The sequence below is a fragment of the Burkholderia cepacia complex sp. TUM26381 genome (assembly GCF_057439935.1).
Map to the genome: position 1 here is coordinate 962314 of NZ_CM172006.1, position 54741 is coordinate 1017054.

Consider the following 54741-nt stretch of genomic DNA (forward strand, 5'->3'; position numbering starts at 1 on the left):
GCTCGGCGAGCGCTATGACGCGCAGGAACGCGCGCTGGAAGACTGGATCGCGCAGGCCGGGCGCGTCGCCGTGGTCGAGATCGGCGCGGGCACCGCGATTCCGACCGTACGCCTGCTGAGCGAACGGCTCGGTGCGGACGTGATCCGCATCAACGCACGCGAAGCGCATGCGCGCCGTTCGGACGTGATCGGGCTGAAGGGGAGCGCGCTCGCGACGTTGACCGCGCTCGATCGCGCGTGGCGCGGCGGCTGAGTCCCGCGCCACGGGCCTGCCGGCGGCAACCGCCAGGTTACGGACGGGCGACGAGCGCCTGCACGAGCGCCGACGCGACGGGCGAACCGAGCCCCGTCACGTAGTCGTAGCCGCCCGCAGCGTTGCAGATGCTGCCGCAATTGCCGTTCGACCCGGTCGTCACGTCGTGAAAGTCGCTGCCGTATGCGTTTTTGCCGACCGTATAGAGCGCGTCATAGGTGCCGCTCAACGACTTCTTGCCGGCCGCCGTGCGCAGCGAGTTCGCGATCGCGACGAGCGCCGACCATTGCGGCGCGCCCGCGCTCGTGCCGCCGACCTGGAACCAGCCGGCCTGCCCCTGATAGGTGACCGAGTCGTACACCGCGAAACCGCTGGACGGACTCGCGTCGTAGCTGACGTCGGGCACGCCGCGCTTGCCGGCCACCGGAATCGGCCAGGCGGTCTGGCCGGCCGGCTCGGCCTCGGTCGTGCTCACGCCGCCGCCGCTGCCGCTCCATGCGGCTTCGCCGACATAGTTGCCGGCCGAATCGGACGATAGCGTCGTGCCGCCGACCGACACCACGTAAGGCGACGCGGCCGGGTACTCGGTCCCGGTGCCGCTGTCGCCGGACGACGCGACGAAGGTGACGCCCGCGACGTTGAAGTGGCTGTCGAAGCCGGTCTCGGTGCTGAATTCGCTGCCGCCGAAACTCATCGACACGACCGACGCGCCGCGCTTGACCGCGACGTCGACCGCGGCCAGCAGGTCGCTGAAGCTGGCCGAAGCGGCCTCGACCAGCACGATCTTCGCCTTCGGCGCGATCGCGTGCACCCATTCGACGTCGAGCGACATCTCGAGCGACCAGCCCGAATCGGTCTTCGGCCGCGCGCCGTGTGCGTACACCTTGGTGAAACAGCCGTTCGACGACGTGCAGGCCGGCAGCGAGAATGCGTTGCTGAACACGCCGAGATCGGACTCGATCTTCGGGTCGTCGTACGCGTCGACGATCGCGACGGTCATCCCGTCGCCCTGGTTGGCGATCGAATCGAATCCGTACGCGTGTCGCGTGAGCGCGGGCGTGAGGCCGGCGATCGTGGCCGTGCTCGCGCGCTGCTTCGTGTGGAACGGCGGGCGGGCGAATCCTTTCGGCGCGCGGTTGCCCTCGACGTAGGAGGGTGGCCCGTTGCCGTCGGCGAGCGCGACAGTCGATGCGAGCAACGACGCGCACAGCGCCGGAATCAACATGGATGACAGGCGGATATTGTTCATTTTTCGAGTCTCCATGTCGATGGAATAGCGTGGCGAATCAATTTTACGAAATCGGTGGAGTCGATTGAATCGAATATCGGCCGGATACGGGAATGTCTGATAAGGGAAAGTACGTGTAACCCTTGTGAGAAGGGTGTTTTGCAGGGTTGACCTGTGTCGGGGCGAATCGCATTCTCGATTTTAAAAAACCGATAAATAATCAGCCGATTCAAAATCAATTCGTAATGTCAGATGTAATTATTCGGAAATGATCGGCGGCGATGCGCGCGTGGAAATAATGAAACGCATCGCGCGGTTGCCGTTCGATCGAGTGCGTGCCGGCATTGCCGCCGTCGCGCGATTCCGCATACAGTTCAGCGTAAGCCGCGCCCGCCGCGCAGCGGCATCAATGAGGGGTGTCCTTGTTCTATTCGATCGTCGCGATCTTCGTCGGCGCGGGGCTCGGCGCGTTGCTGCGCTGGTTCCTGAGCCTCGCGCTCAACGAATTCTTTCCGGCCGTGCCGCTTGGCACGCTCGCGTCGAACCTGATCGGCGGCTACGTGATCGGCGTGGCCGCCGTCGTGTTCACGGCGCGCGTCGGGTTGCCGCCCGAGTGGCGGTTGTTCGTGATCACGGGTTTCCTCGGTGGCCTCACGACGTTCTCGACCTATTCGGTCGAAGTGATGACGCATGCGCTCGAGGGCGAATTCGGATGGGCGTTTGCGGTGGCTGCCCTACACTTGACTGGATCGTTCGCGCTCACGGCGCTCGGCATGTGGACCGCGCGCGCGTGGCTCGCGGCGGCCTGAGCGTGCCGCCACCGGAGGGTGCGATGGACAGGGTCTTCTTGCGCTTCTATGTGCACGAGCAGCACCGGCTGCACTGGAAGCCGCTGTGGGAATGGTTGCTGGAGGAGGCGAGCCGGATGGGCGTCGCGGGCGGGTCCGCGTTTCGCGCGATGGCCGGTTTCGGCCAGCATCGCGTGCTGCACGAGGACCGCTTCTTCGAACTGCAGGGATCGCTCGCGATCGAGGTCGAATTCATCGTCACCGAGGACGAAGCGCGGCGGTTGCTCGAGCGGCTGTCGCACGAGAAGGTGCGCGTGTGCTACGCGATGATGCCGGCGCAGTTCGGCGTGATCGATACGCTCGGCGCACCGCCGGCACCGGGGCCGGCGGCGTAGCGGAGCCGAATCAGATACCGAACATCGTCAGCGACACGGCAGCGCGCGTGACGATCATCAGCAGGACCTGCACGATCACGAACAGCAGGATCGGCGACAGGTCGATGCCGCCGAGGTTCGGGATCACCCGGCGCAGCGGGTTCAGGAACGGTGCGGTGAGCTGGAAGAGGATCGGCATCGCCGGCGAGCGCGGATTGAGCCACGACAGCAGCGCCATCAGGATCGTCATCCAGATGACGAGATTGAGCGCCCACTTCACGACGGTGAGCAGCGCGACCACGACGAGCGTCGCGATCACCGCGGCCGGATCGAAGCCGGCCATCACGACCATCAGCACGACGTACACGAGCGCGGTGAGCAGCGCGGCGGCGACGCTGGCCCAGTCGATGCCGCGTACGCCCGGGATTACGCGGCGCAGCGGCAGCACGAGCCAGTTGGTCGCCTGCAGCACGGCCTGCGTGACGGGGTTGTACGGCGGCACGCGGACGGCCTGCATCCAGACGCGCAGGATCAGCGCGGCGCCGAACAGCGTGAAGACGGTATTGAGCAGAAAACGGGCGATCTCGCCGAACATCGTTGGCATCCTTTTTATACAGTCAGTAGCGCGCGGCCGCCAACGCCGGTTGGCGGCGCATCGGCCGACACCTTATCACGCCTCGTCTTGCGACGGGGAGGGGTGCGCGGCCGCGCGCGCGAGCGACGTTTCGACGGCTTCGGCCAGCGCCGGCAACGACGCCGGTGGCGTGGCGCGCTTCGCCGCGAGCGCGACCGCGCGGCGTGTCAGCAGTGCATACAGCGCCGCGTGATCGCCGCCGCGCGCTTCGAGCAGCGCGAGCTGGCGTTCGACGATGCCCGTATCGCCGCGCGACACCGGGCCGGACAGTGCATTCGCGAGCCCCTTGTCGCGCGCGGTCTCGATCGTGCCGGCGAGCATCGGCAGCAGCGCGCGCAGCGCGGCGTCCTCGTCGAAGCCGAGGCCGCGCCACAGCTCGACCGCTTCCGACAGCCCGCACAGCGCGAAGCTCGCCGCGTAGTGTGCGGCCGCGTGATAGAGCATCCGGCCACCGGCCGGAATCGACAGCGGATGACAGCCGAGCGCGGCAGCAAGTCGCAGCAGCGTCGCGTGCAGTGCACCGTCCGCTTCGATCGTGACCGAGCAGCCGTCGATGCGCGCGAGGTCGGCGTCGGTGCCGCCGAACAGGTACAGCGGATGGAAGCCGCCGGTGGCCGCGCCTTGCTGCTTCGCCGGATCGAGCAGCGCGACCGCCGATGCGCCGCTGCAATGAACGACCGCCTGGCCGGCGGCGCGCGCCGCGTCGAAGCGGAGCGCCGCGGCGGTCGGGGCGAGATGGTCGTCGGGCACCGTCAGGAAGATCAGGTCGGCCGCATCGACAACCTGCTGCGGCGTGTCGACTGCCTGGCAGCCGTCGATGCGCGCGGCAAGGCCGGCGGCCGACGCAGGCGTGCGGCTCGCGATTGCCGCGACGGGGAAGCCGGCCTGCGCGAAGCGCTGCGCGACACAGCGTGCGAGGCGGCCGGCGCCGATGAAGCCGAGGCGGGGTGTGTCGGGAAGGGACATGGCAGCGCACGTAAGCAAAAACGAAGCAACCGCCAGTATCGCAGGAATGTCGGGTGGGTCGTGGAAGGGTGGTCGCCGTGCACCGCAGGTATTCATTACCGACGTGCGGCCCGCTCCCCGTGCGGATCGGTGCCCGGCGTCACGGCCGGATCACGATCGTGGAATCCGACCCCGAAATAGCGCGTGCGCATATCCCGCTTGAAATGTCGGCATCTTGTCTCAAATTTGTAATCGTTCATTACGTACGCGAGCCCGCTGTGCGCGCCGTATCCGGTAAGACTGACCGGCCTTGATGTTGCAACCCGAGTCGTCGGACGGAATCGCGCGACCGGCAAGGGGCGCGGCCGGTTCGGGACGCCGCGCCGCAAGGCGGCTCCAGCCGCGTGCAATTGCAATTTGCAACAAATGCACGATACGCGAGGGGCGGGTTTTCGCTACATTGCTTCCATGCGACGTGCATGCCCGCCGTTGCCGACAGGAGCGCCTAAAATACCGCTCCAGCAGGAGAATCGAAGTGAAAAAGCTCATTCCGTTCATCGCCGCCGCCGCGCTGGGCCTGGGTGCCGCAAGCGCCGCGCAGGCTCACGTGTCGATCGGGGTCGGCATCGGTATCCCGGTCGCACCCGCGTACCCCGTCTATGCACCGCCGCCGCCCGTGTACTACGCGCCGCCGCCTCCGCCCGTCTACTACGCGCCGGCGCCGGCCTACTATGCGCCGCCGCCCGCCGTGGTCGTCGGCGGCTACGGTGGTGGTTACTACGGTCGCCCGTACTGGCGACATGGTTACGGCGGCTGGGGCCATCACGGCTACTGGCGTCGCTGATTCGTCCCGCGCGGCCTGACCGCGCGTGGCAAAACGGCGCATCGTCCCGCGAGGGGCGCTGCGCCGTTTTTCTTTTGGGGATGCCGCTTGCTGCGCGGCCCGTGCGGGCCGGCTTCGCTTACACCGCGTGCACGATCAGGTCGCGGTAGCCGCCGACGATCACGCTATACGAGAAATACGCGAACAGCAGCGCCGACGCGATATGGCACGCGCGCATCAACCCGGCGCCCGCGCGCTTGCGACCCTGGCTCGCGAGCGTGCACATGAAGAGCGTCCAGGCGAGGCCGCCGAGAAAGAAGCCCGACAGGAACACCGACGCGGTGACCGGCGTCGTCGCGCCGGCCTTCGCGATCAGTGCGCCGCCGACCGCCGCGAACCACAGGATCGCGCTCGGCGACGACATCGCGAGCAGCATTCCGCGCAGGAAGCTGCGCCGCGCGCTTGCCCGCGGCTGCGGGGCGTCGTCCGCATCGTCGTCGGCCGCGCGGGCCGGCGCCAGCGCTTCGCGCGCCATCTTCCACGTGAGAAACAGCAGCACCGCGCCGCCGCCGATCCACACGATCCAGCGCACCGGCTCGAACTGCAGCAGCACGGCCATCCCCGCGAGCGCGAGGGCCGCGTAGACGAGATCGCCGACGCACGAGCCGACGCCGAGCCAGAAGCCCGGCCGGAAGCCGTGCGACAGCGTCAGCGACAGCATCGCGACGTTCACGAGGCCGATGTCGAGACAGAGCGACAGCGACAGGAAGAAACCGTCGGACAGCATGGAGGCGGGCGGAAAGCTCATCTTCGTCGTGCTTGTGGCAATTGCGCGGCACGGGCCGGCGCGTGCCGGCCGCGTGGCTTCAGAGGCCGATCTCCTGCCAGAGCCGGTCGACGCGCGCCTTCACGGCCGCATCCATCTCGATCGGGCGGCCCCATTCGCGATTCGTCTCGCCGGGCCACTTGTTGGTCGCGTCGAGCCCCATCTTCGAGCCGAGTCCGGCCACCGGCGATGCGAAGTCGAGATAGTCGATCGGCGTGCTGTCGACCATCACCGTGTCGCGCACGGGGTCGACACGCGTCGTGATCGCCCAGATCACTTCCTTCCAGTCGCGGATGTTCACGTCCTCGTCGACGACCACGATGAACTTCGTATACATGAACTGCCGCAGGAAGCTCCACACGCCGAACATCACGCGCTTCGCGTGGCCTGCGTAGCTCTTCTTCATCTGGACGATCGCCATCCGGTAGCTGCAGCCTTCGGGCGGCAGATAGAAGTCGGTGATCTCGGAGAACTGCTTCTGCAGCAGCGGCACGAATACTTCGTTGAGCGCGACGCCGAGCACGGCCGGCTCGTCGGGCGGCTTGCCCGTGTAGGTCGAGTGGTAGATCGCGTCGCGACGCATCGTGATGCGCTCGACGGTGAACACCGGGAACCACTCCTGCTCGTTGTAGTAGCCGGTGTGGTCGCCGTACGGCCCTTCGAGCGCGTGCTCGTAGGCGGCCGACGCATTGCCGGCCGGCCGCGGCGGGGCGCCGGCCGGAGCAGGGGCAGGTGCGCCTTCCTGCGGGTAAATGAAGCCTTCGAGCACGATCTCCGCGCGCGCGGGCACCTGCAGCGTGTCGACGCCGGGCGTCAGGCACTTTGCGAGCTCCGTGCGGCTGCCGCGCAGCAGGCCGGCGAACTGGTATTCGGACAGCGAATCGGGCACGGGCGTCACCGCGCCGAGCGTCGTGGCGGGATCGGCGCCGAGCACGACCGCGACCGGATACGGCTTGCCGGGGTTCTGCAGCGCGAACTCGCGGAAGTCGAGGGCGCCGCCGCGATGCGCGAGCCAGCGCATGATCAGCTTGTTGCGGCCGATCAGCTGCTGGCGGTAGATGCCGAGATTCTGGCGCGACTTGTTCGGCCCGCGCGTGACCGTCAGGCCCCACGTGACGAGCGGCCCCGCGTCGCCGGGCCAGCAGGTCTGGATCGGCAGCTTGTTCAGGTCGACGTCGTTGCCTTCCCAGACGATCTCCTGGCACGGTGGCGACGACACCGACTTGGGCGCCATGTCCCACACGGCCTTCGCGAGCGACAGCAGCTTGCCGGCGTCCTTCAGGCTCTTCGGCGGATCGGGTTCTTTCAGCGCGGACAGCAGCCGCCCGAGATCGCGCAGCGAATCGAGCGCGGCGTCGTCGCCCGCGTCGACGCCCATCCCGAGCGCGACGCGGCGCGGCGTACCGAACAGGTTGCCGAGCACCGGAAACGCATGGCCGGGCGGCGCGTTGAACAGCAGCGCAGGGCCGCCGGCGCGCAGCACGCGGTCGCACAGCTCGGTCATTTCGAGCACGGGCGACACGGGTTGCGTGACGCGCCGCAGTTCGCCGAGCGCCTCGAGGCGCTGGATGAAATCGCGTAAGTCTTTGTATTTCATGAAGAAGGTCCGGGCCACCCGCGTGGCGGGCAGCGATGGGCGGGCGCAGCGGCCGGCTGCGGCCCCGAATTGACCGACGATTCTACCCGGGCCGCCGCGCGGCCGCCCGGCGGAGAAAAAAGTCGACCGCGCGCAAACCCCCTACGGCACGGGACTTGCGATCTGAAGACCGTTCTTAAATTACTTTTTGTTATAATTTCGTAGTTTTATAGTGTTGACGATCTATAAAACCCTGCTAGAATCCGCTCACATTGGCTGCAGGGTAAAAGGCTTCGAGCCGCCAATCACCGATCTTTGACGCAGCGCGTCACCGTCCGCCGAATCCTGCACGGCGTATCCGACGGCCTTAGTCGTAGTCCTCGCCAGCGCTACCAGACGCTGGTTTTTTGCGTGGGTGCCACCGCGTATGCCCGCCTCGCCCAGTGTGCGAAGGCGCCGGCCCTCTTACACCGTGGCCTCGAACGGTACTTATACCGTTTCCCCGATGCTTGCGCGTCCCAACCAAGGCGTGCGGCGTCGTGATTCCGCGGCGCGTTTTCTGTCTCGCCATCGAGCTGAGCGAGCCGCACGAGTCATGTTCATGGGAGATGATCTGAATGAACGCTTGGTTATCGTGGCGTCCCAATGAGCAGCATGCGCAGATCGTGCGCAACATGCTGCGTCGCGGGACGCGTGTCAGTCACCATCTATTCAGCGTTGTCGGCTGTTTCGCTGTCGCGGTTGCGCTTGCACTGTGGCTGCTGCCAACCGTCCGCGGCACGCTTGCCGCGAAGCTGATGCCGGTCGTATCCGCGGCCGTGCAGGCCGGGCCAGCCCGTTTGCTGTCCGGTCATCCGCTGCCGAACTTCGCGCCTGCCGGTGCGCAGCCGCAGCAGGAAGAGACGCCTGAAACGGACGCGCTTGCGGTCGGCCTCGATGTCGCACCGGAAGCCGCCGCACAGGGTGCCCAAGGCGATGCGTCGGATCCGGCCCGCAACGGCCCGTCGCCGGTCGCACTGGCCAAACTGATTCCGACCCAGCGGGTGGCGGCCGATGCGCGCGACGATCGTGCGCTCGCGTCGAACCGCGAACAGGCGCTCGTCGCGACCTATCTGTCGCGCCGTTACCGCGTCGCGCAGGAGCCGCTCGGCCAGCTCGTCAAGGCTGCGTTCCAGACCGGCCGTGATGTCGGACTCGATCCGCTGCTGCTGCTGTCCGTGATGGCGATCGAATCGGGCTTCAATCCGTATGCCGAAAGCGGCGTTGGCGCGAAGGGCCTGATGCAGGTCATGTCGAAGGTCCATTCCGACAAGTTCGAGTATTTCGGCGGCACCGACACCGCGCTGCAACCGCTCGCGAACCTGCAGGTCGGCGCACTCGTGCTGAAAGACTGCATCGCGCGCGGCGGCTCGCTGGCGAACGGCCTGCGCCTGTACAACGGTTCGACGAATCCCGACGACACCGCATACGGCTCGAAGGTGATGGCCGAACGTGGCCGGCTGCGCGACGTGTCGCACGGCCGCAGCGTGCCGGTCAACGCGCCGCAGGCGCCGGCGCAGCCGGCGAAGCCGATCGTCACGGCGGCCGTGACGGGCGCGGCAGGCGGCGCGAAGCGCGTGCATGCGACGCTCGACGGCGCGACGTCGGTCAAGGCGGCAGCGCCGAAGGAAACCGCACCGCAGGACGACGCGAGCGTCGATACCGCGAAGCAGTCGCACGGCGTTCATTCGGAGCTCGGCGCGTAACATTCCGCGTGCCGCCCGGCTCTGGCCGGCAGGCAATGAAAAAGGCACCCGATCCGGGTGCCTTTTCTTTTTGCGGCGTGTGAAACGGCCGGTGTGCCGGCCGCGGCGTCAGTGCTGCCCGAACAGGGTCGCGAGCCGGTCGACCGCCTCTTCGAGCCGCGAGTACGCCGTTGCATACGACAGGCGGATATAGTCGCGCGGCGCATGGACGCCGAAGTCCATGCCGGGCACCAGCACGACGCCGGCGTCATGCAGCATCGCCTGCGTGAGCGCGGCGCTGTCGCCGGCTGCCGGATGGGCGACGCCACCGCAATGCGCATATACATAGAACGCGCCGTCCGGCATCACGGGCACTCTGAAGCCGAGCCGTTCGAGCGCCGGCGCGATGAAATCGCGGCGGCGCTTGAATTCGAGGCGGCGCGCTTCGTAGAGTTCGAGCGTGGCCGGTTCGAAGCACGCGAGTGCTGCGTGCTGCGCGAGCGCGGACGGGCAGATGAACAGGTTCTGCGACAGTTTTTCGAACGTGCCGACCAGCGCGGGCGGCACGACGAGCCAGCCGAGCCGCCAGCCTGTCATGCTGAAATATTTCGAGAAGCTGTTCACGGTGATGACGTCATCGCCGAATGACAGCGCCGATACGGGCGCCGCATCGTAGCTGAGCCCCTGGTAGATCTCGTCGACGATCGTGAAGCCGCCGCGGGCGCGCACGGCTTCGACGATCCGTTTCAGTTCGTCCGGTTCGAGCGACGTGCCGGTCGGGTTCGACGGCGACGCGAGCAGCACGCCGCGCGTGCGGTCGTTCCAGTGCGTGCGGACGTCGTCCTCGGTGAGCTGGAAGCGCGCGTCAGGGCCGCTCGGCACGAGCACCGCGCGGCCTTCGGCCGCCGCGACGAAATGCCGGTTGCACGGGTACGACGGGTCGGGCATCAGCACTTCGTCGTCACGACCGACGAGTGCGAGGCACGCGAGCAGCAGCGCGGCCGACGCGCCGGCCGTCACGACGATCCGCTCCGGGCTGATCGTGAGGCCATACGCGCGTGCATAGTGCGCGGCGATCGCCTCGCGCAGCGGGGCAATGCCGAGTGCGCTCGTGTACTGCGTGACGCCGCGGCGCAGCGCGGCCGCGGCGGCTTCGACGACCGGCTCCGGCGCGGTGAAATCCGGCTCGCCGATGCCCATGTGGATAACATCGCGCCCCAACGACTCGAGCCGCTGTGCCTCCTTCATCAGTTCCATCACATGGAAGGGCTGGATCGCGTCGACGCGTGCGGCGAGCGTGACGAGCGAATCGGCGGTGGTATTCATCGGCGGGCAGGGCGGGGGAGAGGAAGAATGAAAAACGGGCGCTCGCGCGCCCGTGGACAAACAAACGGTGTCAGCCGTTGCGGCGTGCCTGCGTTTCTGCAGGGCGCAGCTTCGCGGCGAGCTTGTCGAGCACGCCGTTCACGTACTTGTAGCCGTCGGAGCCGCCGAACGTTTTCGCGAGTTCGACAGCTTCGTTGATGATCACTCGGTACGGCGTTTCGACATGGTGCGTGAGCTCGAACGTCGCGATCAGCAGCACTGCGCGTTCGACCGGAGACAGCTGGTCGATCGGACGGTCCAGCGACGGTGTCAGCGCTTCGACGAGCGTGGCGTGCTCGCGGATCACGCCGTGCAGGATCGCGTCGAGCAGCTCCTTGTCAGCCTTGTCGTAACCGAGCGCGCCGCGCAGTTGCGCGTCGATCTCGCCGGAGGACGCGTTCGACAGCAGCCACTGGTAGAGGCCTTGCGTCGCCAGCTCGCGCGATTGTCGGCGGGCGCTCTTCTTCATGCGCGCTCCTCTTCGTCGTCTTCGTCTTCCTCTTCGTCCTCGTCGTCATCGCCGAGCTGGTCGAGGGCCATCGTCAGGTTGGCCATCTCGACGGCGACGCGTGCGGCGTCACGACCCTTTTCGGTCATGCGCGCGACGGCCTGCTCGTCGTTTTCGGTGGTGAGGACCGCGTTCGCGATCGGCAGGTTGAAGTCGAGGCCGATGCGGGTGATGCCCGCGCCGCTTTCGTTCGACACGAGTTCGAAGTGGTAGGTCTCGCCGCGGATCACCGCGCCGAGCGCGATCAGCGCGTCGAACTGGCCGCTTTCGGCGAGCTTCTGCAGCGCGAGCGGGATTTCCAGCGCGCCGGGCACCGACACGAGCAGCACGTCTTCACCGGTGACGCCGAGGCGTTCCAGTTCTTCGACGCACGCGTCGGCGAGGCCGTTGCACACGGGCTCGTTGAAACGCGATTGCACGATGCCGATACGCAGGCCGTCGCCTTCGAGATTCGGTTGGTATTGTCCGATTTCCATGATCTGGTCCGTGGTGTGGATGAACGGTTATAGGGCGAAAGCGCCGTGGCGGGTTACGCGTTGGACGCCGGGCAGGACTTGGCTTCGCCGCCGGGCATCGGAATGAAGCCCGTGACTTCGAGGCCGTAGCCGGACATGCTGCCCAGCTTGCGCGGATTCGACAGCACCTGCATCTTGCTGACGCCGACATCGCGCAGGATCTGCGCGCCGATGCCGAACGTCTTGAAATCGACCGGCCGGCGCTTGAGCGCAGCAGCCTTTTCTTCCTCGTCGAACGCCTTGAAGACGTCGATCAGGTGTTCCTTCGTGTCGCCGCAGTTGAGCAGCACGATTACGCCGAGGTCGCGCTCCGCGATCTCGCGCATGGCGGCGTCGAGCGTCCACGAGTGCGTCGACACGCTCGTCTCGAGCAAGTCGAGCACCGACAGCGGCTCGTGCACGCGCACCGGCGTATCGACGTCGGGCGACGGTGCGCCGCGCACCAGCGCGATGTGCGGCGAGCCGCTCGGCTGGTCGCGGTACAGCACCGCGCGGAACGTGCCGTGCGCGGTCTGCATCGTGCGCTCGGCGATCCGCTCGATGATCGATTCGGTGCGGCTGCGGTACTGGATCAGGTCGGCGATCGTGCCGATCTTCAGGTTGTGTTCCTTCGCGAATTCGATCAGGTCCGGCAGGCGCGCCATCGTGCCGTCGTCCTTGATGATCTCGCAGATCACCGCGGCCGGCGTGAGGCCCGCGAGCGCGGTGAAGTCGCAGCCGGCTTCGGTGTGGCCCGCGCGCACGAGCACGCCGCCCGGTTGCGCCATGATCGGGAACACGTGGCCCGGCTGCACGATGTGCTCGGGGCGCACGTCGTGAGCGACCGCCGTGGCGATCGTGTGCGCGCGGTCGGCGGCCGAGATGCCGGTCGTCACGCCTTCGGCCGCTTCGATGCTGACCGTGAACGCGGTGCCGTACTGCGTGCCGTTGCGGTAGGTCATCAGCGGCAGGTGCAACTGCTTGCAGCGCTCCTGCGTCAACGTCAGACAAACCAGGCCGCGGCCGTACTTGGCCATGAAGTTGATCGCTTCCGGCGTGACGAATTCGGCGGCGATCACGAGGTCGCCCTCGTTTTCGCGGTCTTCTTCGTCGACCAGGATCACCATCCGGCCGGCTTTCAGCTCGGCGATGATGTCGAGCGTGGAGGCGAGCGTCATAAGGGGGCGAGAAAGAGGAAAGTGCGTATTTTACGCCAGCCGGGCGGCGTTTCGGCTGGCGCGGACCGCGCACGTCGGGCAAGCACGCCGGAAAGCGTTGCGGGCGGCCTGCGCGGCAGGCCCGGCGGCCCGCCGCGCGTGGCCGGCACGCGGGTGCGGACGGTTGCGGGCCGGGCGTTTCCCGGCCGCGCGTCACGCGTGCTGGTCGCGCCCGCCGAGGTAGTCGAGCTTGCCGAGTTCGACGCCGCTGTGGCGCAGGATGTCGTAGGCGGTCGTCACGTGGAAGAAGAAGTTGGGCAGCACGAAATTCAGCAGGTACGACTGGCCCGTGAATTCGATCGGGCCGACGCGCATCTTCAGCACGATCTGGCGCGCCTCGCTGCCGTCGATCTGTGCGGCGTCGAAGCTCTTCAGGTAATCGATCGTCTTCTGGATGCGCGCATGCAGTTCGTCGAAGGTCTGCTCGACGTCCGGGTAGCTCGGGATCTCGGCGCCGGCGAGCCGCGCGGCGCAGCCCTTCGCCGTGTCGGTCGCAATGTAGACCTGCCGGACGAGCGGCAGCATGTCCGGGTAGAGGCGTGCACCGATGAACACCGACGGATCGATCTGCTTCTCGGCCGCGTGCGCTTGCGCCTTGCCGAGGATGTGCTGCAGGTTGGTCAGGCCGCGGATCAGGACGGGCAGCGAAGCCTGGTGCATCGAGATGGACATGGGAACGACTCCTGTGGGAAGAGGGGCGGCCGGTGCGCGGCGCGTCGTGCGTTGTGGCGTTGAAACCGCCGTCGATGCATCTTAGCGCGACGGCATGACCCGTGCGCGTCGTTGGCCATTCGGCCGGGAATCGTTAGAGCAAACGGCCGCCAGCCGGGCCGGAGCGGTTTCAATCACGCCGGAATGGCTGTCCTCCCGGACACCGGGCATCGATCCGAAAATCGTCGTATCATGAAACACGAAACACGAAATATGAAGCAATGGAGACCCGCATGATCGAACTCGACAGCGCCGCGTCGGCCGTCCTTGCCCGGCTGGCGTCCTTCGGCCAGGAAAACGATGCGCAGATGGCCGACCGCAGCCGCAAGATGCTCAATCTCGAGCCCCCCACGGCCGAGCTGCTGTACCTGCTCGTCACCGGCGCGCGGCGACGGCGCGTGCTCGAGATCGGCACGTCCAACGGCTACAGCGCGATCTGGCTTGCGCATGCCCTGCGCGAAACGGACGGGCAGCCGCTCGTCACCGTCGAGTTTTCCCCGGAGAAGGCCGAGCAGGCGAGGGGCAACCTGCGCGCGGCGTCGCTGCAGGACTGGGCGCAGGTGATCGAAGGCGAGGCGACGCAGGTCTGCGCGGCCGTGACGGGCCCGTTCGACTGCGTGTTCTTCGACGCCGATCGCGTGAGCGCGCCGCAGCAACTGGCGCACCTGTTGCCGAAGCTGACCGCCGACGCGCTGCTCGTCGCGGACAACGCGCTGTCCCATCCGGACGAGATCGCCGGCTATCTCGCCGCGGTCGACGCTACGCGCGAGTTCGACACGACGATCGTGCCGGTCGGCAAAGGGCTTCACATTGCGCGTCGCCGGAGGCCGGCATGACGCGCGCCACGCTCGAACGGACGACGCTGGGGCGCGACGCGTACGGTGCGATCCGGGAGATGCTGGTCGACGAAGCGCGCTTCGCGGCGGGCGAGAAGATCAGCATCGAAGCGCTGTCGCGCGATCTCGGCATCAGCCGCTCGCCCGTGTGGGCGGCGGTCTCGCGCCTGGAAGCCGAGGGGCTGCTGCAGGTCGTGCCGCGTCAGGGCGTGTTCGTGATCGCGTTCGATCGCGCGCGGATCGTGGCCATCTTCGAGGCGCGGGAAGCGCTCGAAGGCATGGCGGCGCGTCTGGCGGCGCAACGCCTGACGCCCGACGATCGCGCGATGCTGGACGAAGCGCTGGTGCGGCAGGCGCGCGCGGTCGACGCGCGCGACGGCGATGCCTACCGCGTCGCGAATCTCGACTTCCACCATGGGCTGCTCGCCACCGCGCGCAACGCGACGATCGAGACGTCGCTCAGGGCGCTGTACGCGCAGGTGCAGACGATGTGTGCGGGCGGTGCGAGCCCGATGGACGACTGGACGCGGCTGGGCGGGAATGTCGCCGAACACCGGCAGGCGTTCGACATGATCGCGAAACGCGATGCGGATGGCGCCGAGCGCGCGGCACGCGAGCATGTCCGGCAACTGCTCGACACGATTCTGGCGCGGGCGGGCGGAGAAGGGACGGATGCCTGATCGCCGGCGGAACACCGGCGGGCGATGCGGGCAGGATGAAGAAAAGCGGCGACTGCCGATACCCGGATATCGAGCCGTCAGCCGCCGCTGCGATCAGTCCTGATGCGCGCCCTGCGACGACGACAGCATCCGTTCGACATAGCGCGCAATCATGTCGACTTCGAGATTCACCTTGTCGCCGGCCTTCACGTGGCGCAGCGTCGTGACCTCGACCGTATGCGGAATCAGGTTGATCGAGAATTCGCAGCCGTCCGCGCGATCGTCGATCGTGTTGACGGTCAGGCTCACGCCGTTGACCGTGATCGACCCCTTGTACGCGAGATAGCGGCCAAGCTCGCGCGGCGCGACGATGCGCAGTTCGTGCGATTCGCCGACCGGCGCGAAGCGCGACACGGTGCCGAGACCGTCGACGTGGCCCGACACGACGTGCCCGCCAAGACGGTCGTGCGCGCGCAGCGCCTTCTCGAGGTTCACTTCGCCGGGCTGCGCGAGGCCGACCGTGCGGTTCAGGCTTTCGCGCGACACGTCGACGTCGAACGCGGTGTCGCGCTTCTCGATCACCGTCATGCACGCGCCCTGGATCGCGATGCTGTCGCCGAGCGCGACATCGGCGAGATCGAGCCCGCCCGCCTGCACGGTCAGGCGCACGCCTGCATCGGCCGACGTGCCGAGCGGCTCGATCGATTCGATGCGGCCGACGGCCGCGACGATTCCGGTGAACATCGTGACGATTCCGTTCAGTGTGGGGTGTCGGGCGGCGTGAACCGCGCGAGGATCCGCAGGTCGTCGCCGATCCGCTCGAACCCGTGGAACGACAGTCGCGTGCGAGCATCGAGATTCGCCGGCGCGGCGAGGTCGAACATGCCGGCCGCATCGGCGCCCAGCAGGCTCGGTGCGAGGTAGACCAGCAATTCGTCGACGCACCGTTCGCGCAGCAGCGAGCCGTTCAGCTTGTGGCCGGCCTCGACGTGCAGCTCGTTGACGCCGCGCGCGCCGAGTGCCGCCAGCATCGCGGGCAGGTCGACCTTGCCGTGCGCATTCGCGAGCGGCACGATTTCCGCGCCGCGCGACTTCAGCACGTTCGCACGCATTTCACCGCCGGCGTCGAGCCGTCCGCAGAAGATCAGCAGCGGGGCACCTTCGAGCAGCCGCGCGTCAAGCGGCAGGTCGAGGCGGCTGTCCACCAGGATGCGTTGCGGCTGGCGCGGCGTGTCGATGCCGCGCACCGTCAGCAACGGATTGTCCTCGCGCACGGTGCCGATGCCGGTGAGGATCGCGCACGCGCGGGCGCGCCACGCATGCCCGTCGAGGCGCGCGGCCTCGCCGGTGATCCACTGGCTTTCGCCGGACGGCAGCGCGGTGCGGCCGTCGAGCGACGCGGCCGTCTTCATCCGCACCCACGGGCGGCCGCGCGTCATCCGCGACACGAAACCGATGTTCAGCTCGCCGGCTTCATGCGCGAGCAGCCCGCAGCGCACGTCGATGCCCGCGTCGCGCAGCATCCCGAGGCCGCGCCCCGACACCTGCGGGTTAGGGTCTTCCATCGCGGCGACGACCTTCGCGACGCGCGCTTCGATCAGCGCGTTCGCGCACGGCGGCGTGCGGCCGAAATGGCTGCACGGCTCGAGCGTCACGTAGACGGTCGAACCCGCGACGTCGTAGCCGCGCGAGCGTGCATCCTTCAGCGCCTGCACTTCCGCGTGATCCTGGCCGGCTGGCTGCGTGAAGCCTTCGCCGATCACGTCGCCGTCCTTGACGATCACGCAGCCGACGCGCGGATTCGGCGCCGTCGTGTACATGCCGCGCGCCGCGAGCGCAAGCGCGCGCTCCATGTGGGCGAAATCGATATCCGAGAACATGTGCGCGGCCCCGGATCAGGCGGCGAGTGTCGCGAACGCGCGGCGCGCGGCCGCGAGCGTCGCGTCGATCACCGCGTCGTCGTGCGTGCTCGACACGAAACCGGCCTCGTAGGCCGACGGTGCGAAGTACACGCCCTCGTCGAGCATCAGGTGGAAGAAGCGGTTGAAGCGCTCGGTGTCGCTCTTCGTGACTTCCGCGAAGCTGGTCGGCACGCGCTCGGCGAAGTAGAGGCCGAACATCGCGCCGATCGAGTCGGCCGCGAACGGCACGCCGGCCGCGCGCGCTTCCGCCGCGAGGCCGTCGGCGAGCCGCTTCGTCTGCGCGGTGAGCGCGTCGTAGAAGCCCGGCGCCTGGATCAGCTGCAGCGTCTTCAGGCCCGCGGCGACCGCGATCGGGTTGCCCGACAGCGTGCCGGCCTGATACACGCCGCCGAGCGGCGCGAGGTGGGCCATGATGTCGCGGCGGCCGCCGAATGCAGCGGCCGGCATCCCGCCGCCGATCACCTTGCCGAGGCAGGTGAGGTCGGCCCTGATCCCGTAGTACGCCTGCGCGCCGCCGAGCGCGACGCGGAAACCGCACATCACTTCGTCGAAGATCAGCACGGCGCCGTGCTTCGTGCACAGCGCGCGCAGCGCGTTCAGGAATTCGGGCGTGCCGCGCACGAGGTTCATGTTGCCTGCGACGGGCTCGACGATCACCGCGGCAATCTCGTCGCCGAACGCGCCGAAGGCTTCCTCGAGCGCGGCGACGTTGTTGTACTCGAGGACGGTCGTGTGTTTCGCGATGTCGGCGGGCACGCCGGCCGACGTCGGGTTGCCGAACGTCAGCAGGCCCGAGCCGGCCTTGACCAGCAGGCTGTCCGCGTGGCCGTGGTAGCAGCCCTCGAACTTGACGATGCGGCTGCGGCCCGTGAAGCCGCGCGCGAGACGCAGCGCGCTCATCGTGGCCTCGGTGCCGCTCGACACCATCCGCACCTGCTCGATCGACGGCACGAGCTTGCAGATTTCCTCGGCGATCTCGATCTCGGCTTCGGTCGGCGCGCCGAACGAGAAGCCGTCGGCGAGCACGTTCTGCACGGCCGACAGCACTTCCGGATGGACGTGGCCGACGATCATCGGGCCCCACGAGCCGATGTAGTCGATGTACTGCTTGCCGTCGGCATCCCAGAAATACGGGCCTTGCGCGCGTGCGACGAAGCGCGGTGTGCCGCCGACCGAACGGAATGCGCGCACCGGCGAGTTGACGCCGCCGGGAATGGTCTTCTGGGCGCGTTCGAAGAGGATCTGATTGTTGGACATGAGCGAAACCTGCGAGAGAAGGGCGCGGGGGCCTGTGCACGGGCCGCGGCGCCTGGGCGGAACGATCGTCTGATTGTACCGGAGACGCGCGCGGCGGGCCCGTCAGCGCTTGTGCGGCCTTTCGGCGCGTGGGGAGCGGCATCGACCGGAAACGAGGGCCGGATTCGGTCCGGCACACGGCCCGGCTAGCGCGGCGGCTTGCGCTTGCCGGTCAGCTCGGCCCAGCGTTTCTCGAGCGGACCTTCGACCATCGGCTTGATCGACGTGCCGGACGTCTGCGCATCCCAGGTCTGTACCGAATACGGGTGGACGCGCAGCGCGTCGCGCGCGATCACGACCTCCTGGTGCGCGTCGACCAGCCAGTCGTAGACGAAGTCGATGCACAGCCGGTAGCCGCGCTTCGTCGACGGATCGGGCACCTCGTACGGCGCGCGCGTCACGTAGCCGGAGCCGAACACGCCCTTGGGCTCCTTCGCGACGCGGTGCAGGAACACGCGGTCGCCCGGCAGGATGCTGCGCGCGAAGCCGCAGCCCCACACGTCATGCACGGCCTCGCCCGCCTTCACGCGCGCGGCGACGTCGGGCAGCTCGGGCCACGGCCATTTCTTGGGGCTCCAGATCAGCAGGAAGGCGGTCATCGGTTCGGTCGTACGTCGAATTGATCAGACGAGAAGGGCGGGAAGCCGCAAGCTTAATCGAATCCGCCCGCAATCCCGCGCGGCGCATGCGTTGCGCCGGAGTTTCGCGGCGTGCCGCCGCACGCGGCCCAAGGCGCGCAAACAAGTTGCGCGTACAATCATGGGCCTGAACGCACCGCTTGCGGCGCGGCCTCCCGTCTTCACCGCCACGCGCGCCCCGATGCGCGCGGGCTCCATTCCGGATACCCATGTCTCACGTCGTCCGGCGCCGGCCCGATGCCCGGCTGATCCTGTTGCTCGGCGCGCTCGCGGCCTGCGGGCCGATCGCCACCGACATGTACCTGCCGAGCCTGCCGTCGATCGCCGACGGCTTTTCCGTCAGCCCCGGCGCCGCGCAGCGCACGCTGACGAGCTTCATGGCCGGCTTCTCGGTCGGCATGCTGCTGTACGGCCCGCTGTCCGATACGTGGGGCCGCCGCCCCGTGCTGCTCGGCGGCATCGCGCTGTTCACGCTCGCGAGCATCGGCTGCTTCGTGTCGGGCTCGATCGACATGCTGATCGTCGTGCGTTTCCTGCAGGCGCTCGGCGCCGGCGCCGCGTCGGTGCTCGCGCGCGCGATCGCACGCGACGCGCATGAGCCGAGCGACGCGGCGAAGGTGCTGTCGATGGTCGCGATCGTCACCGCGGTCGGGCCGCTGCTCGCGCCGCTGATCGGCGGCCAGATCCTGCGCTTTTCGGGCTGGCGCGGCGTGTTCGTCGTGCTGGCCGTGTTCGGCGCGATCTGCGCGGCGACTGCCTACCTGCGCGTGCCCGAAACCTGGCCGAAGGAGCGGCGCAAGAGCACGGCCGTGCTCGCGTCGTTCGCGTCGTACGGGCGCATCCTGTCGGACCCCGTCGCGTGGGGGCACATGCTGTGCGGCGGGATGGCGTTCGCGGCCATGTTCTCGTACATCACGGCGACGCCGTTCGTGTACATCGAGTATTTCCACGTATCGCCGCAGCACTACGGGCTGCTGTTCGGCCTGAACGTCGTCGGGATCATGATCGGCAACTTCGCGAACACGCGCCTCGTCGGCCGCATCGGCTCGCTGCGCATCATCGCGGCCGCATCGCTCGTGAGCGCCATCGCGTCGCTCGCGGTGGCGTTCGTCGCGCTGACCGGGTGGGGCGGGCTGTGGTCGATCGTCGTGTGCCTGTTCTTCGTCGTCGGCGTGGTCGGGATCCTGTCCGCGAACTGCACGACCGACCTCATGCACCGCTATCCGCACAACGCGGGCGCGTCGGCCGCCGTGTTCGGCGCGATGCAGCTCGCGCTCGGCGCGCTCGCGAGCGTCGCGATCGGCGCACTCGCGGACGGCACGCCGTTCGCGATGGGCGTGACGATCGGCGTGTCGGGCGTGCTGTGTTTCGGTGGCCGCTACCTCGTGCTGCGCTGGCACGGCCGGCCGGTGAAAGCGGGGGCTTGAGCGGTGCGGCAGCGTTGGTAGACGAGGGGGCCGACGGGTGCGCGAATGCAGCCTGGCGACGAAGTCCTTCTGGTCGCCATCGCGAATCGCCGGCCGTGTGGAATGGCGGGTTCGCGGTATCGAGGGGGCGGCAACGCGAGTCGTGCATTGGGGCTATACGCCCGCATTACTCGGAACGGTCTGACGAGCGATTGTCGAGTTGATAGCTGCGCTTCGGGTTGATGACAAACCGCTTGGCCTGAGCGTCGAGTTCCTTGCTGTGGTACAGGTCCAGGCATTTCAAGAAATCAAACCTGACGCCTTTGATTTCGGATTCGACAATCGGATTGTGGTAATCGCGTGCAAGGAAGCGATTGACCAGCGATTTGCCCGCGTCGGGATTCCGTTCCAGATCGAAGGATGTCCAGTCCATCAGTGCGCTGGCGCTGCTTCCCGCGTCCATGGCAGCGGACGGTTCATTCCGATAGGCGGTCGCGACGCACTCGGCGAGGACCATGTCCTTGTAGTTCTGAGCATAGGTACGTGCACCCGCTTGCGGCGTCGACGTTGGACTTGCTGCCTGGCTCGCATGTGCCGCCAACGTCAGTACCCAAAATATCACACGCGGTCGCAGCGGATCGGGTCTCATGGCAGGCTCCAGAAGTGCGCGAGATCGGTGCGGTAATTTGCTCCCGGCTCGTTGAAATAGCACTGATCGTAACAGGTACGCCCATTGAAAAGGGTTGCATGCCCCGTGGCATTTGACCAACCTGAAATCTGGAAGAGAATGATCCCCTGCTTGTCGACCAGGGCGGCGCCTCCGCGGGAAGGCGGGAAATTGATCGCATCTGCCTTGCCCCATCGCCGCTCGAGAAAGCGGATGAAATCGGTGACGCGAAAAAAGTACCAGCGCTTGTCCGCACCCGACACGGTTTGCCCTGGAATGTAAGGTATCGGCATGCCGGCCTGGCCGAGAATATAGCTCAGCCGCACGGCGCAGGTATTGTCCCAACGTCGCTTCGGGTCTCGACTGTTGATATTGGTCGCCACGTTGCCACCGATCATCAGCGCGACTTTCTCCGCTGAGTTTATCGGGGCGTAAATTCGCATTGCTGCTGCCCATGCAGCCGAGAAATGTGGCCTTGGCATTTTCATCTCCGCAACTTGGATGAATTTGATATTGCGATGTCAACGCGTGCGATACCGATTAGTGTTCTTTTAAAAGCACGTCAATTTTCGCGCTGGATCGAGACGGCGGCATCCGTGAAGTGGAGGAGATTACTGAGCCTGGGCGACTGCTGACAATTGGATTTGTTCGAAACTGGGTTCGTGTACGAACGTACGACATCACGCGCAGGCATCGGCAGAACGATAGTCGACGATTGCCGAGCCGCTGTGGTTCGGGTCGGTGCCGCTCATGTGAAACACCCCGAACGCCGGGCCTGAATCCAGCGTTCGGGGTGTCGTGCATCGATGGTGTTTCGCCGAAGCCTCAGTCCCGCGCGACGTCCTTCGCCGCCGGCGAGGCGCCGTGGCTCAGCCAGTCGAGCACGTCGGCCGTTTCGTCGTCGCTTGCGCGCGCCTTCGCTTGCGCAACCGCCTCGGGCACCTCGCCGTTCGTCGATGCGCGGCGGATCGCGACGCCAACCGCGAGGATGTCGATCATCAGCAGATGCAGGATCCGCGAGATCATCGACAGTTGCGACTCGCGCATCTCGATGTGGTCGGTTTCGAGCGCGACGGTTGCGCGCTTCGCGAGCGGCGTGTTGCTCGACGTGATCGCGATCACCTTCGCGCCGGCCTGCATCGCGACGTCGAGCACGCGCAGCAGCTCGGGCGCGCGCCCCGACTTCGACACCGCGACGATCACGTCACCCTTGCCGAGCAGCGCGGCCGATGCGGCCTGCATGTACAGGTCGCCGTACGCGATCGTCGGGATGCCGAAGCGGAAGAACTTGTAGTGCGCGTCCTGCGCGACGATGTTCGAGTTGCCGAGCCCGTAAAACTCGATGCGCCGCGCGCCGTTCAGGATCTCGATCGCGTTCTCGACGTGCTCGAAATTCAGGTGCTCGCGCAACTGCAGGATCGCGGACACCGTGTTGTCGAGCACCTTCGCGCCGAAGTCGGTGGCCGTGTCGCCGAGATGCACCTGGCTGTGGCTCATCGGGATCGTGCCGGTCAGGCCGGTGGCGAGCTTCAGCTTGAAGTCCGACAGCCCCTGGCAGCCGAGCGAGCGGCAGAAGCGGATCACGGTCGGCTGGCTCACGTCGGCCTTGCGCGCGATATCGACGATCGGGTCGTTGATGATCGAGCGCGGATGGTTCAGCGCGAGATCGGCCACGCGGCGCTCGGCCGGCGTCAGCGCGTCGCGCATCTGGCGGATCCGTTCGAACACGGCCGACGACGCCCCGCCCGAGCGGTTCGACAACTGCTCGGCGAGAATCGCCGACACGCCGAGGAACGCCGGGTATTCGGCGGTGATCAGGTAGGTCGGGATGTTCTCGAGGTAGTGCGTGAAGCGGCCCTTCGCCTCGAAGCGCGCGCGGAACGACGAGCGCGTGAACAGTTCGCCGAGCTTCAGCGCGACGCCGCCGCCGATGTACACGCCGCCGAGCGAGCCGAGCGTCAGCGCGACGCTGCCCGCGAACGCGCCGAGAATCCCGCAGAAGCATTCGACCGTCTCGAGCGCGAGGGCGTCGCCCGCATGCGCGCGCTCGACGATCTCGACCGTGTCGACGGTCGCGGCGACACGCTTCTTGTCGCGCGCGGCGAGCGCACGATAGATGATCTCCATGCCGGGGCCCGCGCACACGCGTTCGAACGACACGTGCGGAAACTTCTTGCGCGCGTACTGCAGCACCAGGTCCTCGCGCTCGTCCTGCGGCGCGAACGACGCGTGGCCGCCTTCGCTGCCGAGCGCGATCCAGCGGTCGTCGGCCGGAATCAGCCCCGATACGCCGAGGCCGGTGCCGGGCCCGAGCAGCCCGATCACGCTGTTCTGGCGGCGCGTGCCGCCGCCGACCTGCACGCGCTGTGCGTCGGTCAGGCCCGGCAGCGCCATCGCGAGCGCGGTGAAATCGTTGACGACGAGCAGCGTGTCGAAGCCGAGCGCACGGCGCGTCGCCTCGATCGAAAAGCTCCAGTCGTGGTTGGTCATCGTGACCTGGTCGCCGTCGACCGGATTGGCGATTGCGATCGCCGCGTGGTTCACGCGGCTGATCTTCACGTCCTTCAGGTACTTGCGGATCGCGTCGGTGAGCGTCGGATAGTCGGCGCCGGGATACACGCGAATCTGCGTGATTTCGCCCGGGCCGGTTTCCAGCGCGAAGCGCGCGTTGGTGCCGCCGACGTCCGCGAGCAGGCGCGGACCGTCGGCATGCTGACCCGCGACGACCGCCTTACTTTGCGCACCAGTAGACATCGAGCTGGGTCCCCTTGTCGTTGGCCAGTTGGGAAATCGCGTTCTTCTGCAGCGACGCGGCCGCGGCGTCGAGCACCTCGCGCTTGCGAGCGCCCGCGATCAGCAGGAACAACCGGTCGACGCGCTTCAGCGCATCGAGCGAATAGCTCACGCGCGCATGCGGCGCGGCGCCCGGATGGACGGCGACGAAACGTGCTTGTGTCGCGATCGCGTGGTCCCATTCGGGCGCGTCGGCGAAGATCGACGCGGTGTGGCCGTCTTCGCCCATGCCGAGCACGGCGATGGTCGGCACGCGGTAGTCGGCGTTCGCGTTCAGCGCGGCGACATGCGCGTCGAGCGTGCTGCGCGTGTCGACGAGCGGCAGGAAGCGGGCAGGGGCCGCCGCGTGTTGCAGCAGCGTGTCGCGCACGAGCTGCGCGTTGCTGGCCGCGTCGTCCTCCGGCACCCAGCGGTCGTCGACCAGCGTGACGTCGACGCCGGCCCAGTCGAGCGCCGCGTGCGACAGCGTGTGCAGGAACGGGCGCGGGCTCGTGCCGCCGGACACCGCGAGCGTCGGGCGCGCGGGGCCGGCGAGCGCGGCGCGCAGCGCCTCGCCGACGGCGCGCGCGAGCGCTTCGCTTTGCGCTTCCTGGGTGTCGAAAGCGTGAATCTCGATCACATCTCCTCCGGACTGCTTTGTCTGTTCAAATCGTACGAATCGTGGGGCACGTTGCCGCGGACGGTGGCGTGCGCGGCAACGGTTTGCATCAGTTTTCTTCTTCGAGCCAGCAGGTGTCGTGCTGCGCGAGCATCGCGCTCGCCGCGGCCGGCCCCCAGGTGCCCGCCGCGTACGGCTTCGGCGGCTTCAGCGTGCGCGCCCATTCGTTCAGGATAGGCTCGACCCAGCGCCATGCGGCTTCCTGTTCGTCGCGTCGCACGAAGAGGGCGAGCCGGCCGTTGATCACGTCGAGCAGCAGCCGCTGGTACGCCTCCATCTGCCCTTCCTTGAAGAACTGGTCGAACGCGAGGTCGAGGTGCACGCTCGCGAGGTTCATCCCTTCGCCGGGCTGCTTCGCGAGGCAGTACAGGCGGATCGTCTCGTTCGGCTGCAGCCGGATCACGAGGCGGTTCGAGCCGGGGCGCAGCGCAGTGGGGCCCAGCGCCGAGTGCGGCACCGGGCGGAAATTGACGACGATCTCCGCGACGCGGTCGGCGAGACGCTTGCCGGTGCGCAGGAAGAACGGCACGCCGGCCCAGCGCCAGTTCTCGATCTCGACCTTCAGTGCGACGAAGGTTTCGGTCTGGCTGTCGGGCTTCACGCCCGGCTCGGTCGCGTAGGCCGGCACCTGCGCGCCCTTGATCACGCCCGCATGATACTGGCCGCGCACGGCCACCTTGCCGATATCGCGCGGATCGACGGGTTTCAGCGCGCGCAGCACGCGCAGCTTCTCGTCGCGCACCGAGTCGGAATCCATCGAATGCGGCGGCTCCATCGCGACGATCGACAGCAGTTGCAACAGGTGGTTCTGCACCATGTCGCGCAGCGCGCCGGTATTGTCGTAGAAATCGCCGCGCGCCTCGACGCCGAGCTCCTCGGCAATCGTGATCTGGATGCTCTCGACCCATTCGCGGCGCCACAGCGGCTCGAACAGCGCGTTGCCGAAGCGCAGTGCGAGCAGGTTCTGCACCGGCTCCTTGCCGAGGTAGTGGTCGATCCGGTAGATCTGGCCTTCCGCGAAGATCTCGCCCACCGCATCGTTGATCGCGTTCGACGATTTCAGGTCATAGCCGAGCGGCTTCTCGAGCACGATGCGCGCGCCTTCGTTCAGGCCGACCGACGCGAGTGCCTTGCAGATCGGCACGAACAGCGACGGGCCCGTCGCCAGATAGAACACGCGGATGCCGGGCAGCGCTGCGATCGCGTCGCGCAGCACGACGTAGTCTTCCGCGCGGCCGAGGTCGAGCTTCACGTATTCGATGCGATCGAGGAAGGACTTCCACGCGGCGTCGTCGAACGCCTTACCGGAGGCCTTCGCCGCATGCGGCTTCACGTGCGTATCGACCCATTCGAGATAGGCCGCCCGATCCGATTCGTGCCGCGCCACGGCCACGATCCGGCCGCTCGACGCGAGCATGTTCGCGCGGTGCGCTTCGAATAGCGCGGGCAGGATCTTGCGCATCGACAGATCGCCGGTGCCGCCGAAAAGTACGAAGGTAAAGCTGGAATCGGTATGCATGTGTCTCCGCCGTGTTGGGGGTGCTGGGAAGCGATCCGTAGTGCGATAAAAATATTTTTGACACTGAATTGTAGTTTAACTACAATCCGCCGCAAGGGGTAGCACCTGGGCGAAGAAAAAAAGATGTGCGGCCGATGAGCTGCGCGAGCTTCGCCTTCGGGAGCGCCTTGTGCCGAATGTTATCGGACATTGGCGGCGCGCATCGTCAGCGCGCCGTCGGCCCCGGGCTCGCGTCGCAGCATCGCGGCGGGCCAGAAACACAAAGAGGAGACACGCCGTTGAATCTCGATTCACGCTTTCTGTAAGAGCCCGGCCGGTCATCGGCCCGTACGCTGCATGCGTCCCGCGGCTCGATTTCCCCGTCGTTATCAAGAAGCCGGTTCCCGGTCAGGGAACCTCACGAGTTGATTCAGTCTGGAGGAGATAAGTAATGAAAGTTCGCTCGATCATGGGTGCGCTCTGCGCCGCGGGTCTGATGGCTGGCGCCGTGGCGGCGCAGGCAGCCGAGAATGTAACCGTGCTGCACTGGTGGACCTCGGGTGGCGAGTCGAAGGCCGTCGGCGTGCTGAAGGACGACGTGCAGAAGCAGGGCTACGTGTGGAAGGATTTCGCGGTCGCGGGCGGCGCCGGCGCCGCGGCGATGACGGCACTGAAGACCAAGGTGATCAGCGGCGACGCACCGTCGGCCGCGCAGATCAAGGGCCCGCTGATCCAGGACTGGGCCGACCAGGGCGTGCTCGTCAACATCGATTCCGCCGCCGGCGACTGGAAGCAGAACCTGCCGCCGGAAATCGACAAGATCATCAAGTACAAGGGCCATACCGTCGCCGCACCGTTCTCGGTGCACCGCGTGAACTGGCTGTACATCAACAAGGCCGCGCTCGACAAGGTCGGCGCGAAGGTGCCGACCACCTGGCCCGAATTCTTCGCGGTGGCCGACAAGCTGAAGGCCGCGGGCATCCAGCCGGTCGCGATGGGCGGCCAGCCGTGGCAGGACCTGACGCTGTGGGAAGACGTCGTGCTGTCGCAGGGCCCGGCGTTCTACAAGAAGGCGCTGGTCGACCTCGACCAGGCGACGCTGACGTCGCCGCAGATGCTGTCGGTGTTCGACACGGTGCGCAAGATCCAGGGCTACTTCGACACGGGCCGTAACGGCCGCGACTGGAACCTCGCGACCGCGATGGTCATCAACGGCAAGGCCGGCATGCAGTTCATGGGCGACTGGGCGAAGGGCGAGTTCGAGAACGCCGGCAAGAAGTCGGGCAAGGACTACATCTGCGCACCGGTGCCGGGCACGGCGAATGCGTACACGTTCAACGTCGATTCGTTCGTGTTCTTCCAGCAGAAGGGCGAGAAGGCGGCGACGCCGGGCCAGCTCGCGCTCGCGAAGACGATCATGACGCCGGACTTCCAGGAGCAGTTCAGCCTGCTGAAGGGTTCGGTGCCGGTGCGTCTCGGCGTGAAGATGGACAAGTTCGACGACTGCGCGAAGAAGTCGTATGCCGACGAGCAGACCGCGATCAAGTCGGGCGGCTTCGTTCCGTCGCTCGCGCACGGGATGGCGCAAAGCGACGCGACCGCCGGCGCGATCACGGACGTCGTGACGAAGTTCATGAACTCGCAGCAGGATTCGAAGAGCGCGGTCGCCGCGCTCGCGAAGGCCGCGAAGGTCAAGTAACGCGCGACAGGCGCCCGGCCGGAAGCGCTTCATCGGCCGGGCGTTTTTGCATGTGCAGCAAACGGGCTCGCTCGCGGGCCCGTGCCGTACCTGGCGCCGGCCCGGCCTGCGTCGCCCTCGTTCCAGGAGTCGAATCAAGTGGCTGCCCCTCTTAGCGGAAACGGATCCGGCGCTGCCGCCGCACGGCGTACGTCGCCGATGTCGGCCTTCGCCGATCGCTGGATCCCGAAGCTCGTGCTTGCGCCGAGCGTCGCGATCGCCGTGGTGTTCATCTACGGCTTCATCCTGATTACCGGCTATCTGTCGCTGACCAACTCGCGACTGTTGCCGAACTACGAATTCGACGGCTTCGGCCGTTACTCGGACCTGTTCCAGAACGACGTGTGGTGGACCTCCGCCGCGAACCTCGGCTGGTTCGGGATCCCGTTCATCGTGGTCTGCGTCTCGCTCGGGCTGTTCCTCGCGATCCTGCTCGACCAGCGGATCCGCAACGAAGGCGCGCTGCGCGCGATCTTCCTGTACCCGATGGCGCTGTCGTTCATCGTGACCGGCACCGCGTGGCAGTGGATCCTGAACCCGGGCCTCGGCCTCGAGAAGGTGATGCACGACTGGGGCTGGACGAGCTTCTCGTTCGGCTGGCTCGACGATCCGGACAAGGCGATCTTCTGCGTGGTGATCGCGGCCGTGTGGCAGTCGACCGGCTTCGTGATGGCGCTGTTCCTCGCGGGGTTGCGCGGTGTCGATGCGGAAATCTTCAAGGCCGCGCAGGTGGACGGCGCGACGCTGCCGACCATCTACCGCAAGATCGTGATCCCGAGCATGCGCCCGGTGTTCTTCTCGGTGCTGCTGATCCTCTGCCACATCACGATCAAGACCTTCGACCTCGTCGTTGCACTGACGGCAGGCGGCCCCGGCACGTCGTCGTCGCTGCCGGCCATGTTCATGTACACGTTTTCGTTCAACCGCGGCCAGCTCGGGCTCGGCGCGGCGTCCTCGGTGATGATGCTCGCGACCGTGGTCGCGGTGCTGGTGCCGCTGATGTATATGGAATCGAGGAGCACCCGCAATGCAGCCTAAGATGACGATCAGCCGGGCAGTGATCTATGCGGCACTGATCCTGTTCGCGCTGTATTTCCTGTTCCCGATCTACGTGATGCTGTCGACGTCGTTCAAGGATCTCGACCAGCTGCGCACCGGCAACCTGCTGACGCCGCCCACCACGTGGACCATCGACCCGTGGGTGAAGGCGTGGAGCGGCGCCTGTACCGGCGTGCGCTGCGACGGGATGAAGCCGTTCTTCCTGAACTCGCTGCAGATGGTGATCCCGGCCGTGCTGATCTCGTCGCTGATCGGCGCGTTCAACGGCTACGTGCTCACGCACTGGCGCTTTCGCGGCGCGGACGCGCTGTTCACGATGATGCTGGTCGGCTGCTTCATCCCGTTCCAGGTGATCCTGCTGCCGATGGCGCGCCTGCAGGGGATGCTGGGCCTCGCCAACACGATTCCGGGCCTCGTGTTCGTGCACGTCGTGTACGGGATCGCGTTCACGACGATGTTCTTCCGCAACTTCTACGTGAGCGTGCCGGCCGAACTCGTGAAGGCCGCGCGCATCGACGGCGCGGGCTTCTTCACGATCTTCACGAAGATCCTGCTGCCGGTGTCGCTGCCGATCTTCATGGTGTGCCTGATCTGGCAATTCACGCAGATCTGGAACGACTTCCTGTTCGGGATCGTGTTCTCCGGCGTCGATTCGATGCCGATCACGGTGGCGCTGAACAACCTCGTCAACACGTCGACGGGCGTGAAGGAGTACAACGTCGACATGGCCGGCGCGATCATCGCCGCACTGCCGACGCTGCTCGTCTACATCGTCGCCGGCCGCTACTTCGTGCGCGGGCTGACGGCGGGCGCGGTGAAGGGGTAAGCGCGGCTTTATCCGATACGACGAACCGGCCGCGCACGACGCGCGGCGCATCGAAACGAACCCGACGCGGCGCCCGAGTGCGCCGCGCGAGACGAGACAGAGGATTCACAGCATGGCAAGCCTTTCCATCCGTGACGTGTACAAGACCTACCCGAACGGGGTGCCGGTCCTGAAGGGTGTCGACATCGAGATCGAGGACGGACAGTTCCTGATCCTGGTCGGCGGGTCGGGCTGCGGGAAATCGACGCTGCTCAACATGATCGCCGGGCTCGAGACGGTCACGAGCGGCGAGATCTGCATCGACGGCAAGGTCGTCAACGACCTGTCGCCGAAGGATCGCGACATCGCGATGGTGTTCCAGTCGTACGCGCTGTATCCGTCGATGACGGTGCGCGAGAACATCTCGTTCGGCCTGAACATCCGCAAGGTGCCGAAGAACGAGCAGCAGCAGATCGTCGACCGCGTGTCGCAGATGCTGCAGATCCAGCACCTGCTCGACCGCAAGCCGGGCCAGCTGTCCGGCGGCCAGCGCCAGCGCGTCGCGATGGGCCGTGCGCTCGCGCGCGATCCGTCGCTGTTCCTGTTCGACGAGCCGCTGTCGAACCTCGACGCGAAGCTGCGCATCGAGATGCGCGCGGAAATCAAGCTGCTGCACCAGCGCCTCGGCACGACGATCGTCTACGTGACGCACGACCAGATCGAGGCGATGACGCTCGGCGACCGGATCGCGGTGATGAAGGACGGCGTCGTCCAGCAGTTCGGCGCGCCGCAGGAGATCTACGATTCGCCGTCGAACCTGTTCGTCGCGGGCTTCATCGGCGCGCCGCCGATGAACTTCATCAACGGCAAGCTGGTCGAGCAGGGCAGCGGGATCGCGCTCGAGATCGACACGGGCCTCGCGCGCAGCGCGCTGAACCTGCCGTTCGACGCGAAACGGATGAACGGCCACGTCGGCCGCGAGGTGATCCTCGGGCTGCGCCCGGAGCGCATCACCGACGCGCGCAACGCGCACCACGGCGAGGCGTCGAAGCTGCAGCCGATCGACGTGCGCGTCGACGTGACCGAGCCGACCGGGCCGGACACGCACGTGTTCGCACAGGTGAACGGCAAGCGGATCGTGAGCCGCGTGCATCCGGCCGCGAACCCGCAGCCGGGGCAGACGCAGTCGCTGCTGTTCGACGTGTCGAAGGCCGTGCTGTTCGATCCGGCGTCGGAAGAGCGGATCGCGTAAAGCGGCGGTTACGCCGAGCGTTGGAGAAAGGGGCCGTGTCGAACGGCCCCTTTTTTGTTTCGGCGATGCGGCTGACGTGGCCGCGGTCGTGGCGATCAGTGCGGCAGCCGCACGTCGAACTTGAACGTCGCGAGCCGCGCGACGAGGATGAAGCCGGTCGCGAGCAGCACGCTGTATACCGAGTCGAACTGCAGCCACACGAGCAGCAGGTAGAACCAGCAGCCGACGAATGCGCAGGTCGCGTACGGCCGCGAATCGCGCAGGATCAGCGGGATGTCGTTGCACAGCACGTCGCGGACGATTCCGCCGACCACACCGGTGATCACGCCCATCATCACCGCGATGAAGCGCGGCATCTCGGCGTCGAGCGCGATCGCCGTGCCGGAGATGCTGAAGATGCCGAGCCCGATCGCATCGGCGATCAGCAGCAGCCGTTCGGCCGACAGCCGCGACAGCATTCGCAGCACGAACGGCGCGAACAGCGCGAGCACGAAGATCGCGATCACGTAGTCGTCGTGCACGACCCAGTAGAACGGCCGGCGCTCGAGCAGGATGTCGCGCAGCGTGCCGCCGCCGAACGCGGTCGCGAGCGCGACGACGAACGTGCCGACTGAGTCGAGGCGGTTCTTGCGCGCCTCGATGAAACCCGAAATCGCGAAGGCCAGCGTGGCGATCGCCTCCAATACCGCGATCGCGAGCGTCAGCCTAGGATGCGGCACGCGGCCCCCGCTCGGCCGGCGCCGCATGCGGCTGCAGCAGCACGAGCACCGCGCCGGCACCGCCGTCGTTGCCGCGCGCTTCGCAGAACGCGATCACTTCTTCCTTCTGCACGAGCCACGCGCGCACCTTGCCTTTCAGCACGGGCTCCTTGCCGATCGAGCCGAGCCCCTTGCCGTGGATCACGCGCAGGCAGCGCAGCCCCTTCTTGCCGGCTTCGCGGATGAATTCGGCGAGCGCATCGCGTGCCTCGTCGCGCCGCATTCCGTGCAGGTCGATCTGCGCCTGCACGATCCACGCGCCGCTGCGCAGCTTGCGCACGACGTCGCGGCTGATGCCGGGGCGGTGGTAGTACAGCGAGTCGTCGCTGTCGAGCAGCGTCTCGGGATCGAATTCGTCGGACAGCGTCGCGTTCAGCACGGCTTCCTCGTCGCGCTGCGTCTGCTTCGGCACCGGGTCCGGCGGCGTGCGGCCCGCCGACGCGCGCGGCGGGGCGTTCAGCGGCCGGATCGAGCCGATTTCGTTGCGGAACAGGTTCGCGTCGGCTTCCGCCTTGCGCTCGGCTTTCGCGGTTTCGACGCGCGCGCGTTCGCGGCGGTCGGCTTCGCCTTGCAGCGACTTGCGCAACGCGCCGAGGCCCGCGAGGCCCTGGCCGCGCAACGCGGCCGGATCGGGTGCGGGCGGCGGAGCGGCCGGCGCGGGGTTCGCGGGACGGGCAGCGATCTTCCGCTTCGCGGGATCGCTCGGATGGGGCTGGTTCTTCGCCATGATTCGGTAGCAGGGCAGGCGCGTTCGGGCGCGCGGGCAAAAAAAAACCGCTGCACGGCGGCAGCGGCTTTCCGGTCGAGCCCGCTTCGCGGCAGCGGACGCCATTGTAGCGCCCGGCGCGGCAAGGCTCGCGGCTTACTTCTTGTCGTGCAGGCTTTCGAGGTAGCGTTGCGCGTCGAGTGCGGCCATGCAGCCCGTGCCTGCGCTCGTGATTGCCTGGCGATACACGTTGTCCTGCACGTCGCCTGCAGCGAACACGCCGGCGACGCTCGTCGACGTCGCGTTGCCGTGCAGGCCGCTCTTCGTCAGGATGTAGCCGTCCTTCATCTCGAGCTGGCCCTGGAACAGGTCGGTGTTCGGCTTGTGGCCGATCGCGACGAACACGCCCTGCACCGCGAGGTCTTCCGTCGCGCCGGTCTTCACGTTCTTGATGCGCAGGCCCGTGACGCCCGAATCCTCGCCCGTCACTTCGTCGAGCACGTGATCCCACTTGATGTCGACGACGCCTTCCTTTTCCTTCTCCAGCAGGCGGTCGATCAGGATCGGCTCCGCGCGGAACTTGTCGCGGCGATGGATCACCGTGACCTTCTTCGCGATGCCCGTCAGGTAGAGCGCTTCCTCGACGGCCGTGTTGCCGCCGCCGATCACCGCGACTTCCTGGCCGCGATAGAAGAAGCCGTCGCAGGTCGCGCAGGCCGACACGCCCTTGCCCATGAACAGTTCTTCGGACGGCAGGCCGAGATACTGGGCCGACGCGCCGGTCGCGATGATCAGCGAGTCGCACGTGTATTCGCCCGAGTCGCCGATCAGGCGGATCGGCTGCTCGTGCAGCTTCGCCGTGTGGATATGGTCGAAGACGATTTCGGTGTTGAAGCGCTCGGCGTGCTCGAGGAAGCGTGCCATCAGTTCCGGACCCTGCACGCCTTTTGCGTCAGCCGGCCAGTTTTCGACATCGGTCGTGGTCATCAGCTGGCCGCCCTGTGCGATGCCGGTGATCAGCACCGGGGACAGGTTGGCGCGTGCTGCATAGACGGCAGCCGTGTAGCCGGCGGGGCCGGAACCGAGAATCAGGACTTTGGCGTGTTTGGGCGTGGACATGTGCGAATCCGTAAAAGGCGGCCGCGGCGGGCGGGGTAGGGCTCGCCGTACGATCCGGAGTGACCGGGATGCCGTCATAGATGGGTATCAGACGCGCATTATAAAGGTCCCGTTGCTGCGTTGCCGAACGAGAGTTTCAATCGCGGCGATAGTGTCGCGCGGTGCAACGGCCGCGCATGCTGGGCGGGCAGGGCGCGCGGCGGCGCGTTGCCGCACGTGCACGGCGGGGCGCGGCGCCGAATCGCGGTGGCGGACCGGCGGCGCCCGACGGCCGGTCGGACCGGAGCGAAAGGGCGGCTGCGAAGCGCATCCGGCGCGCCGGCCTGACCCCGGCCCCGTTATGTAACCGTCATTTACACTTGGCGGCCCGGTGCAGCGCTTACAATATGCGGGATCGAACGACAGGCGGGCCCGCAGCCCGTCCTCTTTATACGGATTCATGGCAAAAGCTCCTTATTCCGCCCAGGCACAGGCGTTGCCGCACCGGATGTCGAAGCTCCTTACGGAGATCCGCTGGATTCTCCAGGTTGCGCTCTGTGCGTTTCTGGTGATGGCCCTGCTGAGCTACAGCCGGCGCGATCCGAGCTGGACGCACGCCGCCCAGGTCGATCACATCTCGAACTGGGCCGGCCGCGTCGGCGCGTGGACGGCCGACATCATCCTGCTGCTGTTCGGCCTGTCGGCCTACTGGCTGATCGTGCCGCTCGGGCGGCGCATCGCCGCGAACTACCGTCGCATCACGCGCCACGAGGCGATTCCCGACGAACCCGAGCGGCCGATCGGCTGGCTCACCGAAATCTTTGCGTTCGTGCTGGTCGTGCTCGCGTGCGACGGCATCGAGGCGCTGCGCATGTGGTCGCTGAAGGTGCAGTTGCCGCGCGCGCCGGGCGGCGTCGTCGGCGAGGCCGTCGCGGGCGCGATGTCGCATGCGTTCGGCTTCACGGGCGGCACGCTGCTGCTGCTGATCGCGCTCGCGATCGGCCTGTCGCTGTATTTCCGCTTCTCGTGGCTGTCGGTCGCCGAGCGCGTCGGCGGCGCGATCCTGTCCGCCGTCAACGTCGCGAAGCTGCGCCGCGAGGCCGAGCGCGACCGCAAGCTCGGCGAGGCCGCGGCCGTGCGCCGCGAAGGCAAGGTCGAAGAGGAGCGCGTGCGCATCGAGGATCACGAGCCGGTGACGATCGTGCCGCCGGTCGTCACGCCGGCGAAATCCGAGCGCGTCGAGCGCGAGCGCCAGGTGCCGCTGTTCACCGACCTGCCGGGCGATTCGACGCTGCCGCCGGTGTCGCTGCTCGACCCCGCGCCGAAGACGCAGGAAGCGATTTCCGCCGATACGCTCGAATTCACGTCGCGCCTGATCGAGAAGAAGCTGAAGGACTTCGGCGTCGAGGCGAGCGTCGTCGCCGCGTATCCGGGCCCGGTCGTCACGCGCTACGAGATCGAGCCGGCTACCGGCGTGAAGGGCAGCCAGATCGTCAACCTCGCGAAGGATCTCGCGCGCTCGCTGTCGCTCGTGTCGATCCGCGTCGTCGAGACGATCCCCGGCAAGAACTACATGGCGCTCGAGCTGCCGAACCAGCGCCGCCAGACCGTGCACCTGTCCGAGATCATCGGTTCCGAGGTGTACGCGGCCGCGTCGTCGGCGCTGACGCTGAGCCTCGGCAAGGACATCGGCGGCAAGCCGGTGTGCGCGGATCTCGCGAAGATGCCGCACCTGCTGGTGGCCGGCACGACCGGTTCGGGCAAGTCGGTCGGGATCAACGCGATGATCCTGTCGCTGCTGTACAAGGCCACCGCCGAACAGGTGCGCCTGATCCTGATCGATCCGAAGATGCTCGAAATGAGCGTCTACGAAGGCATTCCGCACCTGCTGTGCCCGGTCGTCACCGACATGCGCCAGGCCGGCCATGCGCTGAACTGGACGGTCGCGGAGATGGAGCGCCGCTACAAGCTGATGAGCAAGCTCGGCGTGCGTAACCTCGCCGGCTACAACAACAAGATCGACGACGCGGCGAAGCGCGAGGAGAAGATTCCGAATCCGTTCAGCCTGACGCCCGAGGATCCGGAGCCGCTCGGCCGCCTGCCGAACATCGTCGTCGTGATCGACGAGCTGGCCGACCTGATGATGGTCGTCGGCAAGAAGGTCGAGGAACTGATCGCGCGGATCGCGCAGAAGGCGCGCGCGGCCGGCATCCACCTGATCCTCGCGACGCAGCGTCCGTCCGTCGACGTGATCACGGGCCTGATCAAGGCGAACGTGCCGACGCGGATCGCGTTCCAGGTGTCGTCGAAGATCGACTCGCGCACGATTCTCGACCAGATGGGCGCCGAATCGCTGCTCGGGATGGGCGACATGCTGTATCTGGCGCCCGGCACCGGGCTGCCGGTGCGCGTGCACGGCGCGTTCGTCGCCGACGACGAAGTGCATCGCGTCGTCGAGAAGCTCAAGGAGCACGGCGAACCGAACTACGTCGAGGGCCTGCTCGAAGGCGGCACCGCCGACGGCGACGAGGGCTCGGCCGGCGCGGGAACCGGTGAAGGCGGCGACGAGTCTGATCCGCTGTACGACCAGGCGGTCGAGATCGTCATCAAGAACCGCCGCGCGTCGATCTCGCTCGTGCAGCGTCATCTGCGGATCGGCTACAACCGCGCGGCGCGGCTGCTCGAGCAGATGGAACAGTCGGGGCTCGTGTCGGCGATGTCGTCGAGCGGCAACCGCGAAATTCTTGTGCCGGCGCGCGACGCGGAATGAGTCCGCGGCGCCCGCAGCGCCGGCCACCCAGGGAGAAAACCGCATCATGCAGCAACTTTCGTTCGCCCCTTCCCTTCGTTCGACGCGGCGCTGGCTCGGCGCGGCGCTCGCCGGCGCATCGCTGATGCTCGCGGCGACGCACGCGTTCGCGGGCGGTACCGAGCAGCTGAAGGCCTTCGTGTCGCAGGTGCGTTCGGCGAAGGGCGATTTCACGCAGCAGATCGTCAAGGCGCCGGCCAAGGGCGCGAGCGCCGCGCAGGCCGCACCGAAGCCCACCGACAATTCGAGCGGCACGTTCGTGTTCGCGCGTCCCGGCAAGTTCATCTGGACGTACCAGAAGCCGTACCAGCAGGTGCTGCAGGCCGACGGCGACAAGCTCTACGTGTACGACCGCGACCTGAACCAGGTCACCGAGCGCAAGCTGAACGGCGCGCTGGGCGCGAGCCCCGCCGCGATCCTGTTCGGCAGCAACGATCTCGACAAGAACTACACGCTGCGCGATGCCGGCGAGAAGGGCGGCATCGAGTGGCTCGAGATGTTGCCGAAGGCGCAGGACACGCAGTTCCAGCGGATCGGCATCGGTTTCCGGAACGGCACGCTCGCCGCGATGGAGCTGCACGACGTGTTCGGCAACGTCACGCTGCTGACCTTCACGAACATCCAGACGAACCCGCCGCTGAAGGGCGATACGTTCAAGTTCGTGGTGCCGAAGGGCGCCGACGTGATCACCGGCTGACCGGCGCCGCGCGCCGCTCTTGCGCAACGGGCCTGCCGGTGACGGCAGGCCCGTGTTGTTTCCGGGCGCGGGCACCGGGCGCGGGCACCGGGCGCGGGCACCGGGCGCGGGCACCGGGCGCGGGCACCGGGCGCGGGCACCGGGCGCGGGCACCGGGCGCGGCAGTGCCGTCGCGCGGCTGTCATAATGTCGGGTCCGGCGGCCGGTTCGGCCGCCATCGTTTGATGTGGAGCGAGGGTTCATGTCCGACCTGTTTCAAGTCGAGCCGCGCCGCCCGCTCGCCGAGGCGCTGCGGCCGAAGACGCTCGCCGAGGTGATCGGCCAGACGCATTTGCTGGGCGAAGGCAAGCCGCTGCGGCTCGCGTTCGAGTCGGGCAAGCCGCATTCGATGATCCTGTGGGGGCCGCCCGGCGTCGGCAAGACGACGCTCGCCCGGCTCACCGCGCTTGCGTTCGACTGCGAGTTCATCGCGCTGTCCGCGGTGCTCGGCGGCGTGAAGGACATCCGCGAGTCGATGGAGCAGGCGAGGGACACGCTGAACCGCACCGGCCGCCACACGATCCTGTTCGTCGACGAGATCCACCGCTTCAACAAGGGGCAGCAGGATGCGTTGCTGCCGTTCGTCGAGTCGGGGCTCGTGACCTTCATCGGCGCGACGACCGAGAATCCGAGCTTCGAGGTCAATTCGGCATTGCTGTCGCGGGCGCAGGTGTACGTGCTGAAGTCGCTGGACGACGACGAGATGCGCCAGTTGCTGAAGCGCGCGCAGGAAATCGCGCTCGACGGCCTGTCGTTCGACGACAAGGCGATCGATACGCTGGTCGGCTATGCGGACGGCGACGCGCGCCGCTTCCTGAACCTGCTCGAACAGGCGCAGACGGCGGCGATGTCGGCCGGCACCGCGACGATCGATGCCGAATTCGTCAGCAGCGCGATGACGCTGAACGCGCGGCGCTTCGACAAGGGCGGCGACAACTTCTACGACCAGATCTCGGCGCTGCACAAGTCGGTGCGCGGGTCGAGCCCGGACGGCGCGCTGTACTGGTTCTGCCGGATGATCGACGGCGGCGCCGATCCGAAGTATCTCGCGCGGCGCATCGTGCGGATGGCGTGGGAAGACATCGGCCTCGCCGATCCGCGCGCGCTGCAGATGGCGAACGACGCGGCCGAAACCTACGAGCGGCTCGGCTCGCCGGAAGGCGAACTCGCGCTCGGGCAGGCGGTGATCTATCTTGCGTGCGCGGCGAAGAGCAACGCCGGCTACAACGCGTTCAACCAGGCGATGGCGTTCGTGAAGCAGGACAAGTCGCGCGAGGTGCCCGTGCATCTGCGCAACGCGCCGACCAAGCTGATGAAGGAACTCGGCTACGGCCATGCGTACCGTTACGCGCACGACGAGCCGAACGCGTATGCCGCCGGCGAGACGTACCTGCCGGACGGAATGCGCGAGCCGCGCTGGTACCAGCCGGTGCCGCGCGGGCTCGAATCGAAGATCGCCGACAAGCTTGCGTGGCTGCGCGAACTCGACCGTGAGGCCGGCAAGAAGGACTGACGCGGCAACGCGTGGGCCGGTCGGGCCTGCGCGGCGGCCGCTGCGTCAGCGCTTGCGGCCCGGCTGCTGTTTCTTCCAGTATTCGAACGGCTCCTCGTGACATTCGATGTCGAGTTCGGCGACGCGCGCGTGCAGGCGTTCCTGCGCGTCGGCGATCGCGAGGTTGTAGATCGCCGGCGCGATGTCCTCGATGAAGAAATGCAGCAGTGCGCCGGCCTGGATGTTGCCGATCGGCTCGTCCATGTTTTCTGTGAAATAGCGTTGCAGCGACGCGACTGCGCGATCGCGGACATCCTTGTCGAGCTCGATGGCCATCGGGTTCCCCGGGGTTGCGGTGATGCGGAGCCGGCGCTTCGCGCGATCCCTTGCCGCCAGCCGGCACCGGCATTTGCGATCGGCAACCGTGCGACGCGCCGCGATTCGCCGGCAGCCGACGTTGCGGCCCGGCAAGGCCATACTGCCACGGCCGCCGCCCGTTTGCGGCATTGTCCGTCCGGCCAATGCCGTGGCGGCCGCGCGGTGCGTTAGAATTCCCGTCTTACACAACGATTTTCCAAGTCCTCCCATGCTCGACATCCAGTTGCTGCGCAAAGACCTCGACGGCGTCGCGAAGCGCCTCGCCGATCGCGGCTACACCCTCGACGTCGCCGCGTTCTCCGCTCTCGAAGCGGAACGCCGCGCGATCCAGACCCACACCGAAGAGCTCCAGGCGCGCCGCAACAGCCTGTCGAAGCAGATCGGCGCGATGAAGGGGAAGGGCGAGGACACGTCGGCCGTGATGGCCGAGGTCGGCGGGATCGGCGACGACATGAAGGCGTCGGAAGCCAAGCTCGGCGACATCCAGGCGCGTCTGTCCGACCTGATGCTGGGCATGCCGAACGTCGCGCACGAAAGCGTGCCGGTCGGCAAGGACGAAGCCGACAACGTCGAGGCACGCCGCTGGGGCACGCCGCGCCAGTTCGACTTCGAGGTGAAGGATCACGTCGATGTCGGCACGCCGCTCGGCCTCGATTTCGAGACGGGCGCGAAGCTCGCCGGTGCGCGTTTCACGATGCTGCGCGGCCCGATCGCGCGCCTGCACCGCGCACTCGCGCAGTTCATGATCGACACGCACACGCAGCAGCACGGCTACACCGAGACGTACACGCCGTACATCGTGAATCCGGAGATCCTCTACGGTACGGGCCAACTGCCGAAGTTCGCGGACGACATGTTCCGCGTCGAGAAGGGCGGTGCGGAGAACACGGTCACGCAGTACCTGATTTCCACGTCCGAGATCTCGCTGACGAACACCGTGCGCGAGTCGATCGTCGACGCAGCCGCGCTGCCGATCAAGCTGACCGCGCATTCCCCGTGCTTCCGCTCGGAAGCCGGTTCGTACGGCCGCGACACGCGCGGGATGATCCGCCAGCACCAGTTCGACAAGGTCGAGATGGTGCAGGTCGTCGCGCCGGAAGCATCGTATGCGGCCCTCGACGAGATGGTCGGCCACGCGGAAGCGATTCTGCAGAAGCTCGGCCTGCCGTACCGCGTGATCACGCTGTGTACCGGCGACATGGGTTTCTCGGCCGCGAAGACGTTCGATCTCGAAGTGTGGCTGCCCGCGCAGAACACCTATCGCGAGATCTCGAGCTGCTCGAACACCGAGGCGTTCCAGGCGCGCCGGATGCAGGCGCGTTTTCGCAATGCGCAGGGCAAGCCGGAGCTCGTGCATACGCTGAACGGTTCGGGCCTTGCAGTTGGCCGCACGCTCGTCGCGGTGCTGGAGAACTACCAGAACGCCGACGGTTCGGTCACGGTGCCGGAAGCACTGCGTCCGTACATGGGTGGCATGGAGCGCATCGACGCGCCGGCACAGGCGTCGTAACGCAGGCCTTCGAAGCCCTCGTAAAATAATTTGCACAAAGGGCTTGTCATCCTCGAAGAGATCGTCTTATAATCTTTTCTTTCGCGGAAACGACCAACCGCGAAATGCAGCAAGGAAGGAGAGGTGGCAGAGTGGTCGAATGTACCTGACTCGAAATCAGGCGTACGGTTTCCCCGTACCGTGGGTTCGAATCCCACCCTCTCCGCCAAAATACGAAGCCCCGTGATCTGAAAGGATCACGGGGTTTTTCGTTTTTGGGTCTGTAGTGCGACTGCATCGTTGGCGATGCCTTGGCAGCACGCCGGCTACCGGCGCACCGTATCGTGCTGATACGATGGCGACCAACTGCGCGCACGATGCGTGCCGCATCTTCGATGCAGTCTCGCTGCGTGACGCACCTCACTCCATGACGAACCGACTGTCGAAAGTCCTGACGGCCATTGCACTGCTGACTGCCGTCATCGCAGTCGTGGACATCCGCGGCGCGCACCGCGCAGGCATTGCGCTGGTGGTCGGCAATGCGGTGTCCGTTGCAGGGCTGGCAGCAGGTGCCGCCACCGTCGTGCTGATCGCGTTGTCGCACAAGAGGCGCTATCGCGAGCACGCACGCGCAGGGTGGCTGCGCGAATCGGTGCTGGCGCTGCTGTGCATCGTGGCGATTGCCGCCTTCAGCCAGGCCATCGTCGTGCTCGACTACCTGTGTGTCGCACTCGCGCCGCCGTCGATCGAAGCCGGTCTCGTCCGGTTCGACGCATTGCTCGGTTTCCACTGGCTCGACTTTTATCGCTGGGTGAATGCGCATGCGGAACTGCACCGCGTGCTCGAGTTCGCGTACCGCAGCAGCATCGTGCAACTGATCGCCGTCCCGTTCATTCTCGCCACCACGCGGCGGCATGACGACCTCGCCGAATTCATCGCGCTGTTCGCCGTCGCGCTGCTGATCGTTGTCCTGATCTCGACGCCGTTCCCGGCACAAAGCGCATTTGTCCATTTCGGCGTCACCGAACCGGGCACGGTGTCGACCGTGTCTCACTACGACCTGCTGCGTAACGGACAGCTTCGGCAATTCAACCTGTCCGAATCGCAGGGGCTCGTGTCGTTGCCGTCATTTCACGCGATGCTCGCGCTGTTGCTCGCCTACGCGGTGCGGCATGTGCGTTATGTGTTTCCCGCGGCGGCCGTCCTGAACGCGACGATGCTCGCGGCGACCCCGACACAGGGCGGCCATTACCTGGCCGACGTGATTGCCGGGATCGTATTCGGCGGGGTGTCGATCGCCGTCGTGCGCCGCTGGACGGCGGGCTCACGCACCGCCGCGGCAGCCGGGCCGCGCGCAACGCATCCGACCTGAGCAGCCCGTGCCGCACCCCGGGCTGTACCGCTTTCCTCAGTTTTAAGCCTTCGATCCCGGCGCCGTTAACACGGTGCGGCGGCCGGCATCCAAGCCGGGCCGCATCGTTCTCCGTCGATTCAAGGTCCCATGAAGCTGAGCTACAAGATTCCCCTCGCATTCGCCGTCGCGCTGTTGCTGATGTTCTGTGGCGCGCTGTACGGTATTCACATCCTCAACCGTTCGATCGATACGTTCGCCGAAGACGTGCAGGCGAACGTCGGCGACGAACGGCTTGTGTCGGCCACGCTCGTGCAGTTCAAGCTGCAGGTGCAGGAATGGAAGGACACGCTGTTGCGCGGCAAGCAGCCCGACAATCTCGACCGGTACTGGCAGGCGTTCCAGACGCGCGAACGTGCGGTCGATTCGCTCGGCGCGCAGCTCGTCCGCCAGTTGCCGCCCGGCAACAGTCGCGCTCTCGTCGAGCAGTTCATGCGCGCGCATACGGCGATGGGCGATGGCTACCGGCGCGGCTTCGACGCGTTCAAGGCCGCCGGTTTCGAGTCATCGGCCGGCGATGCCGCCGTGGCGGGCGTCGACCGCGAACCCGCGGCACTGCTGGAGCAAGCGGCAAAGTCGATCGCTGCCGAGAGCGCCGCCGTGTCGGCGCAGGCGAGTCGCGACGCGCGGCACGCGACCACCGCGAGCCTCGCGCTGATGCTGGTCGTGCTCGGCGTCGCGATGGCGGGCGCGTTCCTGTTCAGCCGTGCGATCCTGCGTCCGCTCGACCGTGCGGTGGCGTGCGCGCAGGCTGTCGCCGAAGGCGACCTGACGCGCGACGTCGACGCAACCGGCCGCGACGAGATCGCCGATCTGCTGCGCGCGCTGCAGACGATGCAGGCGAGCCTGTCCGGTGTCGTGCTCGAGGTGCGTACGCATGCCGAAGCCGTCGCAACCGCGAGCGCGCAGATCGCGTCGGGCAATCACGATCTGTCGGCGCGTACCGAGTCGCAGGCCGCGTCGCTCGAGGAGACGGCCGCCAGCATGACCCAGTTGACCGGCATCGTGCGCCAGTCGGCCGAGCACGCCCAGCATGCGGCGCAGCTGGCGCGCGACGCGTCGCATATCGCGTCGGCCGGCGGCGGCGTCATGACGGACGCGGTCCACACGATGAACGGCATCGCCGACAGCGCGGCGAAGGTCGGCGAAATCATCACGGTGATCGACGGTATCGCCTTCCAGACCAACATCCTCGCGTTGAACGCGGCGGTGGAGGCGGCGCGCGCGGGCGAGCAGGGGCGCGGCTTCGCAGTCGTCGCGGCGGAAGTGCGCACGCTTGCACAGCGCAGCGCGTCGGCTGCGAAGGAGATCAAGGGGCTCATCGAGCAATCGACGCAGCGGGTCGACGAGGGCGCCGTGCTGATCGGCCGCGCGGGCGAATCGATTCACGAGATCGTGGGCGCGGTGCAGCGCGTGACGACGATCGTCGGCGAGATCTCGTCTGCGTCGCAGGAACAGAGCGGCGGCATTCAGCAGGTGAATGTCGCGGTCACGCAGATGGACGAGGCGACGCAGCGCAACGCGGCGCTCGTCGAGCAGGCCACGGCCGCGACGCAGGCACTGGCCGAGCAGGCGAGCGCACTGCGGCACGCGGTGGCCGTGTTCAGGCTGCCGGAGCCTGCGTAACGGGACCGCGGTCGGGCGCCGGCTGAACCGGATGCCGGCGTCTCCCCGGCGCTTGCCCGCCCATCACGCCGCGGCCGGATACTGCGCGAGCACCCTGGCGCGGATCGACGGCTTGATGTTCGAATGCGCCATGTCGCCGCGATAGTGCGCGACGACGCGCGGATTCATCACGCGATACCAGAGCGGCGGCACGTACGCGAACAGGATCATCGTCGCGTAGCCGGCCGGCAGTTGCGGCGAATCGTCGAAGTGGCGCAACGCCTGGTACGAGCGCGTCGGGTTCGCGTGATGGTCGGCGTGCCGCTGCAACTGGTACAGGAACAGGTTGGTGACGACGTGATTGCTGTTCCACGAATGCTGCGGCGTGCAGCGTTCGTAGCGGCCGCTCGGCAGCTTGCGGCGGCCGAGCCCGTAGTGCTCGACGTAGTTCACGACTTCGAGCAGCGAGGCGCCGTAGACGGCCTGGATCACGAGGAACGGGATCACCACCTTGCCGGCCATCGCGATCGCGATGCCCCAGACGACGACGGTCATCGCCCATGCGTGCAGCACTTCGTTGCGCCAGGTCCACGGCGAATGTCCGAGCCGCTCGAGGCGGGCCTTTTCGAGCCGCCATGCCGAACGGATGCTGCCGGTTACCGTGCGGGGCAGGAACGCCCAGAACGACTCGCCGTAGCGCGCGCTCGCCGGATCCTCGGCTGTCGCGACGCGCACGTGATGGCCGCGATTGTGCTCGACGTAGAAGTGGCCGTACGCGACCGGCGCGAGTGTGATCTTCGCGAGCCAGCGTTCGAAGCGGTCGGTCTTGTGCCCGAGTTCGTGCGCGGTATTGATCGAGATGCCCGTCGCGGCGCCGAGCGACAGCGCGAAGCCGACATAGTCGTACCACGCGAGCGCGTGCGTGCCGACGATCCACACGCAGGCGAAGAACGCGACGTATTCGACGAAGGTCGCGAGATAGACGATGTACCGGTAATAGCGCTCGCGTTCGAGGTGCGGCACGACGGCCTCGGGCGGATTGTCGCGATCGTCGCCGATCAGCGTGTCGAGGACCGGGATCACGCCGAACGCGAACAGCGGGCCGAACCACCAGAACACGTGCAGGCCCGTCGACAGCGCGAGCTGCGCGGCGAGGATCGGCAGCGTGATCGTCAGTGCGCCGAGCAGCCACAGGTAACGCTTCCCATCCGACCAGCCCGAAGCCGATCCGTCGGTCATTGCCATTGTCTCCCTCCAGTCGGCCGGCCCGCGGGCGGCCGCATGCACGGTTGTTCGAATCCTCGTGGGTCCGCGACGCGCGCGCGGCGGCACCGGATCGTTGCCCGGTTCTGCCTGTTATACGACTCGCGCGCACGCTTGCCAAACGCCAGCGCTAGGCACGGCGCTCCAAACGAACGGGGGGCGTGCGGCGCATGCGGGGAAGGGCCGGCGCGCGCTGATTGAAACATGCTTGCGAGGCCGGATCGACCCGCAGGCTGCGCAGATTGTCAGAAGAATGGCGTGACAGGCTGCGCGCGCGTGCGAGGTTGGCGGGTCCGCAACAAATGTTGCATCGCAATAAAGAGCGCGAGACGAAGATGGGCGAACCGCGATTTTTGTTTGCCGGTATTACGCGGCGTTACGGCCGCGACGGGGCGACGCAATGCGACCCGAAACCCGACGGCCGCGCATCGCAAGGCGAACGGGGCGAAGCGCCGGGCGACGGCCCTGCGATTGCCGCCCGGCAGCCTGCGTCGATGCACCGATGCTGCACCTGCACACCGATGGGCCTGCATCGCGCTGATGACAACTGCTGCCTTTCAATCCGCGCCGCCATTTGAAAATAACGATTTGACTCATGCCCCGCTTTCGGTTGAAGCTAATAGCTTGCTGTCCGAAGGGGGCTGTGCCTGCATGAGTTCGACCTTGACCGTTCGTCGTATCGTTGCCGACCAGGGCGGCGTGTATCGCGAACTCCGCGCCGCATCGCTGCGTGAGCCCTACGCGCCCGGCGAAGCGCCGGAGGCCGAATTGCTGAACGTCGAAACGGACGCAGCGTCGGCGATTGCCGCGCAGCGCGCCGTGTCCGACGAGTCGACGACTTTCCTGCTGTACACCGAAGGCCATCCGGCCGGCATGATCGGCGCGTATTTCGACAACACGCCCGATCGGCGCGCGTTCGTCAGCGAGCTGTGGGTTGCGCACGCGGTGCGCCATCTGCGCGGCGGCGTGCTGCTGCTGGAGACGGCCACCGCATGGCTTGCCGAACGCGGCGCCAGCGATGTCTACGCATGGATCGCCGATGCGAACCGCAACGCGATCCGCTTCTACGAGCGCGCGGGTTTCGGCAACACCGGCGAACATGCGCCGATCGCGCGGATGCCCGGCGCGATGAAATCGTTGTTCGTGTCGCAGGTGAAGCACTGACGCGACGTCAAAACGCGGGCTGCACGGCGCGATGAACATCGAATCGCCCGCTGGCCTGCCCGCCTGCCGGTTGCGTACCCGTCCGGGCCGCCGCAACCCCGAGTCCCAAAAATAATGGCTGCGCGCGTGGACGCCTGTAAAATACGCAAAAAATTTTTGCAGAGTGTCCATGTCGCTTAAAAAATCGCCATTCTTCGAGCTGCGCAGCGGATCGGTCGATACGTTGCTGTTCACCGTGAAGACGACCGATCTCGACGCGTTGCGTACCGAACTGGTCAAGCGCTTCGAAGCGACTCCCGAGTTTTTCGCCGACGATGTCGTCGCGATCGACGTCCGCCGCCTGGCTGACGGCGAACGCGTCGCGCTCGCGGACATCCGGCAGATGCTGAACGACGTGCGGATGCGCCCGGTGGGCGTCGTCGCACTGGCAACGCAGGGCTGGGCGGGGGAAGCCGGCCTGCCGTTGCTCGAGGCGCGCGACCGCCGCGCGCCGGCCGCGAAACATGCCGACGAAGCGGAACCGGCGGCTGTGCCAGCCGTCGGGACCGCCGCCGCTCCGGCAGCCGCAGCGGCGCCTGAACAGTCGTCGGAACCCGCGCCGACGCTCTTGCAGGCCGGCGGCCAGACACTGGTGATCGACCGGCCGTTGCGTTCGGGGCAGCAGATTTACGCGAAAGGAGACCTCGTGGTGCTCGCGCCGGTCAGTCACGGTGCGGAAATCATCGCGGAAGGCAATATCCACATCTACGCGCCGTTGCGCGGCCGCGCACTCGCGGGCGTGCACGGCAATCACGACGCGCGCATTTTCTGCACGTGTCTGGAGCCGGAACTGATTTCGATCGCGGGTATCTATCGAACAACCGAGAACCCGCTGCCCGCCGAAGTACTGGGCAAATCGGTGCAGATCCGGCTCGAAGAGGAAAAACTGATGATCGAACCGCTGCGCCTGACGTAAATTCACGCGGTGCGCTCCGGATCGATCGGCTCTCATTGACGAACACAGGGTATTGGGTAAATGGCAAAAATCATCGTGGTGACCTCGGGCAAGGGCGGCGTGGGCAAGACGACGACGAGCGCAAGCTTCGCGTCGGGCCTCGCGCTGCGCGGCCACAAGACGGCCGTGATCGACTTCGACGTCGGCCTGCGCAACCTCGATCTCATCATGGGCTGCGAGCGTCGCGTCGTGTATGACCTCGTGAACGTGATCCAGGGCGAAGCGAACCTGAACCAGGCGCTGATCAAGGACAAGAAGTGCGAGAACCTGTTCATCCTGCCGGCGTCGCAGACGCGCGACAAGGATGCGCTGACGCGCGACGGCGTCGAGAAGGTGCTGAACGACCTCGTCGCGATGGACTTCGAATTCATCGTCTGCGATTCGCCGGCCGGTATCGAGGCGGGAGCACTGCACGCGATGTACTTCGCGGATGAAGCGCTGATCGTCACGAACCCGGAAGTGTCGTCGGTGCGCGACTCGGACCGCATTCTCGGCATCCTGTCGTCGAAGACGAAGCGCGCGACCGAAGGCAAGGATCCGATCAAGGAGCACCTGCTGATCACGCGTTACAGCCCGAAGCGCGTGAGCGAAGGCGAGATGCTGTCGCTCGAGGACATCAGCGAGATCCTGCGCATCAAGCTGATCGGCGTGGTGCCGGAATCGGAAGCCGTGCTGCACGCATCGAACCAGGGTCTGCCGGCCGTCCATATCGACGGTACCGACGTCGCCGAAGCGTACAAGGATGTCGTCTCGCGCTTCCTCGGCGAGGACAAGCCGCTGCGCTTCACCGATTACCAGAAGCCGGGCCTGCTGCAGCGCCTCTTCGGCAGCAAGTAACGGAGGCCGCCCATGTCCATTCTTTCGTTTCTCCTCGGCGAGAAGAAGAAGTCTGCATCGGTCGCGAAGGAGCGCCTGCAACTCATCATCGCACACGAGCGGGTCGGTGGCCGGCCGCCGGCCGATTACCTGCCGGCGCTGCAGAAGGAGCTGGTCGCGGTCATCTCGAAGTATGTCCATATTTCGGACGATGACATCCGCGTGAGCCTCGAGCGCCAGGACGACCTCGAAGTCCTTGAAGTGAAGATCGAGATCCCGCAAGCCTGACGCTTGCCGGAGTCCCTCCGCACGGCGGCACCCGCCGCCGTGCGCGTCTTACGCCCTGTTGCACTTTCGGGCACGCCGTAACACGGCGCCTGTCGGCCGTAATCGACCCTCCCGCATTGAACGAATACGCTCGCGTTACTTGTTCAACCAGGAGGTTGTGATGGCTGTCTCTCATGTTCAACGTCGTATCGTTTCGCTCGCCCTGTTTGCCGCGGGCCTGTCAGCCGTCGTCGCGCCGTTTGCCGCGCATGCGGACGAAATTCTCGTCGGCACGCCCGAGATCGCGCCGCAGGGGCGTGTGGTTATCGCCGAGCCGGTCGCCGTGCGTACCGAGGAAGTCGTCATCGTCTCGCCCAATGCGCCGCCGCCCGTGCGCTACGAGGTCGTGCCGACCGCGCGTGTGGGCTACGTATGGGAGCGCGGGCACTGGCGCTGGGAGCAGGGCCGCTATGTGTGGATCGGCGGCCACTGGGAGGTCGAGCGCGTCGGCATGCAATGGGTGCCGGGCCACTGGGACCAGCGCGGTCCGAACTGGTTCTGGACGCGCGGCCACTGGGCGTGATGGAGGCGCGTGATGAAAAGAACCGTCATCGCCATCGCGCTCGTCGCGATCACGCTGGCCGGGTGCGTCGTCGTGCCGGCGCGTCCCGTCTACTACCGGCCGGCCCCTGTCGTGATCTACTGAGCGTCGCGCGGGCCGTGTTGCGCCGGCCCGTTCGCGCCGGATGCAGCCGGTCCGGCATCGTGCGGGGCCGCCGGGTGTGCCGCGCCTTCGTCCGGGGCCGCAGCCGCGGGCGCGGTACGGTCTTCGTCGCGCAGCGTGTCGAGCGGATCGGCGGGGACCGAGGTTGCATCCTGAGGTTCGGTCACGTCGGTCGCGGCGGTCGTCGCGGTTGCAGCCGCAGTGGTTGCAGCGGCAGGTTCGGCGGCCGCGACGGGCGGCGCGAGATAGCGCTGTGCGAGCATTTCATAGAGCGGCGGCGCGAAAAAGCGCGATACGCGGCTCGACACCAGCGCGGTAGCCATCAGCGAGATCACCAGGGCATGACCATTGATCATCTCCATCACGATCACGAACGACGTGATCGGCGACTGCGTGACGGCCGCAAGATAGCCGACCATCGCGAGCGCGATCAGCATCGGCAGGCTCATGTTGCTGAACACGATGTGCAGCAGGTTGCCGAATCCGGCGCCGATCGACAGCGACGGCGCGAAGATCCCGCCCGGGATGCCCGGCAGGTACGACGCAACCATCGAGATCATCTTCAGGAACGGATAGAACACCGACAGGTGCTGGCTGCCGTCGAGCAGGCCGCGCGCCTCGGCGTAGCCGCTGCCGAAGGTCGTGCCGCCCGACACGAGGCCGACCGCGGCGATCGCGAAACCGCACAGCGCGGCGAACGTGACCGGCCGTTCGCGGTACAGGCCCAGCAGGCGCGCGGGCAGCCAGCGCCCGGTGTTGAGCAGCAGCCAGCAGAACACGCCGCCCGCGATGCCCGTCACGATCGCGGTGACCAGCACCGCGACCGCCAGCAGCTTCGGGAAATGGGGGCCGGTGTCGATCGTGCCGAAGTACGTGTAGTTGCCGTTCAGGCCGAGCGCGACGACGCCGGCGAGGATGATCGCGGTGATCAGCACGCCGCTGGCGCGCGCGGAGAAGCTGCGCGTCAGTTCCTCGATCGCGAACACGATCCCGGCGAGCGGCGTGTTGAACGCGGCCGACAGCCCGGCCGCCGCGCCGGCCAGCACGAGCTGGCGTTCGATCTGCGCATTGGAGCGCGGGTAGAAGCGCCGCAGGTTGAACATCAGCGCCGCGCCGACCTGCACGGTCGGCCCCTCGCGGCCGATCGTGAAGCCGCCCAGGATGCCGAGGAGCGAGATCAGCACCTTGCCGAACAGGATGCGCAGCGTCAGCAGCCGGGCGCCGAACGCGCTCGGGCGCGCATGCAGGGTGGCGATCACCTGCGGGATGCCGCTGCCTTCGGCGCCGCGGAAGAACCGTCGCGTGAGCCAGACCGACGCGGCGGCGATGGCCGGCGTCAACAGCAGCGGCAGCCACACGGCGTGATCGCGCATCGCCCGGAAGGTCTCGTAGCCCCAGTCGATCAACCGCGCGTAGAGCACGGCCGCGAGGCCGACGACGATTGCGCCGAGCCAGAAGACACCGTACTGGCGCCAGATGCGCAGCGAGCGGCGAGTGAGGGCGGGAAACAGGGCGGGAATGGCAGGGCGTGGCATCGGCGGGGGCCATCAGGCAAAGGACCGATTATAAAAAGAACCGGCGCCGCGCAGTCGGGTGACAATGTTTTGCAAGCTTGTAGCATTTCGTTGCAAATGTAATTTAAGAGTAATGCTCGCGACGGGCATCCGTCGTTAGCATCCCCAAATGGCTGGCTCTTCCCCGCAAACGTGAAACGCATCCTCATCGTGAAAGTGACGTCGCTCGGCGACGTCGTCCAGACGCTGCCCGTCGTCGCGGATCTGCATCGCGCCTTTCCCGGCGTGACGGTCGACTGGGCCGTGGACGAGTCGTGTGCCGAGGTCGTGCGCTGGCATCCGGGCGTGAGCGCCGTGCTGTGCGCGCCGCTGCGCCGCTTCAAGAAGCTCCGCAACGCCGGCGACCTGAAGGCGATTTCGGCGTCGATCGGTGCGTTGCGGGCGCATCGCTACGATGCGGTCATCGACCTGCATGGCGTGTACAAGAGCGCGATCATTTCGGCGCTGGCGCGTGCGGCGCGCCGTGTCGGCTACCAGACCCAGGATCTCGGCGAAACGGGCGCGCGTTTCGCGTATTCGCATCGTTTCGGCCCGCGGCCGGACTGCGATGCGTGGCACGGCATGCGCGTGAGCGCCGGCGAAGCGCTCGGCTACCGGCCTGAGGGTCTCGCCACCTATGGCATCGTACCGCCGCAGGGCGTGAACCTGCCGCCCGCCGTGACCGACGGCGCGCCGTTCATGCTGCTGTTCCACGCGACGTCCAACCCCGACAAGAAATGGCCGGCCGATCACTGGGCCGCGCTTGCCACGCAGATGATGGCGCGCGGCGTGCGCGTGCTGTTGCCGTGGGGATCGGCGGCCGAGCACGACGATGCGCAGGACATCGCCGCCCGTGCGCCGGGCGCGCTCGTGTTACCGGCGATGACAGTGCGTGAGCTTGGCGCGGCGCTGGGCCGGGCCGCGCTCGTGGTGGGGGTCGATACGGGGTTCGTACACATGGCGCACGCGCTGCAGCGGCCGACCGTGATGATTTTCGTCGCGACGTCGCGCCACCATTGCGGCATCGGCGGCGCGCCGAATGCGCTGTCGATCGGCGAGCCGGGCGCGATGCCGACCGTCGATGAGGCGCTGGACGCGATCGATGCGGTCGGCCCGGCCTACGGCGCGCTGCGCGCGCGGCTGTCCGCCTGACGCAACGCACCGCAGGCCGGGCCGGGTTCAGGCGAGCAGCACCTCGACCGTGACGACGGCGGCGATCGCCGCCAGATTCGCCAGCAGCGCCTCGAACAAGAGGCCGCGCCATGTCTTCGGCCGGAACCGCAGCGCGAGCAGCAAGGCGCCGCCCAGCGCGAGCGCGAGGATCAGGATGAGATCGGCATTGCCGAGGCGGATGTTCATGGCGGCGGCTCCTGTCGGGGCGAGATCCCCGGGCGCGCAGCGGCGCGCCCAGGATCGAGTATAGGCAGCGCCGGCCGCCGCACAACCCGGGTCGCCCCGGAGGTTCAGACGAGCGACGCGTCGCGCGTTTCGCGCATCAGCAGCACGCCGATCAGGCTGATCGCCGCCGCGACCGAGACATAGCCGCCCACCCACGACAGCCCGCCGCGCGCCGCCAGCAACTGCGCGATGTACGGTGCGATCGACGCGCCGAGGATCCCGCCGAGGTTGTATGCGACGCCCGCGCCCGTATAGCGGACGTTGGTCGGGAACAGTTCCGGCAGCAGCGCGCCCATCGGGGCGAACGTCACACCCATCAGGAACAGCTCGATCGTGAGGAACAGCGCGACGAGCGGCATCGAGCCGCTGCCGAGCAGCGGCTCCATCGCGAAACCCGACAGCAGCGCGGCGATCGCGCCGACGATGAGCACCGGCTTGCGGCCGAAGCGGTCCGACGCCCATGCGGAAAGCGGCGTCGCGAGCCCCATGAACACGACGGCCAGGCACAGCAGGCCGAGGAAGCTCTGGCGCGGAATATGCAGTGCCGACACGCCGTACGACAGCGAGAACACCGTCGAGATGTAGAACAGCGTGTAGCAGACGACCATTGCGAGCGCGCCGAGCAGCGTCGGCTGCCAGTGCTGCGTCACGAGCGTCGCGACCGGCACGCGCACGCGCTCGTTGCGGTCGAGCGCGGCCTGGAACGCGGGCGTCTCGGTGATCTTGAGCCGCACATACAGGCCGAGCGCGACGAGCACCGCGCTGACGAGGAACGGGATGCGCCAGCCCCAGCTGCGGAACTGCTCGTCGGACAGCGACAGCGCCAGGGCGAAGAACAGGCCGTTCGACATCAGGAAGCCGACCGACGGCCCGAGCTGCGGGAACATCCCGAACCAGCCGCGCTTGCCCTGCGGCGCGTGCTCGGTCGCGAGCAACGCTGCGCCGCCCCATTCGCCGCCGAGGCCGATCCCCTGGCCGAAGCGCAGCACGCACAGCAGCACCGGCGCGAGCGCGCCGATCGCGTCGTAGCCCGGCACGAAGCCGATTGCGGTGGTGGACACACCCATCACGAGCAGAGACGCGACGAGCGTCGACTTGCGGCCGATGCGGTCGCCGAAGTGCCCGAACAGGAACGAGCCGATCGGGCGCGCGATGAACGCGATGCCGAACGTGACGAACGCGGACAGCGCCTGTGCGGTCGCGGAACCATGCGGGAAGAACACGGGGCCGATGACGAGCGCGGCGGCCGTCGCGTACACGTAGAAATCGTAGAACTCGATCGCGGTGCCGATGAAGCTCGCGAACACGATGCGCCGGTGGCTGACGGCGCCGGCCGAACCGGTTGCGTGAGCAACGGTCGGGGGGGATGCGGACATGGATGTCTCCGTTTTGTCGTTGGGGCGGTCGGCTGAGCGTGCGGTCAGGCAGGCAAACGCCTGCCGGGAGCAGCCGAGCGGATGATGCGGATGACGCGGTGGCGGCGTGAGCGCGTACCGTGGCGCGGACGTCACCCGCCGGTCGACGATGGAGACGGGTACGTCGCCGCCGCCCGGTGCCGGCGTGGTCGGCTCGCATGCCGGGTGGGGCGCGCGAACGCACGCGCGGCGTGATGGCTGCGCGATTGCGGAAAATTATAGCCAGCGCCGCCGTACACCGGCAATCGCGCGGCGGCGGCGCGTCAGTCGATCGATTGCGCCTGCGCGGACGCAGTGCTTTGCAGCTGGAAGTGACCGTCGTCGTTGAAGAGCCAGCCTTCCATCAATTCGAGCCGGCCGTTGCCGTCGAGCAGGCGCGACGGCGGCGCCGGCAGCGGCGCCGAGCGGCGCAGCGACGCGAGCGCGAGCGTTTCCGCTTCGCTGTCGCCGTTGCTGCGATAGACGGACGCGTTGACGAGGCGGCCGCTGCCGTCGACGGTGAAGGACACGACGACGAGCGAACGAAGCATCGCTTGCGGCGTGCCGTGCAGCATGCCGGACGGATTGCGTGCGGCGATACGATTCGCGACCTCGACGCGATACTGGTCGAGGCTCCCGCTGCGCGTGATCGAAGGAATCGTCAGGACCGAGTGTAGCGACGCGGGGGGCGTGATCGTGCACGCGGCAAGCAGGGCGGCGACGGCCAGCGCAGCAATGCGCAGCCGGTCGACGCGCGGACGGAGAAGGGCGGGCATGAGGAGATGGCCAGGAGGGACGATAAAAAAATGATAGGCGCACCGACGCGAGACGACATGGGGGGAAACGCATAGCGCGCGACACCGGGCGCGGCGATCGCTGATGATGACGGCCGCGTGCTGCATCGCACATCGCGACGTGACGTGGCGTGACATGCGACAGCGTGCTCTGCGGGCGCGGGTTGTTGCACGGTTGAAAGGTGCGGCATGCGGCGATCGTCCGGCGGTGCGTGACGGCCTGCCGATGCGGCACCGCGGCCAGCCGCACACGCGACTGCAAGCGATGCCGCCCGTGCGCGTCAGAAGCCGTGCGTCACGAGCGACAGGACCGACAGGTCGGGGTGCGTACCGTCGATGATGCTCTTGCCGATGTGCACGGCTTCGTGCACCGCCTCGTCGAGGCTCGCGAAGCTTTCTTCGCCGTCCGCGTGGAACGGCACCGCGTGGTCGGGCAGTGCGGGATTCACGCCCGGATGGCACACGTAGCCGGTGTAGGTGTAGCGGGTGTCGCTGCCGGGCACGGCGGCCGGCACGACATGGATCTCGAAGCCTTCGTAATCGACGTGTTCCGTCGCGCTCGGCAGTTCGGTCATGGCGATCTCCGTGTGCCGCGCGCAGGGGTGGCGCGTGCGGCATCGAGTACGCGGCGGCGTTTGTGTCGCCGTGTTGAACGAATTCTAGGCGATGGCGGGGCGGGCCGGGAGGCGTCCGGCGCGGTACGGTCGCGCGTTCCGTCCCGACTGACGGCTACGCGCGCGGCGGCATCATTGCTTGCAGCGTGCGTCCTTGCGCTGCACGACGACGATCACCGGATACTTCTGGCCGTGGTCGAGTTCCACGCGCGCAACGACGCTCAGCGTCGCCGGGTCGGAATCGTCGTACACGCTGACCTGTTCGTTCCGCAGGTAGGTCACGCCGGTGCAGTTCGACGTGCGTCCGTCGTCCGCCACCTTGCACTGTAGCTCGTTGTCCTTCAGGTAGTTGTAGGGTGACGGGCTCGCGAGATATTCGCTCAGGCCGCGCGGCGAACCGCCGACGCCGGTCACGTATGCAATCGCGCATGACGCCGGCGCGTCGCTGCCGGAGGCGGTGTCGGCCGCTGCATGCGTGCTGACAGCGGCCAGCACGGCGACGAGCGACGAGACGATGAAGGGCTTCATGACGTGGATTTCCCGTTTCGCGAATCGGAGCGCGGGATTGTAACGGGATCCGGCGCG

At 67.2% G+C, this 54741-nt stretch carries 55 protein-coding genes and 1 tRNA gene (1 of these 56 only partly in view); 26 read left to right on the forward strand and 30 right to left on the reverse strand.

All coding sequences use genetic code 11. The annotated features are described in order from the left end of the window. A protein-coding gene (locus ACWMMN_RS04540; RefSeq protein ID WP_486423027.1) for an SIR2 family NAD-dependent protein deacylase crosses the window boundary here: on the forward strand, positions 1-253 show its 3' portion. 707 nt of this gene lie to the left of the window's left edge; only the last 253 of its 960 coding nucleotides appear in the window; its start codon lies beyond the left edge, outside the window; the stop codon is at positions 251-253. Positions 254-290: 37 nt separating this feature from the next. Here ACWMMN_RS04540 and ACWMMN_RS04545 read toward each other — a convergent pair whose 3' ends face one another. Further along, positions 291-1502 carry a S53 family peptidase gene (locus ACWMMN_RS04545; protein WP_256085657.1) on the reverse strand — a complete coding sequence of 404 codons (1212 nt, stop codon included), beginning with the start codon at positions 1500-1502 and terminating at the stop codon, positions 291-293. A 401-nt stretch (positions 1503-1903) separates the two neighbouring features. Between ACWMMN_RS04545 and crcB the strand changes: the two genes are divergently transcribed. Continuing rightward, positions 1904-2290, forward strand: a complete 387-nt coding sequence (gene crcB, locus ACWMMN_RS04550) for a fluoride efflux transporter CrcB (protein WP_059235665.1) — start codon at positions 1904-1906, stop codon at positions 2288-2290. Between the two features lie 23 nt (positions 2291-2313). Beyond that, positions 2314-2664: a DUF190 domain-containing protein gene (locus ACWMMN_RS04555; RefSeq protein ID WP_059236869.1), complete on the forward strand. Its 351-nt coding sequence runs from the start codon at positions 2314-2316 to the stop codon at positions 2662-2664. Between the two features lie 10 nt (positions 2665-2674). Here the strand turns inward: ACWMMN_RS04555 and ACWMMN_RS04560 are convergent, their stop codons facing one another. Then, the gene (locus ACWMMN_RS04560; RefSeq protein WP_059235663.1) at positions 2675-3238 is read right to left on the reverse strand and encodes a YggT family protein; all 564 of its coding nucleotides are present in this window, start codon (positions 3236-3238) and stop codon (positions 2675-2677) included. A gap of 75 nt (positions 3239-3313) precedes the next feature. Then, complete coding sequence (locus ACWMMN_RS04565; RefSeq protein WP_059235661.1) at positions 3314-4243, reverse strand: Rossmann-like and DUF2520 domain-containing protein; 930 nt, start codon at positions 4241-4243, stop codon at positions 3314-3316. Between the two features lie 514 nt (positions 4244-4757). Between ACWMMN_RS04565 and ACWMMN_RS04570 the strand changes: the two genes are divergently transcribed. Further along, positions 4758-5066 (forward strand): hypothetical protein, encoded by a 309-nt coding sequence (locus ACWMMN_RS04570; RefSeq protein ID WP_050011620.1) that lies wholly within the window; start codon positions 4758-4760, stop codon positions 5064-5066. 118 nt (positions 5067-5184) lie between these two features. Here ACWMMN_RS04570 and ACWMMN_RS04575 read toward each other — a convergent pair whose 3' ends face one another. Further along, a complete protein-coding gene (locus ACWMMN_RS04575) occupies positions 5185-5853 on the reverse strand; it encodes a LysE family translocator (protein WP_174994313.1) in 669 nt (222 codons plus the stop codon). Between the two features lie 58 nt (positions 5854-5911). After that, on the reverse strand, positions 5912-7468 hold the full coding sequence (locus tag ACWMMN_RS04580; protein ID WP_256085659.1) for a UbiD family decarboxylase: 1557 nt from the start codon (positions 7466-7468) through the stop codon (positions 5912-5914). A 596-nt stretch (positions 7469-8064) separates the two neighbouring features. Here ACWMMN_RS04580 and ACWMMN_RS04585 point away from each other — a divergent pair. After that, a complete protein-coding gene (locus ACWMMN_RS04585; RefSeq protein ID WP_059235653.1) occupies positions 8065-9192 on the forward strand; it encodes a transglycosylase SLT domain-containing protein in 1128 nt (375 codons plus the stop codon). A gap of 108 nt (positions 9193-9300) precedes the next feature. Here the strand turns inward: ACWMMN_RS04585 and ACWMMN_RS04590 are convergent, their stop codons facing one another. From ACWMMN_RS04590 to ACWMMN_RS04610, 5 genes are all read right to left on the reverse strand, one after another. Then, positions 9301-10497, reverse strand: coding sequence for a pyridoxal phosphate-dependent aminotransferase (locus ACWMMN_RS04590; protein ID WP_059235652.1), 1197 nt, complete (start codon positions 10495-10497; stop codon positions 9301-9303). Positions 10498-10567: 70 nt separating this feature from the next. Further along, the gene (gene nusB / locus ACWMMN_RS04595; RefSeq protein WP_021157083.1) at positions 10568-11005 is read right to left on the reverse strand and encodes a transcription antitermination factor NusB; all 438 of its coding nucleotides are present in this window, start codon (positions 11003-11005) and stop codon (positions 10568-10570) included. Next, positions 11002-11520 (reverse strand): 6,7-dimethyl-8-ribityllumazine synthase, encoded by a 519-nt coding sequence (ribH, locus tag ACWMMN_RS04600; protein WP_011351235.1) that lies wholly within the window; start codon positions 11518-11520, stop codon positions 11002-11004. Before ribH ends, nusB begins: the two co-directional genes overlap by 4 nt. Before the next feature lie 53 nt (positions 11521-11573). Then, on the reverse strand, positions 11574-12716 hold the full coding sequence (ribBA, locus tag ACWMMN_RS04605) for a bifunctional 3,4-dihydroxy-2-butanone-4-phosphate synthase/GTP cyclohydrolase II (RefSeq protein WP_059235650.1): 1143 nt from the start codon (positions 12714-12716) through the stop codon (positions 11574-11576). Positions 12717-12908: 192 nt separating this feature from the next. Then, complete coding sequence (locus ACWMMN_RS04610; RefSeq protein ID WP_059235648.1) at positions 12909-13427, reverse strand: DUF1993 domain-containing protein; 519 nt, start codon at positions 13425-13427, stop codon at positions 12909-12911. A gap of 272 nt (positions 13428-13699) precedes the next feature. On the opposite strand from ACWMMN_RS04610, the gene ACWMMN_RS04615 reads away from it, so the two are divergent. Continuing rightward, complete coding sequence (locus ACWMMN_RS04615; protein ID WP_486423028.1) at positions 13700-14302, forward strand: O-methyltransferase; 603 nt, start codon at positions 13700-13702, stop codon at positions 14300-14302. After that, entirely contained in the window at positions 14299-14982 is a 684-nt protein-coding gene (locus ACWMMN_RS04620; RefSeq protein WP_256085662.1) for a GntR family transcriptional regulator, read from the forward strand. Before ACWMMN_RS04615 ends, ACWMMN_RS04620 begins: the two co-directional genes overlap by 4 nt. A gap of 93 nt (positions 14983-15075) precedes the next feature. Here ACWMMN_RS04620 and ACWMMN_RS04625 read toward each other — a convergent pair whose 3' ends face one another. From ACWMMN_RS04625 to ACWMMN_RS04640, 4 genes are all read right to left on the reverse strand, one after another. Further along, positions 15076-15705, reverse strand: coding sequence for a riboflavin synthase (locus ACWMMN_RS04625; protein ID WP_486423029.1), 630 nt, complete (start codon positions 15703-15705; stop codon positions 15076-15078). 14 nt (positions 15706-15719) lie between these two features. Continuing rightward, a complete protein-coding gene (ribD, locus tag ACWMMN_RS04630; RefSeq protein WP_174994315.1) occupies positions 15720-16841 on the reverse strand; it encodes a bifunctional diaminohydroxyphosphoribosylaminopyrimidine deaminase/5-amino-6-(5-phosphoribosylamino)uracil reductase RibD in 1122 nt (373 codons plus the stop codon). A 15-nt stretch (positions 16842-16856) separates the two neighbouring features. Continuing rightward, entirely contained in the window at positions 16857-18140 is a 1284-nt protein-coding gene (hemL, locus tag ACWMMN_RS04635) for a glutamate-1-semialdehyde 2,1-aminomutase (RefSeq protein ID WP_256085664.1), read from the reverse strand. 185 nt (positions 18141-18325) lie between these two features. Next, positions 18326-18778, reverse strand: coding sequence for a hypothetical protein (locus ACWMMN_RS04640; RefSeq protein WP_059235639.1), 453 nt, complete (start codon positions 18776-18778; stop codon positions 18326-18328). A gap of 248 nt (positions 18779-19026) precedes the next feature. On the opposite strand from ACWMMN_RS04640, the gene ACWMMN_RS04645 reads away from it, so the two are divergent. Further along, on the forward strand, positions 19027-20244 hold the full coding sequence (locus tag ACWMMN_RS04645) for a Bcr/CflA family multidrug efflux MFS transporter (RefSeq protein WP_059235637.1): 1218 nt from the start codon (positions 19027-19029) through the stop codon (positions 20242-20244). 166 nt (positions 20245-20410) lie between these two features. Here ACWMMN_RS04645 and ACWMMN_RS04650 read toward each other — a convergent pair whose 3' ends face one another. The 5 genes from ACWMMN_RS04650 to zwf form a co-directional block, all read right to left on the reverse strand. Beyond that, positions 20411-20872, reverse strand: a complete 462-nt coding sequence (locus tag ACWMMN_RS04650) for a type VI secretion system amidase immunity protein Tai4 (protein ID WP_340623887.1) — start codon at positions 20870-20872, stop codon at positions 20411-20413. Continuing rightward, positions 20869-21372 carry a type VI secretion system amidase effector protein Tae4 gene (locus ACWMMN_RS04655; RefSeq protein ID WP_340623888.1) on the reverse strand — a complete coding sequence of 168 codons (504 nt, stop codon included), beginning with the start codon at positions 21370-21372 and terminating at the stop codon, positions 20869-20871. The genes ACWMMN_RS04650 and ACWMMN_RS04655 overlap by 4 nt, the downstream gene beginning before the upstream one ends. A 343-nt stretch (positions 21373-21715) precedes the next feature. Then, complete coding sequence (locus ACWMMN_RS04660) at positions 21716-23644, reverse strand: bifunctional transcriptional regulator/glucokinase (RefSeq protein WP_059235635.1); 1929 nt, start codon at positions 23642-23644, stop codon at positions 21716-21718. Continuing rightward, positions 23622-24302 (reverse strand): 6-phosphogluconolactonase, encoded by a 681-nt coding sequence (gene pgl, locus ACWMMN_RS04665; RefSeq protein ID WP_059235633.1) that lies wholly within the window; start codon positions 24300-24302, stop codon positions 23622-23624. The genes ACWMMN_RS04660 and pgl overlap by 23 nt, the downstream gene beginning before the upstream one ends. 88 nt (positions 24303-24390) lie before the next feature. Then, entirely contained in the window at positions 24391-25860 is a 1470-nt protein-coding gene (zwf, locus tag ACWMMN_RS04670; RefSeq protein WP_059235631.1) for a glucose-6-phosphate dehydrogenase, read from the reverse strand. A 430-nt stretch (positions 25861-26290) separates the two neighbouring features. On the opposite strand from zwf, the gene ACWMMN_RS04675 reads away from it, so the two are divergent. The 4 genes from ACWMMN_RS04675 to ACWMMN_RS04690 all read left to right on the forward strand — a co-directional run bounded on the left by ACWMMN_RS04675 (position 26291) and on the right by ACWMMN_RS04690 (position 30693). Next, positions 26291-27538, forward strand: coding sequence for an ABC transporter substrate-binding protein (locus tag ACWMMN_RS04675; protein WP_059235629.1), 1248 nt, complete (start codon positions 26291-26293; stop codon positions 27536-27538). A 138-nt stretch (positions 27539-27676) separates the two neighbouring features. Then, a complete protein-coding gene (locus ACWMMN_RS04680) occupies positions 27677-28615 on the forward strand; it encodes a carbohydrate ABC transporter permease (RefSeq protein WP_174994316.1) in 939 nt (312 codons plus the stop codon). Continuing rightward, positions 28605-29462 carry a carbohydrate ABC transporter permease gene (locus ACWMMN_RS04685; RefSeq protein ID WP_043181722.1) on the forward strand — a complete coding sequence of 286 codons (858 nt, stop codon included), beginning with the start codon at positions 28605-28607 and terminating at the stop codon, positions 29460-29462. The genes ACWMMN_RS04680 and ACWMMN_RS04685 overlap by 11 nt, the downstream gene beginning before the upstream one ends. A gap of 112 nt (positions 29463-29574) precedes the next feature. After that, complete coding sequence (locus ACWMMN_RS04690) at positions 29575-30693, forward strand: ABC transporter ATP-binding protein (protein WP_059235625.1); 1119 nt, start codon at positions 29575-29577, stop codon at positions 30691-30693. Positions 30694-30788: 95 nt separating this feature from the next. Here the strand turns inward: ACWMMN_RS04690 and ACWMMN_RS04695 are convergent, their stop codons facing one another. From ACWMMN_RS04695 to trxB, 3 genes are all read right to left on the reverse strand, one after another. After that, positions 30789-31439: a trimeric intracellular cation channel family protein gene (locus ACWMMN_RS04695; RefSeq protein WP_049030589.1), complete on the reverse strand. Its 651-nt coding sequence runs from the start codon at positions 31437-31439 to the stop codon at positions 30789-30791. After that, positions 31399-32178: a Smr/MutS family protein gene (locus ACWMMN_RS04700; protein ID WP_059235621.1), complete on the reverse strand. Its 780-nt coding sequence runs from the start codon at positions 32176-32178 to the stop codon at positions 31399-31401. Before ACWMMN_RS04700 ends, ACWMMN_RS04695 begins: the two co-directional genes overlap by 41 nt. A 135-nt stretch (positions 32179-32313) precedes the next feature. Further along, positions 32314-33276, reverse strand: coding sequence for a thioredoxin-disulfide reductase (trxB, locus tag ACWMMN_RS04705; RefSeq protein ID WP_059235619.1), 963 nt, complete (start codon positions 33274-33276; stop codon positions 32314-32316). 439 nt (positions 33277-33715) lie between these two features. Between trxB and ACWMMN_RS04710 the strand changes: the two genes are divergently transcribed. From ACWMMN_RS04710 to ACWMMN_RS04720, 3 genes are all read left to right on the forward strand, one after another. After that, entirely contained in the window at positions 33716-36025 is a 2310-nt protein-coding gene (locus ACWMMN_RS04710; protein WP_059235616.1) for a DNA translocase FtsK, read from the forward strand. 46 nt (positions 36026-36071) lie between these two features. Beyond that, the gene (gene lolA / locus ACWMMN_RS04715) at positions 36072-36761 is read left to right on the forward strand and encodes an outer membrane lipoprotein chaperone LolA (RefSeq protein WP_174994317.1); all 690 of its coding nucleotides are present in this window, start codon (positions 36072-36074) and stop codon (positions 36759-36761) included. Between the two features lie 241 nt (positions 36762-37002). Then, complete coding sequence (locus tag ACWMMN_RS04720) at positions 37003-38313, forward strand: replication-associated recombination protein A (RefSeq protein ID WP_059235613.1); 1311 nt, start codon at positions 37003-37005, stop codon at positions 38311-38313. Between the two features lie 45 nt (positions 38314-38358). On the opposite strand, the gene ACWMMN_RS04725 is transcribed toward ACWMMN_RS04720, so the two are convergent. Then, positions 38359-38628 (reverse strand): DUF2164 domain-containing protein, encoded by a 270-nt coding sequence (locus ACWMMN_RS04725; protein WP_059235611.1) that lies wholly within the window; start codon positions 38626-38628, stop codon positions 38359-38361. A gap of 250 nt (positions 38629-38878) precedes the next feature. Here ACWMMN_RS04725 and serS point away from each other — a divergent pair, with 250 nt between their 5' ends. The 4 genes from serS (at position 38879) to ACWMMN_RS04745 (ending at position 43196) form a co-directional block, all read left to right on the forward strand. After that, on the forward strand, positions 38879-40180 hold the full coding sequence (serS, locus tag ACWMMN_RS04730) for a serine--tRNA ligase (protein ID WP_174994319.1): 1302 nt from the start codon (positions 38879-38881) through the stop codon (positions 40178-40180). Between the two features lie 117 nt (positions 40181-40297). Then, positions 40298-40388: transfer RNA gene (locus ACWMMN_RS04735), tRNA-Ser, on the forward strand. Between the two features lie 198 nt (positions 40389-40586). After that, a complete protein-coding gene (locus ACWMMN_RS04740) occupies positions 40587-41531 on the forward strand; it encodes a phosphatase PAP2 family protein (RefSeq protein ID WP_063805258.1) in 945 nt (314 codons plus the stop codon). Positions 41532-41660: 129 nt separating this feature from the next. Continuing rightward, positions 41661-43196: a methyl-accepting chemotaxis protein gene (locus ACWMMN_RS04745; protein ID WP_059235605.1), complete on the forward strand. Its 1536-nt coding sequence runs from the start codon at positions 41661-41663 to the stop codon at positions 43194-43196. A gap of 63 nt (positions 43197-43259) precedes the next feature. Here ACWMMN_RS04745 and ACWMMN_RS04750 read toward each other — a convergent pair whose 3' ends face one another. Then, positions 43260-44420, reverse strand: a complete 1161-nt coding sequence (locus ACWMMN_RS04750) for an alkane 1-monooxygenase (protein WP_059235603.1) — start codon at positions 44418-44420, stop codon at positions 43260-43262. 320 nt (positions 44421-44740) lie between these two features. Between ACWMMN_RS04750 and ACWMMN_RS04755 the strand changes: the two genes are divergently transcribed. From ACWMMN_RS04755 to ACWMMN_RS04780, 6 genes are all read left to right on the forward strand, one after another. Next, positions 44741-45016 (forward strand): hypothetical protein, encoded by a 276-nt coding sequence (locus ACWMMN_RS04755; protein WP_233464346.1) that lies wholly within the window; start codon positions 44741-44743, stop codon positions 45014-45016. Continuing rightward, complete coding sequence (locus ACWMMN_RS04760) at positions 44979-45602, forward strand: GNAT family N-acetyltransferase (protein ID WP_233464347.1); 624 nt, start codon at positions 44979-44981, stop codon at positions 45600-45602. The genes ACWMMN_RS04755 and ACWMMN_RS04760 overlap by 38 nt, the downstream gene beginning before the upstream one ends. 169 nt (positions 45603-45771) lie before the next feature. Beyond that, entirely contained in the window at positions 45772-46557 is a 786-nt protein-coding gene (minC, locus tag ACWMMN_RS04765) for a septum site-determining protein MinC (RefSeq protein ID WP_059235601.1), read from the forward strand. Positions 46558-46617: 60 nt separating this feature from the next. Further along, complete coding sequence (gene minD / locus ACWMMN_RS04770) at positions 46618-47433, forward strand: septum site-determining protein MinD (protein ID WP_059235599.1); 816 nt, start codon at positions 46618-46620, stop codon at positions 47431-47433. A gap of 12 nt (positions 47434-47445) precedes the next feature. After that, the gene (gene minE / locus ACWMMN_RS04775) at positions 47446-47700 is read left to right on the forward strand and encodes a cell division topological specificity factor MinE (protein ID WP_006476634.1); all 255 of its coding nucleotides are present in this window, start codon (positions 47446-47448) and stop codon (positions 47698-47700) included. Between the two features lie 160 nt (positions 47701-47860). After that, positions 47861-48262, forward strand: a complete 402-nt coding sequence (locus ACWMMN_RS04780) for a YXWGXW repeat-containing protein (protein WP_486423030.1) — start codon at positions 47861-47863, stop codon at positions 48260-48262. A 116-nt stretch (positions 48263-48378) separates the two neighbouring features. Here ACWMMN_RS04780 and ACWMMN_RS04785 read toward each other — a convergent pair whose 3' ends face one another. Then, complete coding sequence (locus ACWMMN_RS04785; protein ID WP_486423031.1) at positions 48379-49938, reverse strand: chloride channel protein; 1560 nt, start codon at positions 49936-49938, stop codon at positions 48379-48381. A 171-nt stretch (positions 49939-50109) separates the two neighbouring features. Between ACWMMN_RS04785 and waaC the strand changes: the two genes are divergently transcribed. After that, positions 50110-51108, forward strand: coding sequence for a lipopolysaccharide heptosyltransferase I (waaC, locus tag ACWMMN_RS04790; RefSeq protein ID WP_486423032.1), 999 nt, complete (start codon positions 50110-50112; stop codon positions 51106-51108). Positions 51109-51135: 27 nt separating this feature from the next. Here the strand turns inward: waaC and ACWMMN_RS04795 are convergent, their stop codons facing one another. The 5 genes from ACWMMN_RS04795 to ACWMMN_RS04815 form a co-directional block, all read right to left on the reverse strand. Continuing rightward, positions 51136-51315 (reverse strand): hypothetical protein, encoded by a 180-nt coding sequence (locus tag ACWMMN_RS04795; protein ID WP_059235594.1) that lies wholly within the window; start codon positions 51313-51315, stop codon positions 51136-51138. A gap of 104 nt (positions 51316-51419) precedes the next feature. Continuing rightward, positions 51420-52730 (reverse strand): MFS transporter, encoded by a 1311-nt coding sequence (locus tag ACWMMN_RS04800; protein WP_174994324.1) that lies wholly within the window; start codon positions 52728-52730, stop codon positions 51420-51422. A gap of 302 nt (positions 52731-53032) precedes the next feature. Beyond that, positions 53033-53524, reverse strand: coding sequence for an energy transducer TonB family protein (locus ACWMMN_RS04805; RefSeq protein WP_174994325.1), 492 nt, complete (start codon positions 53522-53524; stop codon positions 53033-53035). Positions 53525-53823: 299 nt separating this feature from the next. Beyond that, positions 53824-54117, reverse strand: a complete 294-nt coding sequence (locus ACWMMN_RS04810; protein WP_059235588.1) for a hypothetical protein — start codon at positions 54115-54117, stop codon at positions 53824-53826. Between the two features lie 171 nt (positions 54118-54288). Continuing rightward, positions 54289-54684: a hypothetical protein gene (locus ACWMMN_RS04815; RefSeq protein ID WP_059235586.1), complete on the reverse strand. Its 396-nt coding sequence runs from the start codon at positions 54682-54684 to the stop codon at positions 54289-54291. Between the last annotated feature and the right edge of the window lie 57 nt (positions 54685-54741).

What these genes read in the sequence shown, in the direction of transcription:
- ACWMMN_RS04545 (WP_256085657.1), bottom strand. Translation starts at nt 1,502, where the DNA reads ATGAACAATATCCGCCTGTCATCCATGTTGATTCCGGCGCTGTGCGCG.
- ACWMMN_RS04555 (WP_059236869.1), top strand. Translation starts at nt 2,314, where the DNA reads ATGGACAGGGTCTTCTTGCGCTTCTATGTGCACGAGCAGCACCGGCTG.
- ACWMMN_RS04560 (WP_059235663.1), bottom strand. Translation starts at nt 3,238, where the DNA reads ATGTTCGGCGAGATCGCCCGTTTTCTGCTCAATACCGTCTTCACGCTG.
- ACWMMN_RS04565 (WP_059235661.1), bottom strand. Translation starts at nt 4,243, where the DNA reads ATGTCCCTTCCCGACACACCCCGCCTCGGCTTCATCGGCGCCGGCCGC.
- ACWMMN_RS04575 (WP_174994313.1), bottom strand. Translation starts at nt 5,853, where the DNA reads ATGAGCTTTCCGCCCGCCTCCATGCTGTCCGACGGTTTCTTCCTGTCG.
- ACWMMN_RS04580 (WP_256085659.1), bottom strand. Translation starts at nt 7,468, where the DNA reads ATGAAATACAAAGACTTACGCGATTTCATCCAGCGCCTCGAGGCGCTC.
- ACWMMN_RS04585 (WP_059235653.1), top strand. Translation starts at nt 8,065, where the DNA reads ATGAACGCTTGGTTATCGTGGCGTCCCAATGAGCAGCATGCGCAGATC.
- ACWMMN_RS04590 (WP_059235652.1), bottom strand. Translation starts at nt 10,497, where the DNA reads ATGAATACCACCGCCGATTCGCTCGTCACGCTCGCCGCACGCGTCGAC.
- nusB (WP_021157083.1), bottom strand. Translation starts at nt 11,005, where the DNA reads ATGAAGAAGAGCGCCCGCCGACAATCGCGCGAGCTGGCGACGCAAGGC.
- ribH (WP_011351235.1), bottom strand. Translation starts at nt 11,520, where the DNA reads ATGGAAATCGGACAATACCAACCGAATCTCGAAGGCGACGGCCTGCGT.
- ribBA (WP_059235650.1), bottom strand. Translation starts at nt 12,716, where the DNA reads ATGACGCTCGCCTCCACGCTCGACATCATCGCCGAGCTGAAAGCCGGC.
- ACWMMN_RS04610 (WP_059235648.1), bottom strand. Translation starts at nt 13,427, where the DNA reads ATGTCCATCTCGATGCACCAGGCTTCGCTGCCCGTCCTGATCCGCGGC.
- ACWMMN_RS04615 (WP_486423028.1), top strand. Translation starts at nt 13,700, where the DNA reads ATGATCGAACTCGACAGCGCCGCGTCGGCCGTCCTTGCCCGGCTGGCG.
- ACWMMN_RS04620 (WP_256085662.1), top strand. Translation starts at nt 14,299, where the DNA reads ATGACGCGCGCCACGCTCGAACGGACGACGCTGGGGCGCGACGCGTAC.
- ACWMMN_RS04625 (WP_486423029.1), bottom strand. Translation starts at nt 15,705, where the DNA reads ATGTTCACCGGAATCGTCGCGGCCGTCGGCCGCATCGAATCGATCGAG.
- ribD (WP_174994315.1), bottom strand. Translation starts at nt 16,841, where the DNA reads ATGTTCTCGGATATCGATTTCGCCCACATGGAGCGCGCGCTTGCGCTC.
- hemL (WP_256085664.1), bottom strand. Translation starts at nt 18,140, where the DNA reads ATGTCCAACAATCAGATCCTCTTCGAACGCGCCCAGAAGACCATTCCC.
- ACWMMN_RS04640 (WP_059235639.1), bottom strand. Translation starts at nt 18,778, where the DNA reads ATGACCGCCTTCCTGCTGATCTGGAGCCCCAAGAAATGGCCGTGGCCC.
- ACWMMN_RS04645 (WP_059235637.1), top strand. Translation starts at nt 19,027, where the DNA reads ATGTCTCACGTCGTCCGGCGCCGGCCCGATGCCCGGCTGATCCTGTTG.
- ACWMMN_RS04650 (WP_340623887.1), bottom strand. Translation starts at nt 20,872, where the DNA reads ATGAGACCCGATCCGCTGCGACCGCGTGTGATATTTTGGGTACTGACG.
- ACWMMN_RS04655 (WP_340623888.1), bottom strand. Translation starts at nt 21,372, where the DNA reads ATGCCAAGGCCACATTTCTCGGCTGCATGGGCAGCAGCAATGCGAATT.
- ACWMMN_RS04660 (WP_059235635.1), bottom strand. Translation starts at nt 23,644, where the DNA reads ATGTCTACTGGTGCGCAAAGTAAGGCGGTCGTCGCGGGTCAGCATGCC.
- zwf (WP_059235631.1), bottom strand. Translation starts at nt 25,860, where the DNA reads ATGCATACCGATTCCAGCTTTACCTTCGTACTTTTCGGCGGCACCGGC.
- ACWMMN_RS04675 (WP_059235629.1), top strand. Translation starts at nt 26,291, where the DNA reads ATGAAAGTTCGCTCGATCATGGGTGCGCTCTGCGCCGCGGGTCTGATG.
- ACWMMN_RS04685 (WP_043181722.1), top strand. Translation starts at nt 28,605, where the DNA reads ATGCAGCCTAAGATGACGATCAGCCGGGCAGTGATCTATGCGGCACTG.
- ACWMMN_RS04690 (WP_059235625.1), top strand. Translation starts at nt 29,575, where the DNA reads ATGGCAAGCCTTTCCATCCGTGACGTGTACAAGACCTACCCGAACGGG.
- ACWMMN_RS04695 (WP_049030589.1), bottom strand. Translation starts at nt 31,439, where the DNA reads ATGCGGCGCCGGCCGAGCGGGGGCCGCGTGCCGCATCCTAGGCTGACG.
- ACWMMN_RS04700 (WP_059235621.1), bottom strand. Translation starts at nt 32,178, where the DNA reads ATGGCGAAGAACCAGCCCCATCCGAGCGATCCCGCGAAGCGGAAGATC.
- trxB (WP_059235619.1), bottom strand. Translation starts at nt 33,276, where the DNA reads ATGTCCACGCCCAAACACGCCAAAGTCCTGATTCTCGGTTCCGGCCCC.
- ACWMMN_RS04710 (WP_059235616.1), top strand. Translation starts at nt 33,716, where the DNA reads ATGGCAAAAGCTCCTTATTCCGCCCAGGCACAGGCGTTGCCGCACCGG.
- lolA (WP_174994317.1), top strand. Translation starts at nt 36,072, where the DNA reads ATGCAGCAACTTTCGTTCGCCCCTTCCCTTCGTTCGACGCGGCGCTGG.
- ACWMMN_RS04720 (WP_059235613.1), top strand. Translation starts at nt 37,003, where the DNA reads ATGTCCGACCTGTTTCAAGTCGAGCCGCGCCGCCCGCTCGCCGAGGCG.
- ACWMMN_RS04725 (WP_059235611.1), bottom strand. Translation starts at nt 38,628, where the DNA reads ATGGCCATCGAGCTCGACAAGGATGTCCGCGATCGCGCAGTCGCGTCG.
- serS (WP_174994319.1), top strand. Translation starts at nt 38,879, where the DNA reads ATGCTCGACATCCAGTTGCTGCGCAAAGACCTCGACGGCGTCGCGAAG.
- ACWMMN_RS04740 (WP_063805258.1), top strand. Translation starts at nt 40,587, where the DNA reads ATGACGAACCGACTGTCGAAAGTCCTGACGGCCATTGCACTGCTGACT.
- ACWMMN_RS04745 (WP_059235605.1), top strand. Translation starts at nt 41,661, where the DNA reads ATGAAGCTGAGCTACAAGATTCCCCTCGCATTCGCCGTCGCGCTGTTG.
- ACWMMN_RS04750 (WP_059235603.1), bottom strand. Translation starts at nt 44,420, where the DNA reads ATGGCAATGACCGACGGATCGGCTTCGGGCTGGTCGGATGGGAAGCGT.
- ACWMMN_RS04755 (WP_233464346.1), top strand. Translation starts at nt 44,741, where the DNA reads ATGTTGCATCGCAATAAAGAGCGCGAGACGAAGATGGGCGAACCGCGA.
- ACWMMN_RS04760 (WP_233464347.1), top strand. Translation starts at nt 44,979, where the DNA reads ATGACAACTGCTGCCTTTCAATCCGCGCCGCCATTTGAAAATAACGAT.
- minC (WP_059235601.1), top strand. Translation starts at nt 45,772, where the DNA reads ATGTCGCTTAAAAAATCGCCATTCTTCGAGCTGCGCAGCGGATCGGTC.
- minD (WP_059235599.1), top strand. Translation starts at nt 46,618, where the DNA reads ATGGCAAAAATCATCGTGGTGACCTCGGGCAAGGGCGGCGTGGGCAAG.
- minE (WP_006476634.1), top strand. Translation starts at nt 47,446, where the DNA reads ATGTCCATTCTTTCGTTTCTCCTCGGCGAGAAGAAGAAGTCTGCATCG.
- ACWMMN_RS04780 (WP_486423030.1), top strand. Translation starts at nt 47,861, where the DNA reads ATGGCTGTCTCTCATGTTCAACGTCGTATCGTTTCGCTCGCCCTGTTT.
- ACWMMN_RS04785 (WP_486423031.1), bottom strand. Translation starts at nt 49,938, where the DNA reads ATGCCACGCCCTGCCATTCCCGCCCTGTTTCCCGCCCTCACTCGCCGC.
- ACWMMN_RS04795 (WP_059235594.1), bottom strand. Translation starts at nt 51,315, where the DNA reads ATGAACATCCGCCTCGGCAATGCCGATCTCATCCTGATCCTCGCGCTC.
- ACWMMN_RS04800 (WP_174994324.1), bottom strand. Translation starts at nt 52,730, where the DNA reads ATGTCCGCATCCCCCCCGACCGTTGCTCACGCAACCGGTTCGGCCGGC.
- ACWMMN_RS04805 (WP_174994325.1), bottom strand. Translation starts at nt 53,524, where the DNA reads ATGCCCGCCCTTCTCCGTCCGCGCGTCGACCGGCTGCGCATTGCTGCG.
- ACWMMN_RS04810 (WP_059235588.1), bottom strand. Translation starts at nt 54,117, where the DNA reads ATGACCGAACTGCCGAGCGCGACGGAACACGTCGATTACGAAGGCTTC.
- ACWMMN_RS04815 (WP_059235586.1), bottom strand. Translation starts at nt 54,684, where the DNA reads ATGAAGCCCTTCATCGTCTCGTCGCTCGTCGCCGTGCTGGCCGCTGTC.